A 45,480-nucleotide genomic window follows, 5' to 3' on the forward strand; every position below is an offset into this window, starting at 1 on the left:
GACGGGGTCATCGGTTCGTTGACGCCGGAGCGGCTGGAGCGGGTGATGCGTCCGAAGGTGGACGCCGCCTGGAACCTGCACGAACTGACCGCCGACCAGGACCTCTCCGCGTTCGTCCTCTTCTCCTCCGCCGCCGGAGTGTTCGGCAACCCGGGACAGGGCAACTACTCGGCGGCCAACGCCTTCCTCGACGCTCTCGCGGCACACCGCCGGGCCAACGGCCTGCCCGCCCAGTCCCTCGCCTGGGGCCTGTGGGACGACGAGGCCGGCGGTATGGCGGAGGAGCTGAACCAGGCGGACCTGGAGCGGATGCAGCGCACCGGTGTGCAGCCGATCTCCGCCAAGGAGGGCCTGGACCTGTTCGACACGGTGGCGGCACTGCCCACCCCCGCCCTCGTCCCGATCGCCCTGGACCTGAAGACACTGCGCTCGGCGGCCGACGAACTGCCCGCCCTTTTCCGCGGCCTCATCCGCACCACCACCCGGCGCACCGCCGCGGTCAGCGCCGGGTCCGCTGCCCCAGCCGTGCTCGGGCAACAGCTCGCCGGACTCTCCTCCGACGAGCAGGAGGCCCTGATCCTGGACACGGTCCGCTCGCACGCCGCGGTCATCCTCGGTCACGAGGGCGTGGACGCCATCGATGCGGACCGGGCGTTCAGCGAGCTGGGCTTCGACTCGCTCAGCGCGGTGGAGTTCCGCAACCTGCTCAACGGCGTCAGCGGGCTGCGGCTGCCCCCGACGCTCGTCTTCGACTACCCCAACGCCCGGGCGCTGGCCGACCACATGCGAGCGGAGCTCGTCCCGGATTCGGGCGGCGACGGCGACGATGCGGCCGGGGGCGAGACTCGGATCCGCGCCGTCCTCCAGGCCATACCCCTGGGCAGGCTGCGGGACGCGGGCCTGCTGGACGCCCTGCTCGAACTCGGCGGGATCAGTGACGCACGGATCGATCCGGAAGAGGCCGAAGAGGCCTCGGAAGGCTCGATCGACGACATGGATGCCGAACGTCTCATCAGCCTGGCGCTCGGCGGCGGGGAATCGGGAGAACTGTGATGACCGGCTCTGACCAGAACAAGCTCGTCGACGCGCTCCGGTCGGCGCTGAAGGAGACCGAGCGGCTGCGCGCGCAGAACAAGAAGCTCACCGCCTCGCTCCGCGAGCCCATAGCGATCGTGGGGATGAGCTGCCGGTACCCGGGTGGTGTGGAGACCCCGGAGGGGCTGTGGCGGCTGGTCGCCGACGGGGTCGACGCGGTCTCGCAGTTCCCGGCCGATCGCGGCTGGGACACCGACCGGCTCTTCGACCCGGACGCGGAGCGGCCCAACACGACGTACGTGCGCGAGGGCGGCTTCCTGCACGAAGCCGCCGACTTCGACCCCTCCCTCTTCGGGATCGCACCGAACGAAGCGCTCACCATGGACCCGCAGCAGCGGCTCCTGCTGGAGACCGCCTGGGAGGCGATCGAGCGGGCGGGCATCGATCCGACCACGCTGAAGGGGTCGGCCACCGGCGTGTTCGCCGGGATGATGTACCACGACTACGCCGCCAACGCGAACACAGGTTCCATCGCCTCCGGCCGAGTCTCCTACGCCCTCGGCCTCGAGGGCCCTTCCGTGACGATGGACACGGCATGCTCGTCGTCGCTCGTCGCGCTCAACTCCGCCGTGCAGGCGCTGCGTTCCGGTGACTGCTCACTCGCGCTGGTCGGCGGCGTCTGTGTGATGGCGACTCCCGAGACCTTTGTCGAGTTCAGCCGGCAGCGGGGCCTTTCGCCCAGCGGCCGGTGCAAGTCGTTCGCCGCGGCGGCCGACGGCACCGCCTGGGGGGAGGGCGCCGGCATGCTGCTGGTGGAGCGGCTGTCGGACGCCCGGGCCAACGGGCACCCCGTCCTTGCGGTCATCCGCGGCATCGCCGTGAACCAGGACGGTGCGAGCAACGGTCTGACCGCGCCCAACGGTCCCTCGCAGCGCCGTGTCATCCGCCAGGCCCTGTCCAACGCCCAACTCGCCCCTGACCAGGTCGACGCGGTGGAGGCGCACGGTACGGGGACGACGCTGGGTGACCCGATCGAGGCGCAGGCGCTGCTGGCGACGTACGGCCAGGACCGCCCCGAGGACCAGCCGCTGTGGCTGGGGTCGCTGAAGTCGAACATGGGCCACACCCAGGCGGCGGCCGGTGTCGGCGGCATCATCAAGATGGTCGAGGCGATCCGCAACGGAGTACTGCCCAAGACCCTGCACGTGGACGAGCCCACCCACCAGGTCGACTGGGGCGCCGGAAACGTCCGTCTGCTGACGGAGTCGCGGTCGTGGCCGGAGACGGGCCGTCCGCGTCGGGCGGGTGTCTCCTCCTTCGGCATCAGCGGAACCAACGCCCACGTCATCATCGAGCAGGCGCCCGACCCGGAGTCCGAGGAGCCCGCGGCCGAGGACAACCGGCCCGCCGTTCCCCTCGTAGTCTCCGGCAGGACGGAACAGGCCCTACTCGGTCAGGCCGGACGACTGAAGGCCCACCTCGAGGCCCACCCCGAACTCCGCCCCCTGGACGCGGCGTATTCCCTCACCTCCAGCCGTACCGCGTTGGATTTCCGGGCCGCGGTGGTGGGTGCGGACCGGGAGGAGTTGCTGGCGGGTCTGTCGGCGTTCGTGGCCGGTCGGCCTGCTGCGGGTGTGGTGCGCGGCAGTACGCGGGGTGCGGGACGTACGGCGTTCCTGTTCACGGGTCAGGGGGCGCAGCGGCTGGGGATGGGCCGGGAGCTGTACGAGGCGTTCCCGGTGTTCGCGGAGGCCTTCGACGCGGTCCTGGAGGTGCTGGCCGCGCTGGACGTGCCGCTGCGGGAGGTGGTGTGGGGTGAGGACGCGGAGCGGCTGAACCGCACCGAGTTCACCCAGACCGCGCTGTTCGCCGTCGAGGTCGCCCTGTTCCGGCTGGTGGAGTCGTGGGGCATCCGTCCCGACTACCTGGCGGGGCACTCCATCGGGGAGTTCGCCGCCGCGCATGTGGCGGGTGTGCTGTCGCTGGAGGATGCGGCCAGGCTGGTCGCGGCGCGGGGCCGGCTGATGCAGGCCCTGCCCGAGGGTGGGGCGATGGCCGCCGTGGAGGCGACCGAGGACGAGGTCGTACCGCTGCTGTCGGATGCGGTCGGTGTCGCGGCCGTCAACGGGCCCACCGCCGTGGTGGTTTCCGGCGCCGAGGACGAGGTGGAGCGGGTCAAGGCGCACTTCGCGGACCTGGGCCGGCGCACGAGTCGGCTGAAGGTCTCCCACGCCTTCCACTCCCCGCTGATGGAGCCGATGCTCGCCGACTTCCGCACGGTCGCGGAGGGCCTGACCTACGGCGAACCCCAGATTCCCATCGTCTCCACCCTCACCGGTTCCGTGGTCGGCGCGGCAGAGCTGGCCGACGCCGGCTACTGGGTCCGCCACGTCCGTGAGGCCGTCCGCTTCGCCGACGCCGTGCAGTCGCTGACGGCGGAGGGGGTGAGCCGGTTCCTGGAGCTGGGCCCGGACGCGGTCCTGACCGCGATGGGCCGCCAGACCAACGAGGGCGCCGTCTTCGTCCCCACCCTGCGCCGCGACCGTCCGGAAGCCACCGAGGTCGTCACCGCCCTCGCCCACCTGCACACCACCGGCACCCCCGTCGACTGGAACGCCTACTACGCCGGCACCGGCGCCCGCCGCGTCGACCTCCCCACCTACGCCTTCCAACGGCAGCGCTACTGGTTCCACACGCTGGACTACCTGGCCGACTCATGGGTCGCCACGGAACTCGGCGGTGTGACCGATGCCGGTCTGGAACCGGCGGAGCATCCGCTGCTGGGTGCGGTGGTGGCGTCGCCCGATTCGGACGGTGTGGTGCTGACGGGGCGGTTGTCGACGGCGTCGCAGCCGTGGCTGGCCGATCACGCGGTGGGCGGCACGGTCCTGTTCCCGGGCACCGGACTGGTGGACCTGGCCATCGCCGCCGGCGACCAGGTCGGCTACGGCACGCTGGAGGAACTCACCCTTCAGGCGCCGCTGGTGCTGCCGGAGAACGGCGGTGCCGTCGTCTCCGTCGTCGTGGCCGCGTCCGACGACTCCGAGACCCACCGAACGGTGCGGCTGTACACGCGCTCGGAGGACGCCGACGACGTCCAGTGGACCCTGCACGCCACCGGCGTCCTGACCGCGCAGCCCGCCGAGCCCGACTTCGATCTCGGTGTGTGGCCGCCGCGGGGTGCGTCGGTGGTGGATGTGGAGGGGTTGTACGAGGGGCTGGCGGGGGCTGGTCTGGAGTACGGGCCGGTGTTCCAGGGGCTGACGGCCGCGTGGCGTTCCGGTGAGGACGTGTATGCCGAGGTGTCTTTGCCCGAGGGGACGGAGGTGGAGGGCTTCGGTGTGCATCCGGCGCTGCTGGACGCCTGCCTGCACGCGATCGGTCTGCGTGGTGAGGACGAGGGTGGGTCCGCGCGGCTGCCGTTCGCCTGGACGGGCGTCACCTTCCACGCCTCGGGTGCCACCCGGGTCCGCCTGCGGCTGACGTCTGCAGGGGAGGGGGCGGTCTCGCTGACCGTCTCTGATGCGGAGGGCCGTCCGGTGGTGTCGGTGGGTTCGCTGGCGTTGCGGGAGATCTCGGCGGAGCAGCTGGCGGCTGCGGGGTCCGGTTTCCACGAGTCGTTGTTCCAGCTGGAGTGGGTGAAACTGCCCGCTGCGAGCGCCGGCGGTCTGCTGCCGGAGGCGAGGGTCGTCGTTCCCGAGCCGGGCGCCGACGCGGCTGCGGTGCGGTCGGCGACGGAGGGTGTGCTGGCGGAGTTGCAGTCGGCGGACGGCCGGTTGGTGTTCGTGACGCGGGGTGCGGTGGCGTTGCCGGGTGAGGACGTCACGGATCTCGCGGGTGCGGCGGTGTGGGGCCTGGTCCGGTCGGCACAGTCCGAAACCCCGGACCGGTTCGTTCTGGTCGACACGGACTCGGCGGACACGGCCGCGGCGGTGTCGTCGGCGTTGGCGTCGGGTGAGCCGCAGGTCGTGATCCGTGACGGTGCTGTGCACGGCGGCCGTCTGGTGCGTACTCCGGTGCTGGCGGACGCCCTGCCCGGGTCGGGTTTCGGTGCGGATGGCACGGTGTTGGTGACGGGTGCGTCGGGCACGTTGGGTGGTCTGTTCGCGCGGCATCTGGTGGCCGTGCACGGGGTGCGCAGTCTGCTGCTGGTCAGTCGTCGGGGCGAGCAGGCTCCGGGGATGTCCGAGCTGGTGGCGGAGTTGTCGGGGCTGGGTGCGCGGGTGCAGGTGGCCGCGTGTGATGCGGCTGACCGTGAGGCGCTGGCGGCGCTGTTGTCGGGTGTGGATCTGTCGGCGGTGGTGCATGTCGCGGGTGTTCTGGACGACGGGGTCATCGGTTCGCTGACGCCGCAGCGGCTGGAGCGGGTGATGCGCCCGAAGGTGGACGCCGCCTGGAACCTGCACGAACTGACCGCCGACCAGAACCTCTCCGCGTTCATCCTCTTCTCCTCCGCCGCCGGAGTGTTCGGCAACCCGGGACAGGGCAACTACGCCGCGGCCAACGCCTTCCTCGACGCTCTCGCGGCACACCGCCGGGCCAACGGCCTGCCCGCCCAGTCCCTCGCCTGGGGCCTGTGGGACGGCGGCATGGCCGGCACCCTCGATGAGACGGACCGGGACCGTATGTCCCAGGGGGGCGTCCACGCCCTCACCCCCGAGCAGGGCCTGGACCTGTTCGACACGGCGGCGGCACTGCCCACCCCCGCCCTCGTCCCGATCGCACTGGACCTGAAGACACTGCGCTCGGCGGCCGACGAACTGCCCGCCCTCTTCCGCGGCCTGATCCGCACCACCACCCGGCGCACGGCGAGCAGTACGGCCGATCCGTCGGCGCTGCTCAGAAGGCTCGAGGGGCTCGACGCGGACGACCGGGAGCGGGTACTGCTGGAGACGGTGCTGGAGACCGCCGCCGCGGTGCTCGGCCATGCCACTGGGGAGGCCATCGCCCCGGAGAAGGACTTCCTGGAGGCCGGGGTCGACTCGCTGAGCGCGATGGAGCTGCGCGGCAGGCTGAGCGCGGCCACCGGCGTGGCCCTGCCGCCCATGGCGGTCTTCGACAGCAAGACACCGTCCGGGCTGGCGCGCCGGCTGGCCGAGGCCGTCGTGAGCGCCGACGCCGACCGGTCGACCGACCGGGCCGCGGAGCAGGCGGAGGGAGAATCGGACACCGTCATCGGTCTGTTCCGCAGCACCGTCCTCGCCGGACAGACCACGAAGGCGTTCAACCTGCTGCGTGCGGTGGCCGACCTGCGGCCCACCTTCGAGTCGTACGAGGAGCTGCCCGCCCCGCCGGCGGCGGTGCGGCTGGCCGACGGACCGGCCCGGCCGCGACTGATCTGCATGAGTACGCCGATGGCGACCGGGGGAGTGCACCAGCACGCCCGGCTGGCGGCGCACTTCCGGGACGTCCGGAGTGTGGCGACGCTGCCGTCCCCCGGGTTCGAGCGCGGCGAACCGCTGCCCGGTTCGGTGGCAGCGCTGACCTCGGCGCTGGCCCGGTCGGTGCTGGAGGCCGCCGAGGGCGAGCCGTTCGTGCTCATGGGTTACTCCTCCGGCGGGGTCCTCGCCCACGGCACGGCGGCGCGGCTGGAGGAGGAGTTCGGCGTCTCGGCGGCCGGTCTCGTGCTGGTGGACACCTACCGGGTCACGCAGGAGGCCGGCGGCGGCATGCAGGCACAGGTCTTCGAGCAACTGGCGGGGGCGCTGGTGGACCGCGACTCGCAGTTCGGTCTGTTCGACACGACCGGGCTGTCGGCGATGCGGGCCTACTTCGACCTGCTGCCGCTGGTCCCGCTCGACCCGGTCGCCACGCCCGTGCTGTTCGTCGGCGCGGAGCACTCCTTCCTCTCCGGCGACCGGGACCCCGCCGACGACGGCTGGCGGGCCCGGCCGTGGCACCCGGGCCACACCTACCGGACGGTTCCCGCGACCCACTTCACCATCGTCGAGGAGGACGCGCGGCACACCGCCCGGGTCATGGAGGAGTGGATCTCAGGGGTGCGGTAGGGGAGGCCGGGCACCGTCCCGCCCGCCTACCGTCGCGAGGAGGGTCCAGAACTGGCTGAGAGGTGAGGACATGGCGTTGGCGCCGAGTGCCAAGGGAACCGTTCCGTTCGGTGAGCACAGGACGTGGTACCGGGTCACCGGGGATCTCGGCTCGGGGCTCACGCCCGTGGTCGTCGTGCACGGCGGGCCGGGGTCCACCCACGACTACCTGCTGCCGCTGGCCCGGCTCGCCGAGGACGGCCGTCCGGTCGTCCACTACGACCAGATCGGCAACGGCGGCTCCACCCACCTGCCGGACCGGGGCGCGGACTTCTGGACCGTGGACCTCTTCCTGGCCGAGCTGGACAACCTCCTGACGTCCCTGGGCATCGCCGACGACTACGTGCTCTACGGGCAGTCCTGGGGCGGGCTGCTGGTCGCCCGGCACGCCGCGGCCCGGCCCGCCGGGCTGCGCGGCCTGGTGATCGCCAACTCTCCGGCCTCCTACCCGTTGTGGCTCGAGGAGATGGCGGTGCTACGGGCCCAGCTGCCGCCCGGCGTCAACGACACGCTGCTGCGGCACGAGAGCGCCGGCACCACGGACAGCCAGGAGTACTACGAGGCGATGACGGTCTTCTACGAGAAGCACGTCTGCCGGCTCAAGCCCTGGCCCCGCGAATACCAGGCGTCCTTCTACGAGGTCTACAACGACCCGACGGTGTACTACGCCATGAACGGGCCGAACGAGTTCCACGTGATCGGCAGCCTGCGCGACTGGGGGGTGGAGGACTGCCTGCCCGACATCGCGGTGCCCACGCTCATCCTCTCCGGCCGGCACGACGAGGCCACCCCGAAGACCGTCCAGCCCTACCAGGACCTGATCCCCGACGCCCGGTGGGAGATTTTCGAGGAGTCCAGCCACCTGCCGCACCTGGAGGAGCCGGAAGCCTTTCACGAGGTACTGACCGGCTATCTCAAAAGCCTTTGACGCGTATTCCCGAAGGACGCCTCTAAGGGGCCGATAGGGGTTCTTGGCGCGGCGCCCCGGGAACAGACTGGGAGCCATGGAGACTGACAACCGGACCGGCACTGCCCTGGTGTTTCCGGGAATGGGGCCTTCCCCGTTCTCCGAGGTGGCCAAGTTCATGCTGGTCAATCCCTTTGCCCGAGAACTCTTCGCCGAAGCGGACGAGGTCCTCGGCTACTCGCTCTTCGACCGCTTCAGCGAGGCCGAGGGCGACTACTCGGAGTACGCGCAGATCGCCTTCATGGTGAACTGCCTGGCGCTGGCGCGGTGGGCCGAGGAAGAGTTCGGCGTCGAAGCCCTCTACTGCACCGGCCCCAGCTTCGGCGGCAAGGCCACCGCGGTGCGTTCCGGGGCGCTGTCGTTCGCCGACGGAGTGCGGCTCACCTCCCGCTTCGCCCGCTGTCTGGACGCCTTCTTCGCCGAGGACCACCCGGAGCGGGTGGCGACCCTGTCCTTCGCCCGCACCGGGCGGGCCGTGCTGGACGAGGTGCTGGCCGAACTGACCGAGCGGGGCGAGTGGCACGACGTCACCTGTGTCGTGGACGGCGACTTCGCCATGGTCACGCTGCGCAAGTCCGAGATCGAGTGGCTGCGGCAGCGGCTGCGCGCTGCGGGTGGGATGCCGCTGTACGTCATGGAGCCGCCCATGCACTCCCCGGCCTTCGACGGACTGCGGCGCAGAGCGGAGGCGGAGGTCATGGCGGGACTGGAGTTCCGTGACCCGGTGGTCCCCGTCGTCGCGGACCAGGACGGAGCGCTGCTGACCACCGGCGACGACGTGCGCACCATGCTGCTGGACGGGTGCGTCCGTCCGGTCGACTGGCCCGCCACGCTCGCCTCGCTGCGCGACAAGGGGGTCGGCCGGCTCTGTGTGGCGGGCCAGGACGCCCTGTTCTCCCGGGTACCGGTCGCCGCGAGGAACTTCGAGATCGTGAAGGCCGATCCGCGGCGGGCGATGCGGCCGCGCCGCCGGGCCGCGGCCGCCTGAGACGGATGTCCCCGGCGGCCGCGCCGCGGTGCGCGGGCGGCGCCGGTTCAGCCGGCGGCCGCCGCCTCGGTCATCCTCGTCAGCGTCCCCCACAGCGTGGCGGGCGTGGCGAAGGTCTCCAGGTTGAGCGCCTCGTCCACGAAGCGGACGTCGTACGCCCCCTCCAGCGAACCCAGCAGTTCCACCGTGGCCAGCGAATCCAGCCCCGCGTCACGCAGATCCGTGTCGGGGGTGAGCGGTTCGCCGTCCGAGAGGAACGGCAGGTATTCCCGGAGCAGATCCTCGAATTGCTGGTCCCATCCCATGGTGCATCCACCCTTTCCGTCGGGCCGGTCGTCGGTTCCCGGAAAGCGACGCTAAGAGCGGAAAGCGACCCCGGGGCACCCGTTCCGCACCCCTATCTTTCGGGGCCGGGCCACGGTCGAGCGGATCCGGGCCGTTCACCGTCGGCCGGTCCGACCGGGACCGCCCGCACGCCCGGCGCCCCGCGCACCGCCGCCCGCGCCGACCGCACAGCCCGGATTTCCTGGACCCCCCGGAGGAAGAAATGACCGAGTACCAGCAGCCCGCCCCATCCGCCCAGCCCGCCCTCCACCAGCGCTTTCTGCGCGGACTCGCCCTGTCCCCGGACGGGCCGGCCCTGCGGATCGGGTCGCAGGAGGTGACCTACCGCGAGCTGCACGAGCGGGCCCTGGCCCTGGCGGGGTCCCTCGGCTCCGCGAAGGTCGTCGGCGTGCTGTCCGGCAAGAGCGTCACCGCGTATGCCGGCATCCTCGCCGGGCTCTACGCCGGCGCCACCGTCGTACCCCTGCACCCGGACTTCCCGCCGTCCCGCACCCGGCGGATGCTCGAACTGTCCGGCACCGCGGCCGTGATAGCCGACGACCGGGGGCGCGCGGCGCTGCGCGCGGCCCACGGCGACGGCCCGGCCGTCCCGGTCGTCGAACCCGACCCCGCGCAGGCGCTGGCCGAGCCGCGCCCGGTGGAGGCGTCGGACGTGGCGTACATGCTCTTCACCTCCGGATCCACCGGCCGGCCCAAGGGCGTGCCGATCACCCACGGCAGCACCCACCACTACTTCCGGCTCCTCGACGCCCGCTACGACTTCACGCCCGACGACGTCTTCACGCAGACCTTCGACCTGAACTTCGACTGCGCGATGTTCGACCTGTTCTGCGCCTGGGGTTCGGGTGCGACCGTCGATCCCGTGCCGCCGGGCGCCTACCGCGACATCCCGGCCCACCTCGCCGAGCGCGGCATCACCGTGTGGTTCTCCACGCCCAGCGCGATCTCCCTGATCCGCCGCATGGGCGGGCTCGAGCCGGGCTCCCTGCCGGGCCTGCGCTGGAGCTTCTTCGCCGGCGAGGCCCTGCGCTGCTCGGACGCGTCGGACTGGCAGGCGGCGGCGCCCGGTTCGACGCTGGAGAACATCTACGGACCGACCGAACTGACCGTCACCATCACCGGGCACCGCTGGGACCCGGACACCTCGCCGGGGCTCGCCGTCAACGGGATGGTGCCGATCGGCGCGGTGCACGAGGGCCACGACCACGTGCTGGTCGCCGAGGACGGCAGCGTGTCCGGGACCGAGGGCGAACTGCTGATCACCGGGCCGCAGATGGCCTCCGGATACCTCGACCCGCAGGACAACCGGGGCCGGTTCACCGAGCGCGACGGCCGTGTGTGGTACCGCACGGGCGACCGGGTGCGCCGGCTGCCCGGAGGGGAACTGGTCTACCTCGGCCGGCTGGACTCCCAGGTCCAGGTGCAGGGCTGGCGGGTCGAACTCGCCGAGGTGGACCACGCGCTGCGCTCCTGCGACGGGGTGGAGGACGTGGTCACCGTGGCCAGGCCGACGGAGAGCAGCACCGAACTGGTCGTGTTCTACACCGGCCGGGTGCGCCGCCCCGCCGAACTGGCCCGCGCGCTGCGTGAGGTCCTGCCCAAGGGCATGCTGCCCCGGCACTTCGAGCACGTGGCGGAGTTCCCGCTCAACTCCAACCGCAAGGTCGACCGTCCCGTGCTGGCCGCCCGGGCGGAGGAACTGCTGCGGGCCTAGGACGCCCCTGGGCCGTCGTCCCGGGACCCTTCGGGAGGCGGGAGAGCAGGGAGGCTCCCCGCCGGCTTCGGTCGGCGGGGAGCCTCTCTCGGGGGGAGGAGAAGGGTCTCGTCACCAGCTCACGGTCTGCTCGCTGCCCAGCGCCAGGTCCACCGGAAGCTCTCCGCGGCAGCTGATCCGGAGCTTGCGGTACACCCGCGTCAGATGCTGCTCGACCGTGCTGACCGTGAGATAGAGCTTCGCGGAGATCTCCCGGTTGGTCAGTCCCTGGGCCGCGAGCGTGGCCACCCGCTGTTCGGAGCTGCTCAGCCTGGTGGGAGACTTCGCGGCGCCGACGTCACGTGCCGTCCGGCCGTCCGCTCCGTCCGCGAGCGGCGCGTCGGGCAGGATCTCCCGGCACAGGGCGCCGGCCTCGCACTCCTTGGCGAGGTGCCAGGCCGTACGGATCATCGAGCTGCCCTTCGCGGGCGCGGTGCCCTCGCTCTGCGTCGCCTGTCCCAGCTCGGCCATCGCGCGAGCCGCCTCCAGCCGGTCGCCCGAACGGTGCAGCTCGTCGACGGCCTGGGTGAGCAGCGAGACCCGTTGCCGGACGGACGCCGTGACGAGCGCACGCGACCGCAGGGACAGGCCGCGCACCCACGGCCGGCGCGCGTCGGGCAGCTCCAGTTGCCGCAGCACCAGCTCCTCGGCCTGCTGCGGCCTGCCCAGGCGCACCAGCGCCTCCGCCGCGTCGGTGCGCCACGGGAAGAAGGCGGGCCGGTCGACACCCCATTCCTCCATCAGCCTGCCGATCTCCAGGAAGTCGGCGAGCGCCGCCTGCGGCTGGTGGCAGTTCAGCAGATACAGGCCGCGGGCCCGCAGGAAACCGAGCCCGTACAGTCCGCGGAACAGGTCGTGCGGGAGTGGCTGGTCGATGAGCCGGGCCGCCTTGGTGCTTTCCCCCATGAGGGTGCGGGCCCGCACGAGCACCGCCGTCGGTGCGAACCGGAAGGTGCAGCCGGTCTTCTCCGGCAGGTGCTCCAGCGCCGCCTGGGCATGCGCGCACGCGCCCCGCAGATCCCCCACCCGCAGGAGTGCCTCGGCGTGCAGGTACGCGAAGACCGCGCTCCAGCCCGGCGCGTCCCGGCGCCCGGCCTGCTGCAGCAGGGTCCGGCTCCACGGCACGGCCCGCTCAGGATGGTCGGAGTGGACCAGGGAGCGCAGGGCCTGCGTGATCGGCTCCACCGTGGCCTCGGTCAGCTGTGTGTCCTGGAGAAGGCGTTCGGCCGCCGCGGCACCGAGGTCGAAGGCGGGTCCGACCGGTGAGGTGCCGGCCTCGGCCGGTTCCCGGCCGGTCATCAGCCGGCCGGCGTCCGGGACGCGGCCCTGGGCGAGCAGCAGCTGCACCAGCGGCTGGACGTGCTCGCCGCCCGGCTGTGGTCCGTCGAGCAGAGCCGTCAGATGACGTTCGGCGGCCGCCGGGCTGAACCGCCAGGTGAGCCGGGCCAGCCGGACCCGTATCGCATCGCGCTGCCGCTCGTCCCCGCACACCTCCAGGGCGTGTTCGAGCAGCCGTACGGCCTGTCGGGCCTCGTCCCGGGCGAGAAGCTCCTCCGCGGCCTCGCGCAGCACCTCGACGTCGGCCCGGGAGGCCTGCCAGGCAGTGGTGTCCGCCTCGGCGGCGGCCAGCAGCTGGTCCGCCACGGCGGTGACGGTCACGCCGTCGAGGCGCAGCAGCCACGCCGCGCGCCGATGCAGCGCGCCCCGGCTCGCGCCGGAAACCGCGTCCTCTACGGCGGTCCGGGCCGCGGGGTGCCGGAACCGCGCGTCGGCCAGCAGACCCGCCGCTTCCAGCGCGGCCAGGCCCGAGTGGACGGCCGCCGGGGCGAGGTCGAGCAGGCGGTGGATCCGCTCGGGGGTGGAGTACTCGTCGAGCACGGCGGCGGCCAGCGCGACCTCGGGGGCCACCGGGCCACTGCGCTGCACACAGCCGGTGACGGCCTGCGCGAACGGGCCCGTGCTCACGGTCGAGGTCACCTCGCCGGCCGGGTCACCGTCCCGGACGCCCGCCGGTTCCGCCGACAGGCACCGCACCAGCAGCGGGTTGCCGCCGGTGACCGCGTGCAGATACGCACCGGACTCCGGCTGCCCGGCCGCCGCGGCGGTCTCGGCGGGGGACAGGCAGTCCAGTCGCAGCCGCCGGGAGCCGGGCTGCCGCATCAGTTCGGTCGCCAGCCGGGGATGCCGCGTCGTGTGCGGCGTCAGGGCGACGACCAGCAGGACGCGGGCCGACCGGGAGTGGCGGGCCAGGTACTGGAGATACTGGACGGAGACGTCGTCGGCGTACTGCGCGTCGTCGACGCACAGCACCACCGCGGCGGTCTCGGCGAGTTCCCGCAGCCGGGTGCAGAACGCCTGCATCGCCTCGACCCGCGCGGCGTCCGCAGCCCGTGCCGGCACGGGCTGCGCGACGGCCTGGTCGCTGCCGACGAGCTGGCGCAGCACACCGAGCGGCACCTCCTGCTCGGCGACGGACCCGACGGCGCCGAGCACGACGGCTCCCGCCGCGCGGGCCCGGTCGACGAGGGCGTCCACCACGGCGCTCTTGCCGCATCCCGCGGGCCCTTCGACGAGGACGCTGCCGAAGCCGCCCGCCAGGCAGTCGGCGAGAGCTTCCTCCATCGCGGTCATGACCGCCGTCCTGCCGAACAGATTCATTCCGACCCCCGTCATCGAATCGTCCACCCCTAATCCGGCACCCACCCTTGGCGGGCCACCTACAGGGGTGGTCGAGCGGGACCGGAATAGGGGGTCAGGGGGCGTGCGGAGGGGGCCCGGGCTCGGTGCGCACCACCCCCGCATCCCTCATCTCGTCGATCCAGATGTCCAGATCCGCGCGGGTGTTGGCCGGGTCAGTGCCCCACATCGCGGCCAGGGTGCGGGCGGCGGCGTCCATGTCACCGTCCTGCTGGCGCAGCGCGATCCACATCGCCGTGCCCACCGGACCGCACCGGAAGCGGCCCCTGGGGGAAGTCGCTTCCGCGAGCACCTCCAGGTGCCCGTCGGCGTCGACGCTGACACTCACCCCGGGCACCGGTCGAACTCGCACGCGAACCTCCTGTGCGACAAGTTCCCACGGCCCGCGCAGTCACCATAGAAGTCGCCCCGGAACAAGGATGGACCTTCACGCTATGACGGGCCGCTCCTCGATTCCATCGGCAGGCCCGAAATAAGGGGTGGTCAAACACCGACCCCTAGAGGCGTCACGGTTCGGCCGGCGGTAGGGGGTGAGGCCCGTTTCCGCTGCTGAGCGCGGGTGGTATTCGGGAAACGCTGAATTCCGGCCGATTTCTTTCGGTGAATGCCCGGAAGGGTGGCGAGAATGTGGTCCCGGAGATCGCGGAAAAAATCTGGTGGCCCGGTTTCACCGATTCTCCAATGCTGCTCCACTCCGGCGGGCGAACCTGACTCGGCAACGCCTCCGACGACACGAAAGGCGCGGCCGTGCCCCTGACTCTGACGGATCCCCTGAGCGAGACCCTGCATTCCCTCATGACCCGCCACGCCGTGCAGGAACGGAACAAGGAGCTCGCCCTCGCGCTGGTCGAGGCGGCGGGCCGGGGCGAGCCCGGCCCGCTGACCGGCACGCTCCCCGCCGGGGCGGTCCGCCCGGTCTGCGACAGCGTCCTCGCCGACGGCGACCGGGTGGTCCTGCGCCTGAGCGCGGCCGGCGACAGCACGCCCCGGTGGTGCCTGCTGGCGGAGCTCCGCTTCGACGGCGCCGGCCGGGTCGTGGAGTACCACGGCGCCCACACCCCCCTGGCCGCCCGGTGACGCACCCCGGCACGGGCCCGGCCCGGCTCACCGAGATCGCCGACGGCGTCCACGTCTACGTCCAGCCGGACGGCGGCTGGTGCCTGAACAACGCGGGCCTCGTCGTCGGCGCCGACGGCCACGGCGTCCTGGTCGACACCGTGGCGACCGAGCGGCGCGCCCGGCACCTGCGCGCCGAGGTGCTGCGGGTCGCCGCCGCGCCGCCGCGCACGCTGGTGACCACCCACTTCCACGGCGACCACACCTTCGGCCACCGGTACTTCCCCGAAGCCCTCGTCGTCGCGCACGACAACGCCCGCGCCGACATGGCGGCGGCCGGGCTCGGCCTGACCGCGCTGTGGCCCGACGTCACCTGGGGCGACGTCGGGCCGACGCTGCCGCACCTGACGTACCGGGAGGCGCTCACCCTGCACCTGGGGGAGGACCGGGCCGAGCTGATCCACCTGGGGCCCGCCGCACACACCACCGGCGACACCGCGGTGTGGCTGCCGCGGCAGCGGGTGCTGTTCGCCGGTGACGTGCTGATGAACGGTGTCACGCCGTTCTGCCTGATGGGCTCGGTGTCCGGTTCGCTGGCCGCCCTGCGGCGTCTGCGCGCCCTCGATCCGGTGACCGTCGTGCCCGGACACGGGCCGGTCGGCGGCCCCGAACTCATCGACGCCAACGAGGAGTACTTCCGCCGGCTCGCCCGGCAGGCCCGGCAGGGCGCCGCCGCGGGGCTCACCCCGCTCCAGGTCGCCCGCGAACAGGGCCCGGGGCCGTACGCGGACCTGCTCGACGCCGAGCGTCTGGTGCCCAACCTGCACCGCGCCTACGCGGAACTGGCCGGCGCGGCCCCCGGCGCCCCGCTCGACGTCGGGGCCCTCTTCGGGGAGATGACGCACTACCACGGCTCCCTGCCGGCCTGCCACGCCTGACCGGGCGCCGCCCGCCCGCACCCGTCCCCCACCCCGCGAAAACGCACCCCGGAAAGGGGGGTTGGGTACACCTCCCTTCCGGTACACAGACCCATCGTCCGCGGCCGGCCGGGACACCAGACTGATCTGCATGACGACGCACACCACCCCGCCCCCCGCACCCCGGCCCCGCACCCGCCGCCGCGGTCCCCTCGGCCTCGCCGTCACCGTCGCGGTCGCGGCAGCCGTCCTGTGCACCGGCGCGGTCCCGGTCGGTGCCGCCCCGGCACCCGAGCCGGCCGGCCCCCTGGCCGGCGGGGCCACGCCGCTCACCGAGCTGGACGCCGTCGGGCGGATGATCGGAGGGGCCCGCGTCGTCGGAATGGGCGAAGCCAGCCACAGCGCCCACGAGTTCTTCACCCTCAAGCGCCGCGTCTTCGAGCACCTGGTCACGCACAAGGGCTTCACCACCTTCGCGCTGGAGACCAGCTGGAGCACCGGCCTGCGCCTGAACGCCTACGTCCAGCACGGCATCGGCGACCCCGCGCAGATCATGGAGGAGGAGTTCCAGGGCCAGTACGTCTTCTGGAACACCGAGGAGTACCTCGACCTCGTGCGCTGGATGCGGCACTACAACCTCAGCCACCCCTCGGCCCCGAAGCTGCGCTTCGCCGGCAACGACCTCGGATACCCCGGACCCGAGGCGTTCACCCAGGTCAGCGACTACGTGGCGGCCTACCGTCCCGCACTGGCCGAACGCTTCGAGAAGCTGTACGCGTCACTCGTACCGGAAGCGGGCACCCAGGCCGGCCCCTGGATGCGGGAGCAGCTGGCCAAGGACCCCGCCGAACGCCGCGCCCAGGCCGACCGGGCCCGCGAGGCCCTCGACCTGCTGCGCGAGGAGGGCCGGCCGGCCGACCCCGCCCCCGAGCGGGCCCGCGCCCACGACTGGGCCGTCCAGAACGCCACCGTCCTCGCCCAGACCTTCACCGCCTACGCCTACCCGGACGACGAGTTCGCCGACCGGATGCGCTACCGGGACCGGGCGATGGCCGCCAACACCGCCTGGCTGCTCCAGCACCAGGGCGGCAAGATCCTCCTCGCCTCGAACAACGGCCACGTCGCCTACACCAGCGACAACCCCGAGGAGTTCCCCGAGCCCGCCGGCTCCCTGCTGCGCGAACGGCTCGGCAGCGGCTACGTCAACATCGGACTGACCTTCAACCGGGGCACCGTCAACGCCCTGCCCGACTTCACCGCCCAGCAGCCCAGGACGTACACCGTCACGCCCGCACCCCAGGGGCACAACGACCACCTCCTGGACGAACTGGGAGGCCGACGGGACTTCGCCCTCGACCTGCGCGCCATGGACACCGAACAGCGAGCGGAGCTCACCCGGCCCCGCCCCACCCGCTCCTACGGCCTGTACTGGTCCCCGGAAGCCCCCGAGACCTCCCTCGGCCGCTCCTACGACATCCTCGTCCACCTGCACGAGGTCGAGGCCGCCCACCTGCGCTGACCACGGCCACCCCCGACCGCGGCCCCCTCGGCCCGCCCAGCCAGCCCGCCCAGCCCGCCCAGAAGGGAAGCGTTCCATGCGCATTCTGCCCGGTGACGGAGTCACGAGCACCGCCCTGACGAACGGCCAGATCACCCTGCGGGGACAGGACAGGGCCGACCGGTTCCGCTGCACCCCCCTCGCCGCCACGATGTGGTTCGCGCTGCGCCACAACGACGGCTTCGTCGACCTTGCCGTCGACGCCCTGGCCGACGTGTGGCAGACCGACCGGGACAAGGTGCGCACGGTGATGGACGCCTGGTCGCGCAAGCTCATCGCCGACGGCTGGCTCAAGACCGCGCAGTAGCGATACGTGCCGCGAGGCCGTCGAGCAGGGTTGTCAGGCCGAACCGGTACAGCGATGTGGGTGACAGGTCGGCTTCAGGGGCGACGGCGGCGAAATGGGGGAGGCGGCCCTGGGACAGCAGGGTGGTCATGCGGTCGTGCTGGGCGTCCATCCACTGCTCTGCGGTGATGCCGCTGGCCTGGGTGGCTCGTGCTTCGGGTTCTGTGTCGACCGCCTGGCCCCGGACATGTCCGAAGAGGGTGACGGCCGCGTGCATACGGGTGTCGGCATCCAGGCCGAGCCCGTCCAGTGCGGCCAGGATCCAGTCGATGTGCCGCATGCCGTGCGGCACGAGCAGGGGCCGGCTGAGGTTGAGGGACGCGGCCAGCCAGGGATGCGCCCGGTAGAGGCGCCACTGGATCGCTGCGGACAGTTCGAGCCCCGTGCGCCAGTCTTCCGGAGGCTGCGTGGGCAGCGGCTCGCTGGCGAAGGCCGCGTCCACCATCAGCGCGATCAGCTGTTCCTTGTTCGCGACGTGCCGGTAGAGCGACATGGTCGGCATGCCCAGTTCCGCGGCGACCCGGCGCATGGTCAGACCGGCCGTTCCCTCGCTGTCGGCGAGTGCGACGGCGGCCCGGACGACGCGGGCCCGGACGGCCGGGTCGTCGGCGGGAGGCCTGGCCGAGCGCGCCTGCGGCGCGGTGTCGGCGACCACGGTCCCGACCCCCGGAACGGCTCTCACCAGACCCTCTTGCCGTAGCGCGGCCAGCGCCTTGGTGGCCGTGGCCATGGCCACTCCCCACCGCTGGGTGATCGCCCGGGTGGACGGCACACGGTCACCGGGAGCGAGCTGCCCCGTCTCGATACGGTGGCGCAGCTCTCCCGCGATCCGTGCGTACGGGGCCTGGGGCACGACCGACCTTCCTGTCGAATGGGTCCCGAACCATGGTGCACTAGTACACGCGAGTCTTGCCGCACTAGGACGCTTTCATCAAAGCACCACTTCAGTGCCGATACTGACACTCGTACGTTGTACTCATGACGACGATGACGAACAAGAAGGTCCTGATCTCCGGTGCCGGTGTCGCCGGCCTGGCCCTCGCGTACTGGCTGGACCACCACGGTTTCCGCGCCACCGTGGTCGAACGGGCCCCGCAGGTGCGACACGGCGGCTACGCCGTCGACTTCCGCGGGGAAGCACTCGACGTGCTGGACCGGATGGACCTGCTGGAGCCGGTCCGGGCGCTGGACACCGCGATGGGCGACGCGGCGATGGTGGACGCCGAAGGCCGGCAGTACGCCACCCTCCCGGCCGCGGTCTTCGCCGGTGACCTGGAAGTTCCCAAGGGAGAACTGACCCGTCTGCTGTACACGGCTGCCGAGGACAGGGCGGAGTACCTCTTCGACGACTCGGTCTCGGCGGTGGAGCAGGACGCCGACGGTGTGGACGTCACCTTCGAGAACGGGCCGCCACGCCGGTTCGACCTGCTGGTCGGCGCCGACGGGCTGCACTCGCGGACCCGAGCACTCGTCTTCGGCCCCGAGGAGCGCTTCGTGCACTCCTTGGGCATCCACACCGCGATCTTCAGCCTGCCGAACCATCTGGGACTGGACCACACCGGGCAGCTCTACGTCTCCCCCGGGAAGGCGGCCAACCTGTTCGCCGGCGATGCGGGCGGCCGAGCCCGGGCAGCCCTGCACTTCGCCGCCGAGGAGCTCGCCCACGACCGGCACGACATCGGTGAGCAGCAGCGGATCGTCGCCGAACGGTTCGCCGGGGAGGGCTGGGAGATCCCACGTCTGCTGACAGAGATGCGGGACGCCGAGGACTTCTGGTTCGACGCCAACGCCCAAGTGGTGATGGACACCTGGGCCAGGGGCCGGGTCGCCCTGCTCGGTGACGCCGGCTACTGCGCGGCCCCCACCTCGGGACGCGGCACGTCCCAAGCGCTGATCGGAGCGTACGTACTGGCCGGCGAGCTGGCACAGGCCCGCGGCGACCACGGGGCGGCCTTCACGGCCTACGAGAACGCGATGCGCCCCTTCGTCACCGAGCACCAGGCTCTGGGACGCGAGGGCGCGGAGCGGTTCTCCATGCCCGCCCCCACCCAGGAGATGCTGGACATGCTCGCTGCCAACGCCCCGGAGAACACCCACCCGGAGATGGTCCGCCTCCCCGACTACGGGTCCAGCCAAGGCGAACCCGAACCCGCCGCAGGATGATCTCGAAGGGGTGAGCCTCGGATTCGGCTTCCTCGAACGTGCGGTTCGTGGTGTCGACACCTCGAAGGCGGTGAACCATCCCGGCGAGTGGGTGAGGACCCCGTTCACCGTGTACTCGCTGCTGCCGAGGACGACTTGGCCCCGGCGTCCTATCTCTGACCCACGGTGCAAAGTAGCCGTCGGCGCTGTGCCCGCCCCGTTGCTTTGCGTCCGGCCGGTTTGTTAGGCCGAACGAGTAGTCGACGAAGGGGTGGGAGCGTCCATGCGCCGGGAGTGGTTCCCCGAAGACGTGGGCCGCCCTCGACCCGACCGCCGAGGGATTCGCCGAGCAGCTGCGCAAGGCGATCACAGACGAGGTCGCCACCGTTGCGGAAAGCCGTCTAGCGGCTGATTGTCCTCTGGCAGGATGGTCATTTGCAGGGGACAGGCAGCATCACGGGGGAGATGTGTGATGTCGGATGATGATGCTCTCTTCAGAGCACTGGCCATGGGGGCGATGGCCAGCGTGGCCACCTTCTTAGTCCTCATGTGGGTACGGCATGAACAGGGGAACGTTCCAAGGCGCTCAACCACGACCATTGTTGCCGAAATCGTGGCAATCGTTGGCGGTGTAGTCGCCCTACTTGCGTTATTGAAGCAGTGACTAACTCCTTCGTTGTCGCTACCCGTCCGCCGGGCGCGGCAAGCGGGGTGAGGCACGCCGCGCCCCCTCGGCGTCATGGCCGGCCACGAGGCGCGCCCATCGCTCCCGGGTGGCGTGCCGCAGGCGATGAGCAATCAGGGCATCGTCGCCGAGCCGCGCAAGGAACAGCGGTTGTGGGTCTACGCACACGATGACAGCACACGCGCGCAAATCATCACCGCCGTCCTCCACCCCGAAGATCACGATGCCTTCTCGGCCTCGACGGTCTGGCGGCCGGCCGTCACCAGGCCCTGCTGCCCCAGCAGAAGCTCGACCTCATCCGGGAGATCGCCAACTCCTGACCATGCGCAGCACCAGCGAGGGCGGTCTGCGGCAACTGCCGTAAACCGCCCTTACGCCGTCAGCGTCCGTACCTGGAGCGCCTGTCGCCGTCTCGGCGGACGAACACTTCTCATAGACCGCGTGCCGGGCGGAGCAGCCCTGTGCGGAACAGGTCGGAGGCGGCGGCTTCAATTTCGGTGCGGGCCGCGGACGGGAAGACCGACCGCCGATGGGTGTTCGCGACCACCGCCTGGTCCAGGCTGCCGTGGGCCGAGACCGAGTGGAAGATCTCCAAGTCCTCCCTGCCGAACAGCAGGAACCCTTCCTCGGTCCGCGTGTCCTCGATGGCCAGCCAGTGGGCCTGCCACCCCCACTGCACGTACGAGGGGATGGCCAGGCGGTCCGGCAGCTCTGCGAGGTGGTCGACCGCGTCGGCCGGATGGTCTCTGTGCCAGTAGATCAGGGCCCAGGGCCCCTGGTGCAGGCGCTTGTCCAAGGCCTGGGCCCAGTGGCAGTCCGGGCACTGGACGACGGGCTGCCCGTCGAACCTCCGGTCGTAATCCGCGGCTGGACGGTGCGGCGCGGCGGTTCGGTACGCGTTCATCGGGCCTCTGCGACGGTCGGGGCGGGGTGCACCGGGGTGCGGGGACGGGGCAACTCGGCAGTCAGCGCGAGGTCGAGCCGCTTGTCCATGTCGAGCCGGAAGGTACCGTACGGGTTGATGTTCGACCAGAACAGCGCGGTGAGGCCGCGCCGGTCATCGGCGGTGAGCTTCTTCGCGCACTTCGGTTCGGCCAGGATCTGCTGAAGCAGCAGGGTGTGACGTGCACGAGGCTGGACTGGAGCAGGTGCAGGGCGAGCATGGAGGTCTCGGCGTGCTCTCTGTCCGGGCCGGTGAGGGCGCCGTCCTTGCCGTAGTGGAGGACGGTGTTCGCGCTGTTCCAGTTCTCCACGACCTGGAGCCCGCCGTGGATCTCGCGGCGCAGGCCGGGGCTGGCCAGGTAGTCGCAGGCGAAGACCGTACGAACTGCGCGGCCGAGTTCTTCGAGGGCGGCGTAGGTGGGGTGCTTGGGGCCGCCGCGGGTGAAGCGCCGCAGCACTTGCTCCGCCTCCGTCCTCCCCAGGCGGAGCGCGGTGGCGTACTTGACCATCTGGTCGTACTGCTGCTCGATCAGCTCCCAGCGGATCGGCCGGGTCAGCGAGGCGCCGAGCGCCGGCCAGCCGGGCAGGGTGTCGTCCGGGCGGTACAGGCGGATGCTGCCGATGTTCTTCAGTCTCGGCAGCAGTCGGAAGTTCAGCAGCTCGGTGCCCAGGGCCGTGAACCTGAACTCGACAGCATCGCCCTGGTGCGCTCGCCGGACGAACTGGTCGTTCTGGTCGGTCCGCACGCGGACTACCTGGAGCCGGTCGTCCGCCGCTTTTCCGGATGCGGCTGAGTTCGGACGCCGGCGAGGAAGTCGCGTCCCCGTTCGTCGAGTTCGGCCACGCACCGCAGGCCTCGGGCCCGGAACCGTGCGAGGTCGCTGCGCATGCGGGAGACCGCCTTGCGGGTGCGGACGGCGCGGACGCCGTCCATGTGGTCGGTGGCCCGGTGCCAGGTGGTGCACGCCTGCTCGATGCTGCCGCGCTTGAGCCCTGGCTGCCCGACCACTTCTAGCAGGTGTCAGCGGCGTATATGGACCTCAGCCACAGAAAGCCCGCCACGATGCGCCCGAGGTCGACAACGGCGGCGCGCGTGTGCCTCCAGCAGCCACGGGCGACATCAGCCACGCCTCTTACTGCTCAACGGCCCCGACTGCTGGCCGTACTGCCGTGGGCAACCCGGCACCTGCTTCTTTAAAGATAGCGGCAGGGCTCTGACCTGCGTAAACGTAAGCGATCCATTCCCCCTGGGCGAATAGATCGTTACGTGGGCGGGGGCGATGTATTCCGCCTAGCGGCATACATCGTGCCAGTCAAGAGCATCGCCGCGACACACGAATAGAACTCTGCAAAAGTTGCGTCCTGTGCTAATTTTCGTGGGCCCAGGACGGAGGAGGGAGCAGGTCAAGTGCCTACACCTGCAAGGCGCTCAGTAGCGGCAGTGCCGCCGCTGGAAGCCCGGCAGCGTCTTGCCCCCGTACCGCCACCAGCATCGTCGAACGACGTGCTGCGCGACATGGTCAAGGCGCTCGACAAGGTCGCCGCCAACGGCGGGGTCATCAGCTCGGACCCTCCAAAGAAGGCCTACCAGTTCGCGAGCGGGCAGCACATCAGCCTCGACGCGGACATCCAGGCGAGCCTCTGGCGGTTCGGCCTGACCCCCATGGCCCGTGACTTGCTGAACCACATGGCCACCCAGCACGACGAGAAGGGCGAGCTGCACGCCACGCAGAAGGAGCTCGCGACGTACTTCGGATGCTCGCAGCCGAAGGTGAGCAAAGCCCTGACCCAACTCGATAAATTGCATTTTGCCTGGAAAGTCCGCCGGGGAGTGCTGCAGGTGAACCCGACATACGCTTACCGGTGGGGTAGCAGGAAGCAACGTGCCCTCATCGCACAACTCGGAGGGAAGTTCCTCCGGGAGCGCACCATCGTGATTCCAGAGGCCGGGAGGTAGTTGTGAGCACCGCGCTTGTCCGCAACCCCGACATGTTCGAGAGGCTGCCCGACGCCGGCCTGGGCAAGACGGCCCGGGAGGTCTTCGACATCCTGCAGGCCCGCCAGGAGCCGGCCGGCCTCGTCCGCATCACTCAGAAGCAGATCGCGGGGCGTCTGGGCATCACCGTGCCGTCGGTCTCCCGCGCCATAGGGCAACTCAAGGACCGCGGGCTTGTCCACCCGCGGACCGTGCACGGCAAGGTGCAGCTTCACCCGCTGTTCGCGGCGTACGAGTCGATGGCGCACATGGTGAACCACCTCAAGGACGAGAGCACCCACCTGTGGCCACTGACCTTCCCCGGCAAGATGGTGCCGCTCCCGTCCGGGCACGACCCGCGCGAGGGCACGTCCTTCGACCCGGACCCGGACGACGGCGAGCCGGCACCGCTGCCCGAGGTGAAGACACCGCTGCGCATCGCAAGCTGACCCGCGGCGAGGCCCCGGCTCCCACCACGTCGCCCGCACCGGACCCGACGGTGGGAGACGGCGAGATCGGCTTGCCGACGTCCAAGCCGAGCGCAACCCTGGAGGCCAGGCCCTGCGAGCCGGGCTACCGGTACACGCCCACGAGCAAGAGCAAGGACTTCCACAAGGGCGTCGGCGCCGAACAGGCCAACTACAACGGCACCTCGCGCACCGCGAAGTCCACTTTCACCTCCGAGGTGCAGGGTGACGTCCGCCATCAGCGCCTGGCGCACCGCCCGACTCCGGAACTCGCCCAAGCCCTGCCGGGCGGCGGCGGGCGTCAGGCCAGGTCGTCCCGGGTCACCCGGCGCCGCGCCACCCGCAGTTCGCCGTCCACCCGGACCAGCAGGTCCTCGCAGACGCACACCCGGTGCACCCGGGAGGTACCGCCGACCGTCGAGGCGTACACCGTCGTGTACGAGCGGACGTCCAGCGAGCCGTCGGAACGCTCCACCACGTCGATCATGCCCATGACGTGGCGGTGCTGCTCGCCCGCCTCGGCCAGCCGCGCGTGCGCCCCTTCCACCGCCGCCGCCAGAGCGGACCGTCCGCGCACCGGGGCGGGCAGTGTCGGTACGTCGAACACGGCGTCCTCGGTGAACGTGGCCGCCCACGAGTCGGCCTTGCCCAGGTCGAGCTGCTGCATCTGACGGGCGTAGAACCACTGCACCTCGGCGTACCGCAGCAGGCCGGACGGGGACGACAGGGAGTACTCGGTCGACTCGGACATGGACGGCTCCGCTTCTGTGGGCTCGGCAAGAAACCGGCGGGTCCAGGGCGCGGCGGCACCCGCCGCCCACGGTGTCCTCGACCCGTCACCGGCAGTTTCTGCGGCCCGGATCGAGCACTCTTCGAAGCCTCCTCAAGCCGTCGCCCGCACGCTGAGACCTCCACTCCCGCCCGACCGGAGCCAGGAGGCCGACCCGTGACGATCCTCACCTATCCGGAGATTGCGCTGGACGGACTGCTGCGCCGGGCGGCGCACCGCGACCCGCACGGCACCGCGGTCACCACCGAACGCGGCTCGCTGACGTTCGCCGAGCTGGACCGGGAGGCCGACCGGATCGCGCACCGGCTCACCGCCACCCTCGGCGCCCGGGGCGCGGTCGTGGGCGTGGCCAACGTGCTGGACCCCGTCTTCCCCGCCGCCTACTACGGCACCGCGCGCGCCGGGCATACCGTCGCCCTGATCAACCCGCTGCTCGGCGAGGCCGCCCTGCGGCACGTGTGCGCCACCGCCGGCATCGAGGTGGTCTTCGTCCCGTCCGCCACCGCGGAACTGCTCACCAAGCTCGCCGAGACGCTGCCCCGGCTGCACACGGTCGTGGTGACCGACGCCGCCGACGGGGTCGTCCCCGGCGCATCGGTACCACTGACCGCGGCCCTGGCGGCGGTGCCCGAGGCGCCGTACGAGGCACCCCCGGCGGACCCCGACGCCGTGGTCTGCGTGCAGTTCACCACCGGCACCACCGGCCGGTCCAAGGGCGTGCGGCTCACCCACCGCAACCTCGTCGCCAACGCCGCCCAGATCGCCCTGGCCCACCGGCTCGACGGCGACTCGGTCACCCTCAACCACCTGCCGCTCTACCACACCATGCACCTGAACTCGGCCGTCCTCGCCGGGGCCGCGCAGGTGCTGTGCCGGGACCCCGACCCCGTCGCCTCGCTGGCCGTCGCGGCCCGAGCCGGCGCCACCCACTACTACGGTCTGCCCGCCCGGCTGCACCGGCTCGCCGCCGACGACCGGCTCGTCCGGCCCACCGAGGGCGTTCCGGCCGGCCCGCGGCTGACCGCGGTGCTGTCCGGCGGCACCGCCCTGGCGCCCGCCGCCGCCCGCCGGCTGCGCGAGGCGCTGCGCGTTCCCGTCATCCAGGGCTACGGGCTGGCCGAACTGTCCCCGCTCGCCCACAACCAGCTCCCGGACGCCGAACCGGCGGCGGGCGCGGTCGGGCCGCCGGTGCCCGGTACCGAGTGCCGCGTCGTCTCCCTGGGCGGCCGCGAACCCGTCGACGTCTGGTCCACCGGGGAGGTCCAGATCCGCGGCCCCCAGGTGATGGCCGGCTACCTGGACGACTCCGAGCCCTCTCCCGTCGACGCCGACGGCTGGCTGTCGACGGGCGACGTCGGCTACCTCGGTGCCGACGGCGGCCTCCACCTCGTCGACCGGCTCGGCGACGTCTTCAAGTACGACAACGAACTCGTCTCGCCCTCCCACGTCGAGCGGATCCTCGCCGAGGACCCGCGCGTGGCCGAGTGCGTCGTCGCCGACTGGCCCGACCCCGTCCACGGCGCCGTCGTCTGGGCGGGCGTCGTCCTGCGCGAGGTGCCCGACGGCCCCGCCGACACCCTGCTCGACCTGCTGGACTCCGTCGGCGAACGGGCCAACGCCCGCCTGGGGCACGCCGACCGGATCCGGCGCCTGGAGGCCCTCGACGCCGTCCCCCGCAACGCCGGCGGCAAGCCCGCGCGCCGGGAGGTGCGGGCGCGGCTGCGCGCCGACGCCGCCGCGGAACAGGCCGCCTGACCCTCCCCGTCCGCATCCGCATCCGCATCCCTGCACCCGTACACCCGAGGAGACGACCACCGTGGTGACCTTCGTCAACAAGCTGACCGTGCACGGCGACATCGACCGCTTCCTGGAGATCAAGGAGCGCCTCACCGCCTACATGAGCGACCAGCCCGGCCACCTGAGCAACCAGACCCTGCGGCATCTCGCCGACCCCCGGGTCTTCCTGGAGTACGCCGTCTGGGAGAACGCCGACTCCCACGGCCGGGCCGTGCGCAGCGCCGAGTTCCAGGCCCTCGTCAAGGAACTCGGCCCGCTCGCCTCGGCCGAGCCCGGCCTGTACGAGACCGTCGGGCTGAACGAGACCGTCCGGGAGACCGCCGGTGCCCGCTGAGACGCGGGCCGAGGTCCTGGTCGCCGGCGCCGGACCGGTCGGGCTGACCGCCGCGCACGAACTGGCCCGCCGGGGACTGCGGGTCCGGCTCGTCGACGCGGCGAGCGGCCCGGCCCGCACCAGCCGGGCGGTGGCCGTCCACCCGCGGACGCTGGAGACCTTCGACCAGATGGGCATGGTGGAGGCCGTACTGCGGCAGGGGCGCGCCAACCGCGCGTTCACCATGTTCGCGTCCGGCCGGCGCCTGGTGCGCCTGGAGGCCGACTACGCGAGCATGCCCACCCGGTACCCGTACACCGTCGTCGTCGAGCAGACCGCCACCGAGCACGCGCTGCGCGAGGCCGTCGCCGCGCTCGGCGTGACGCCCGAGTGGGGGACACGGGTCACCGGCTTCGACCAGGACGCGGACACGGTCCGGGTGCGGCTGACCAGGGCCGACGGCAGCGAGGAGATCTGCACGGCCGACTGGCTCGTCGGCTGCGACGGCGGACACAGCACCGTGCGCAAGCAGCTCGGCCTGCCGCTGCTCGGCGAGAGCCGGGACACCTGGATGCTGGCCGACGCCCCCGTCCGCACCGCCCTGCCGCCGGACAGCATCTACTGGGTCCACACCGGCACGCAGGCGCTGATGATGGTCCCCTACGCCCGCGAGGGCCACTGGCGGCTGCTCGACACCGCGCCGGGCGACCGCACCGCACAACAGGCGCCGGAACGTTTCTCCAGGAAGCTGAGCGCCGGCCTCGGCACCGCCGTCACGGTCGGCGAACCCGAGTGGACCTCCGTCTTCACCTTCCAGCAGCGCATGGTGCCCCGCATGCACGAAGGCCGCGTCTTCGTCGCGGGCGACGCCGCCCACGTCCACAGCCCCGCCTCCGGGCAGGGCATGAACACCGGCATCCAGGAGGCGTACAACCTCGCCTGGAAACTCGCGGACGTGGCCCGCGGCCACGCCGGACGGCCCCTGCTGCGGTCGTACGACGCGGAGCGGGTGCCGATCGGCCGGGCGCTGCTCGGCTCGACCCGTACCGCCACCTTCCTGGTCCAGTTCAAGAACCTGATGGCCGCCGCGGCACTGCCCGTCGTCTTCACCGTCGTACGCAACGTGCCGCCGCTGCGGCGGGCCATCCAGCGCAAGGTGCTCGGCGGCATGTCCGGGCTGCGCATCGGCTACCGCGACTCCCCGCTCACCCGCCCCGCGGACGCCGGCCCCGGCGCCCGGCGGCCCGCCCGGCGGCCCGCCCGGGGACCCGTGCCCGGTGACCGCGTCAGTGCGGCCGCCGCCCGCCGGCCCGGCGCACCCGGGCCCGACGCGCTGGCCGGGGAACTGCGCGACGTCCGCTGGACCCTGCTGCACGCGACCTGCGCCCGGCACCGCGACGGCGCCCCCGACGCCGTGTCCGCCCGGGCCGCTGCCGACGCGGCCGGCCGTCACGGCGCCTGGCTGTCCGTACGCACCCTCGACGGCCGGCCCGGCACGGACCCCGGGCCGCTGCCGGACCCGGACGGGGCACTGCGCGACGCGCTGGGCCTGCCGGAGGGCGGCTGGCTGCTGATCCGCCCCGACGGCTACCTCGCCGCCCGCGGGCACCGGCTGACGGACGCCGCGCTGGCGCGGACCCTGACCGCGCTCGACCTGGGCACCCGCACCGGCGACGGTCCAGCGCTCCTCGAGGAACCCTCGTGCACCCCTCCAGCCGTCTCGGACACGGTGTTGAGCACCAGCGCCGCAGGGGAGGCAGACCGATGACCACAGCGAACCCGCCCAGGCCCGTGGCCCTCGTCACCGGGGGCACGAGCGGCATCGGACTGGCCGTGGCCCGCGAACTCGGGCAGCGCGGCCACCGCGTCTTCCTGTGCGCACGCACCGAGCAGAACGTGAAGCAGACGGTCGAGGACCTGCGCGCGGAGGGCCTGGAGGTGGCCGGAACGGCCGCCGACGTCCGCTCCGCCGAGTCCGTGGCCGCCCTGGTGCGCGCCGCCGTCGCGGAGTTCGGCCCGATCAGCGTCCTGGTCAACAACGCCGGCCGCAGCGGCGGCGGCCCGACCGCGTCGATCAGCGACGAGCTGTGGCACGACGTGATCGACACCAACCTCAACAGCGTCTTCCTGCTCACCCGCGAGGTTCTGGGCCACGGCGGCATCACCGGCGTCGCACACGGCCGGATCATCAACATCGCCTCCACCGCGGGCAAGCAGGGCGTCGTGCTCGGCGCCCCGTACTCCGCCTCCAAGCACGCCGTGGTCGGCTTCACGAAGGCCGTCGGCAAGGAGCTGGCCCCGGCCGGCATCACCGTCAACGCCGTCTGTCCCGGCTATGTCGAGACCCCGATGGCCGAGCGGGTCCGGCAGGGCTACGCGAATGCCCTGGGCACCACCACCGAGCAGGTCCAGGAGCAGTTCGAGGCGAAGATCCCCCTCGGCCGCTACTCGACGCCCGAGGAGGTGGCGGGCCTGGTCGGCCACCTGACCAGCCCGCAGGCCGCGTCCATCACCGCGCAGGCGATCAACGTCTGCGGCGGACTGGGCAACTACTGAGCCGCACCACGAGCGGACCGCGCAGAGAGAGGGTGTCGCAAGACATGACCACCGAGCGAGTGCACACGACAGCGCACCACGTGGACGTCGCCGCCCCCGCGGGCGTGGTCTACGGCCTGATCGCCGACGCCGCGAGCTGGCCCTGGTACTTCCCGCCCAACATCCACGTCGAGCAGCTCGAGTTCGACGGCAGGACCGAACGGCTGCGGATGTGGGCCACCGCCAACGGGCAGGTCAGGTCCTGGACGTCGAGCCGTCGGCTGTCCCCGTCGGAGCGCCGCATCACCTTCCGCCAGGACCTGCCGGCCGCCCCGGTGAAGAGCATGCTGGGCACCTGGGCCGTCGACGCCGTCGACACCGGCAACTCCCGGCTGACGCTGCTGCACGACTTCACCGTCGAGGGCGACGACCCGGACGGCGTGGCCTGGGTCGAACGGGCCGTCGACACCAACAGCCGCAGCGAACTGGAGCACCTGCGCCGGATCGCCGAGAGCTGGAGCCGCCTGGACGAACTGGTCCTCACCTTCGAGGACTCGGTGCGCGTCAAGGGCGGCGCCGAACTGGTCTACGACTTCCTGTACCGGGTGGCCGACTGGCCCGAACGCGTCCCGCACGTGGCCCGGCTCGACATCACCGAGGACGAGCCCGGCGTCCAGGTGATGTCCATGGACACGACGACCGCGGACGGCTCCACCCACACCACCGAGTCCGTACGGGTGTGCTTCCCGCACGCCGGCCGCATCGTCTACAAGCAGACGGTCACGCCCGCCCTGATGACGGCCCACACCGGCGAGTGGTCCGTCGTCCCGGACGAGACGGGGGTGACGGTCACCTCCCAGCACAGCGTCGTGCTGCGCGAGGACGCCGTCGAGACCGTCCTCGGCCCGGGCGCGACCGTCTCCGACGCCCGCCGCTACGTCCGCGAGGCACTCGGCCGCAACAGCCTGGCCACGCTGGAACTGGCCAAGCGGCACGCCGAGACCTCGGTCCGCATGCTCTGAGGGGTGACGCCCGTGTCCCTTCGACCAGGACGATCCGAACGGACGGCCGCGCTGTTCCCCGCGTGGCACGGGCGGCCGCTCACGCTGAGCCGGGCGCTGTACGGGACGTTCCCGGCCTTCCGGACGGCGTTCGACGACGTGTGCGCCGTACTGGAGGGGACGCTCGCCCTGCCGCTCGCCGTCGTGGTGTTCGCCCCGGAGGACGGCGTGGACGCCCGGCTGCTGGCACGGGCGGAGTACGGCCAGAGCGCCCTGTTCGCCTACGAGGTGTCCCTGTACCGGCTGTGGCAGGACAGGGGCGTACGCGTGGCGGCCGTGGCCGGTGACGGGGTCGGCGCGATCGCGGCGGCGCACGTGGCCGGCGGACTGCCGCTGCGGGTCGCGGCGGCGCGCAGCACCGCGCCACTGGAGCACGCACCGCCGCAGGCCGCCGCCCATCTGCTCGCCGCAGGCCACACCACCCTCCTGGAATGCGGCCCGGCCACCCACCACCCCGCCACGGTCGGCGACACCCAAACCCTCCTGTCCACCCTCCCCCACTCCGCCCCCGCCCCCCTACCCACCCGGGCCTGACCCGGCTGCCGCGTCGGCTTGACTTGGCCGCTGCACCGGCCCGACCGGGCGGCGGCCGTCCCCGGCCCGGCAGCCCCCCGCCGCGGACTCCAGCGGGCCGCGAGTGGTCGTCAGCCGCTTCCCGAGTCGTCGTTGATGGCCTGGGTGCACGGCCCCGGGCCACGGGCGGGCCGCCGCCGCGTCGGTGCCGCACACCGCGGGAGCGGTGGCCGGCGTCCACGACGAAGGAGTTGATCCACGCCACCATGGCCACCACAGCCGAGATCTTCGCGGACCGCACCGGCCGGGTGCGCACCCCCGGCTCCGAGGAGACCGCGGCACTCGACCGCGCCACACGGCTGGACACGTCGCTGGGCGACCCCCACGACCCGGCCAACCCGCACGGACTGACCGCCCTGTTCGCCGCCGACGAGCGGCGCGAGGTACCCGCCGAAACCGAGCGCCTGCTCGCCGAGTCCGGCCTCGCCGCCGAGCTCGTACCCGCCGAGTACGGTGGCCGCCTCACCCGCGCCGACCTGCTGGCCAAGGCACTGCGCCCGGTCTTCCGCCGGGACGTCGCCCTCGGCTTCGGCTTCGGCATCACCTCCCTGTTCGCCACCTCCGCCGTCTGGGCGGCCGGCACCGAACGCCAGCGGCACGACACCGCCGCCCTCCTCCTCGGCCAGGGCCGCGCCGCGATCGTCCACCACGAACTCGCGCACGCCAACGCCATCCTGCGCGACGAGTTCACCGCCCGCCGGACCGCCGGCGGCCGGCTGCTCGGCGGACGCAAGGACGTCATCATCAACGCGGCCCGCGCCGGCGCCTACGTCGTCTACGCCCGCACCGACCCCGCCCGCACCCCGCGCAGCCACTCCGTCCTGCTCCTGGACCGGGAGCAGGTGGCCCGCGGAGCGCGCCACCTGCCCCGCGTGGAGACCTCCGGCATGCGCGGCTGCCAGTTCTCCGGGCTGGAGTTCACCGACTGCCCCGTCCCGGACGACGCCCTGGTCGGCCGGCCCGGCGAGGGCGTCGCGCTGGCCCTGCGCACCTACCAGGTCAACCGCTGCCTGATCGCCGGCACCGTCGTCGCCGCCGCCGACACCGTGCTGCACTCGGCCGTACGCGCCGCCACGGCGGGCCGCTCCCGCCCCGTCGCCGCACGCCGTCGGGGACCGCTCACCGGAGTCTTCGCCGACCTGCTGGCCTGCGACAGCATGGCCACCGTCGCGCTGCGCGCGCTCAGCCTGCTGCCGGACCGCACCCACGTCCTGGCCGCTGCCGTCAAGTACGTGGTGCCCGACCTGCTCCGCGAGAACCTGGAGGAACTCACCACCGTGCTCGGCGCGCGCGGCTACGACCGCGCCGGCTCGCACTACGGCGCCCTGGACAAGCTCGTGCGCGACCTGCCCGTCGCCGGACTCGGCCACGCCGGGACCGCCGCCTGCCACGCCGTGATCGTCCCGCAGCTGCGCGCTCTGGCCGAACGGGCCTGGTTCCAGGAGGAGGAACCGCCGCCCGAGCTGTTCCGCGCCGGCGCCGACCTGCCCGCACTCGACTACCGGCTGCTGTCCATCGCCGGCGGTGGCGACTTCCTCGCCGCCTCCCTCGTCGGCTCCGCCGCCCGGCTCGCCGAGGTGCGCGGCGTAGGCGGCCAGATGGCGGCGCTCGCCGACCTCGCCGAGGGCTTCGTCACCGAACTGCGCGCCCTGCGCGAGGCCTGCCGGACCCTGCCCCCGCTCACCCCCGGCACCCGGCCCGACCCGGCGGTGTGCGTGCTGAGCGACCGCTACGCCCTCGTCCTGGCCGCCGCGGCGGTGCTCGGCGTGTGGGAGGGCCAGGACGGCTCCGACCCGTTCCTCGCCGCCCCCGCCTGGGCGGTGCTCGCCCTGACCCGGATCGGCGACCGGATCGGCCTGCCGGTCCCCGACCTCCCCGAGGGCTGCGCCGACATGGTCCTCCAGGAGCTGGTACGCCGCTTCCGCGCCGGCCGCAGCTGCCTCCTGGACGGCACGGTGCAGGCCCATTGACGTTCCGATCCCACCGCCCACGACACGAACGCCCACGACACGAACGGAGGGCAGGGCGATGACCGAGAACGACGCGCGCATCACACCGCCCATGCACGTCACCGGCCCCCGCGGCCCCTGGGAGCCGGTCCGGGAGGGCATGGCCCTGCGCGGCAACGCCACCGTCTGCACCACCTGGGGCGAATGGCTCCCCGTCCTCGTCGGCGACCGGCGCCTGCGCGCCCTGCTCGGCCGGGACTGGCAGCGCTACCGGCGTACCCCCGACCCGGTCGTCCGCTTCCGCTTCGCCGCCTCCCGGATCGCCCTCAAGTACACCGCGGCGGCGGCCCTCGGACTGCGCCCGGCCGACATCGAGCTGGCGTACCGCATCGGCGGCCGGCCCTACCTGCGCGGCTTCGACCAGATCGACGTCAGCCTCACCCACACCGACGAACTGATCGCGGTGGGCATCGGCCGCCTCGGCCGGATCGGCGTCGACACCGAACCCGCCGGCCGCAGGATGTCGTTCGACCTCCTCCAGGACCATGTGTGCACCTCGGCGGAGAAGGAGGAGCTGGCCACCCTGCCCGAGGAGGAGCAGAGCGCGGCGATGCTGCGGCTGTGGACCCTCAAGGAGGCCTACACCAAGGCCATCGGCCAGGGACTGCGGCTCGGCTTCACCGAGTTCGGCTTCAAGACCGGCAGCCCCGCGCTCCTCGCCCCCGACGGCAGCCCCGCCGAGCGCGGCGAATGGGCCTTCGGGACCTACCCGGTGCTCGGCCGCTACCTCGTCAGCGTCGCCTGCCACGACTGCGGACTCGACCCCTCGCGCGACACCCGCGCGGCCACCATGCTCGACGACGGATTCCTCGGCGCGGTCGCCGAACTCGTCGCGTGGGACACAGAACCGCTCGCGGACCGGTAGAAGTCCGCCGGAGAAAGCCGGGAGGCCGCCCGCCCGCCGCTACGGTGGCCGCTGTCGAGGGTGAGGAGGCAGCCATGGACGAGGGGCACGCCACCGTACACATGCTGCCGACGGCCCCGTGGCCGCCCAGGGGCCGGCCGGACGAACCGGCCCCGGGCGGCCCGGCCGCCGGTACCTCTCCCGTACGGGTCCACGTCCTGGGCGCCGACCCGCTCGCCCGGCTCGGCATCCGTGCCCTGCTCGACGGCCGCCCCGGCATCCGCGTCACCGGCGACAGCGCCCCGGACGCGGACACGGCGGCGGTGGCCCTGCGCACCCACCGGCCGCACGTGCTCGTCGTCCACGGCCCGCCGCCCGCCCGCCAGACCGCGGCCCTCGCCCGCCTCGCCGGCACGAAAGCCCGCGTCCTCACCATGGGCGGAACCACCCCCGACACCATGGACGGAACCGCCCCGCACACCCTGGGCCGGACCACCCCCGACGCGCCGGCCCCCGCCCACGGACACCTGCCCGCCACCGCCACCGCCGGCCAGGTGGTGTCCGCCGTCGTCCTCGCCGCGGCCGGCTACACCCTGGTGCACGACACGGCCCGCGGACCGCACCGCACGGCCCCCGCGTCCCAGGTCTCCGCGGTGGGGCCCGACCAGCTCACCGACCGGGAGTGCGAGGTGCTCGAACTGCTCGCCCGGGGCCTGTCCAACGGTGAGATCGCCGCCTCGCTCTCCCTGTCCGAGCACACGGTCAAGACCCATGTGAGGAACCTGCTGCACAAACTGCGCCTGCCCAACCGGGTCCACGCCGCCATCTACGCGTTCGAAGCGGGGCTGCGCCGGCCCTGCTGACCGGGCTCCGGCAGCACCGCGTCAGCGCGGTGTCAGCGGCGCGTGGCGTCCCGATCGATGATCGGACGATCCGTGCCGACGCGGAGACGACTCGTGTCAGCGCCCAGGCGTGTCAGCGCACAGGAGAGGAGGGGAACCGATGCCGACCGACCGCAGCCCGGAACCGGCCATGACCGTGGTCCTCGACCCCGGACACCACGCCCAGGAGTCCGGACCCGTCCTCGACATGCGGGGGCGGCTCGATCCGGCCCTCTTCCAGGCCGCCCTCGACCGGGTCGCCACCGACCACCCCGTACCGCACACCGGAGAACTCCGGCTGCGCCGCCACGGCCCCGACCACCACACCCTCGAACTGCCCGCCCCCCACGGCGCCCCCGCACCGTACCCGGCCGGCCTCCTCGCCGACCTGATCACCGGTTTCCCGGCGGTGACGCAGCGGACCGGCGGCACCCCCGGACGGCCGCCACGTCCGCACGGCGCGCTGCCGCAGACGTTCGCCGTGACCCACCGGCAGCGCGAACTCCTCGCCGAGGCCGCCGCCGGTGGCCCCGACCACCAGGTCGAACAGCTCGTCTGGCGCTGGCACGGTCCCCTGGACACCGCCCGCTTCACCGAGGCATGGCAGTCCGTCTTCGACCGCGAGACCGTGCTGCGGTCCGCCTTCGCCTGGGACCCGCACCCCAGGGCCGTCCTCTTCGAGAGCTGCGACCCGCAGGTCGCGCACCACGTCCAGGGCACCTACGCGAGCCGCGAGGAACTCATGGCGGCCGAACGCGAGCGCGGCTTCGACCTGCGCCGCCCGGGCCTGCTGCGTGTCGCCCTCCTGGACGGGCCGCCCGGCCGCGACACCCACGAGGAGCCGCTCACCGACGTGCTGCTCACCTACCACCGGGTCCTGCTCGACGGCTGGAGCGTGCGCGTACTGCTGCGCGAGTTCTACCGCGCCTACCTCGCGGGCGGCGTCCTGCCCGGCGGGGAACGCCGCCCCGACCTGCGCGACTACGTCCGCTGGCTGGACCGTCAGGACCCCGCCCCGGCCCGCGAGTTCTGGCGGCGGACCGCCGGGGGAGCACCGGCCGCGCTGCCGCGCACGGCGGGCGCGGGCACCAGCCGGGACGGCACGGGACGCAACCGCATCCGCCTGTCGAGGGCCGAGACGACCAGGCTGGCCCACTGGGCGGCCCGCTGGGGCGTCACCGAGAGCGGCGTCCTGCACGCGGTGTGGGCGATGCTCCTGTACCGGGCGTCCGTCGCCTCCGGCGCCCCCGCCGACATCGGCTTCGGCGTGTCCTACTCGGGGCGCGGACTGCTGCTGGACGACATCGAACGCACCCCGGGGCCGTTCGCCGGCCCCCTGCCGATGAGCGTCGAGGTCGACCCCGCCGGCACGGTGCCGGACCTGCTGCGCACCCTGCGGGACCGGACCCTGGAGACGGCCGCGTACGAATGGGTGCCGCCCGGCCTCGTCCGGGAATGGCTCGGACAGGACGCCGATCCCACTGCCCCCGAAACCCTGCTGTCGTTCGAGCACACCCCACGCCGCGACGACCGCCTCGCCGGAGCGCTCGCGGCCCACGGCGTGCACGTCGACCAGCCCGTACCGGCCCCGGCCCGGACCGCGGCCGCCCTCACCGTCGTCGCCCACCACGACGGCCAGGGAGGGCTGGCGCTGACCTCCGTCCACGACCGCGCGCGCCTGCCGGACGACACGGTACGGGCCGTACTGTCCCAGGCCGCCCGGCTGCTGCGCAGGCTGCCGTACACGGTGCGCGAGTCGACCACCGTCGCCGAGGTGCTCGGCTCACTGCCCGACGAGGAGGTGCTGCGCCTGTACGACCGCCCTGCCCGCACGGCCCCCGCCGCGTGGCTGCCGCTGCGCCCGGCGGCCCGGCCCGGAGCGGCCACCGTCTGTCTGATCGCCGCTCCCGGCGCTCCCGACGGGTGGTACCGCGGGCTCCTGCGGTGCTACGACGGCCCCGAGGCCCTGGCCGTACTGCGTGCCGGCGCGGACCCGACCCCGGGGGAGACCGCCGCACTCGCCTCCCTCGCCCCTGCCCCGGGCCGCCTGGTACTCGGCGGCTTCTCCGGCGCGGGCGCCATCGCCTACGCCCTCGCCCGCCGCCTGGCGGAATCGGGCCGCACCCCACCCCCCGTGGTCCTGTCCGCCGCCGAAGACCACAACGGCCCCCAAACCCTGGCCACCGCCCTCCACCGAGCCGCAACCATGTGACTCTGCGATACCGAGGTCTCCGTGGCCGTGGTCATCGGCGGGCCGGCGACGCTCCGGACCCGCCCTGTCGGTCCCGCAGGTACGCTCCCGCCCGCGCTGCGGCCACTGCGGCCTCGGCGGCCTGGTCCGCGGCGGCTTCGTCGAGGTGGTCGCCCGTGGTCAGCAGGCGGTAGTAGAGGGGGGCGGAGACAGCACGGATCACCTCGTGGACATCGGTGCCCTCGGGCACCTCGCCCCGGTCGATGGCCTGTTGGACGCAGGGTGCCCACTCCTTGACGCGGATGTCGTAGAAGCGGTGCAGGGCCTCGGCCGTCTTCGCCTCGCAGGTGGCGGCGGCGATCACTGCCTTGAAGAGCGCTCCTTGCCGCTGGTCGGCCAGGGTGCGCTGCACGAGCCGGGCGTTGGCCTTGAGATCACCGAGCAGCGAGCCGGTCTCGGTACGCGGCAGTGACTGCTCGGCCATGTCCAGCAGCACATCGGCCACCAGGCCGGTCACCGTTCCCCAGCGGCGGTACACGGTGGTCTTGCCCACCTCCGCACGGCGTGCGATGTCGGCGAGGTCCAGGTGGGCAAAGCCCTGCTCTGCCAAGGCGTCCCCAGCCGCCTGCAGCACCGACGCCCGCACCCGCGCCGTGCGCCCACCGGGACGGACGGTCCCCGGATCCGCACCCTCAAAACTCATAACGGGACTCCAGTTCCATTAATCGCTCACGCCTGCTACGTTGAGGCACACGCTAACGGAACTGCAGAACCGTTAGCCAGATCGGGTGACGAGAGAGGAACAGTCATGGAGTACAGGCGGCTGGGCGCATCCGGCCTCAAGGTCCCCGCACTGAGCTTCGGCGCCGGCACCTTCGGCGGCCGAGGGCCGCTGTTCGGTGCCTGGGGCAGCACCGATGCGCAAGAAGCCCGCCGGCTCGTGGACATCTGCCTCGACGCCGGGATCACGATGTTCGACACCGCCGACGTCTATTCCGGCGGGGCCTCCGAGGAGGTGCTGGGCCAAGCGATCAAAGGCCGCAGGGACCAGGTGATCGTGTCCACCAAGGCCGGCCTGCCGATGGGTGACGGCCCGGGCGATGCGGGAACCTCCCGTTCCCGCCTGATCACCGCATGTGAGGACGCCCTGCGCCGGCTCGGCACCGACTACATCGACCTGTTCCAGCTGCACGCCTTCGACGCCGGCGTACCCGTCGAGGAAGTCCTGTCCACACTCGACGATCTCGTACGAGCAGGGAAGGTCCGCTACCTCGGCATCTCCAACTTCTCCGGCTGGCAGGCGATGAAGTCCCTCGCGAGCGCGGAGAGACACGGCCACCCGCGCTATGTCGCACACCAGGTCTACTACTCACTCATCGGCCGCGACTACGAATGGGAGCTGATGCCCCTCGGGCTCGACCAGGGCCTCGGAGCCCTCGTCTGGAGCCCGCTCGGCTGGGGACGGCTCACCGGCAAGATCCGCCGCGGCCGGCCGCTACCGGCCAACAGCCGACTGCACCAGACCGCGGACTACGGCCCGCCGGTCGAGGACGAACACCTCTACCGCGTGGTCGACGCCCTCGACGAGATCGCGCAGGAGACCGGCAAGAGCATTCCGCAGATCGCCCTCAACTGGCTGCTGCAGCGACCGACCGTCTCCTCCGTCATCATCGGTGCCCGCGACGAGAACCAGCTTCGCCAGAACCTCGGCGCCGTCGGCTGGACGCTCACGCCCGACCAGATGGCGAAACTCGATGCGGCGAGCGGCAGGACGGCGCCCTACCCGTACTTCCCATACCAGCGCCAGGAAGGCTTCGCCCGCCTCAACCCGTCGGTCGTCGCACCCCCGCCTGCTCCATGACACCGGCGTCGACCGACTGAGGCGTACGGCCGCGTGCCGGGCGCGGCCCCGGCCCGAGCCGCGCCCGGCACGCCACCGTGCCGCTGAGCGGTCACAGGCCCACAGGCACCGCCCCGACGCTCCGCCGTCCTCCGCGCGCTCCGTGCCCACGCCCCCGGCGCATCGCCGACCACGCCGCCCATACGGCCGACGCCGCGCCCACCGGCGACACGCCGCAGGCGACGCCCGTCAGCAGAACCGTTTCGCTCATGAGCGGCCCGAGCCGCTCCTCGCCTGCCTCGCCCGCCGAGCTCACCGTACTCACCGCGCTCACCGCTTCGGCCAGCCGATGTCGTCGTCGGAGAACGGGCAACGAACCGAATGCACCATGGGTGCCTCCCTGTCGATGAGGGACAACGGCCGAGGCAGCCGCCCCGCCACTCGACAGCGTCCACGGCCGCGGCGGACATCCGCTCGAGAACCGCATGAGAACCGCTCCGGGACGACGCGAGGGACGCCTCCGCTCCGCCTGGAACCCGCCGCACCCGCCGGGGCAAGGGTTTGCCCGCCCCTTGCCACGTGCCTAGCCTCGGTGGCGCTCGCCCACGGTCCGCCCGCCCCCGCTCACCCAGGGACAGGTCACCATGCTCCAGCAGCCCTCCTTCGGCCGTCACCTGCGCCAACTGCGAACAGCCCGCGGCCTGTCCCAGTCCGAACTGGCCGGGGACGGCATGTCCACCGGATACCTCTCCCGGCTGGAGACGGGCGCCCGCCGACCCACCGAACGCGCCGTGACCCACCTCGCCCGGCGGCTCGGCGTGACACCCGCCGACTTCACCGGATCCGCGGCCGGTTCACTGGCCGACGCCCTGACCCTCGCCGCCTCCACGGGCGCCGACGACGCCGTCGAGGCCGTACGCCGGGCCCTGGCCGACGACGCCGGCGCCGACCCGGCCCTGCGCTGGCAGGCACGATGGCTGCTGGCCCGCGCCTGCCGGCTCGCGGGCGACCACGCCGGCGAACGCGACCACCTCGTCGAGCTCGTCGTGCTCGGCGACGAGACCGGGCTCGTCGCCCTGCGCGTACGCGGACTCACCCGCCTCGCCCGCTGTCTGCGCTCCCTGGGCGAGATCGTCCCGGCCGTCCGGACCGCCGCCACCGCCCACGACCTCGCCCACGACCTCGACGTGGCGGACCGCGCCACCGCCCTGCTCGCCCTGGTGTCGGCCGAGACCGAGGCGGGCCGGCTGCCCGAGGCCGACGCGCACGCCACCGAACTGACCGGCCTCGTCGAGGGCCGCACCGACACCCTGTGGGCCGAGGCGCTGTGGACCGCCGCCGCCGTCCGCGTCCGCCAGGGCGACCACGAAGGGGCGTGGAGCATCCTCGAGGACACGCTGGAGCGGTTCTCCGGCGGCGAGGACCTGGTGCTGTGGGCGCGCCTGCGGCTGGCCGCGGGCCGGCTGCACCTGCAGCGCACCCCGCCGCGCACCACCGAGGCCGCACGCTGCGCGACCGCCGCCGCGTCGGCCCTCGCCTTCGTCGGCACCCCGGCGCTGCGCCGGCAACTCACGGCGCTGGAGGCGGAGACAGCCTTCCACGACGGCCGCCACGACCACGCCCGCGCCCTGCTCGGGGAACTCGCGGGCACCGAGGACCGGATGACCTACCGCGACCGGGCCAGGCTGCACGTCCTGCGCAACCGCCTGCTGGTCCTCGCCGGAGACGAGACGGGCCTGCAGGGTCTGCGCACCCTGGCGCGGCAGGCTCGCGCCGACGGCAGCCTCGACCTCGCGGCGGAGGTCCGGGGCATCGTCGCAGCCCTCGGCGACGCCGACCGCCGGGCCCCGGCCCCGCCGCCCCCGGTCACTCCGCCCGCGACCCGGCGTTGAGGCGGTCGACGCACAGGTCGTACGCATCCGCCGCATGCGTCGCGCGCCACCCGGACGGCACGGCGACCGCCGCCGGCCACAGGGCGTCGTGCCCCCGGCCGTCGGAGACGACGACGAAGGTCCCGGTGGCGTCCGTGTACGGGTCGCCCTCCCACGGCTCGTCCAGGACCCGCAGCTGCCCGCCCGCCTCCAGCCGTGCCGAACGCCCGGTCCGCCACATGCGGACGGCCCCCGAGGCACCGCCGAACGGGTCGGGCACGAAACGCTCCCCGGTCGCCCCGGGCAGCCCCGCGTACCCGCGGGCCACGCCCACACCGCCGACGTACAGGGCGCCGGTGGCCCCGGGGGCGACGGGCCGCATCGCCGCGTCAAGGACGTACACGCGACAACCGCGCGCGGGCCGGGTCCGGGCACCGGGCCCGTGTTCGACGACCAGCCGGCCCTCCACGGTGCCGCCGCTCTTGGCCAGCGCGAGCCCCTCGGCGCGGGCGAGCGCGACGAGCTCCCGGTCCGCGCCACCGCCCAGTACCGACCGGGCGTCCTGCTCCCGCATCCAGCGCAGTACGGCGTCCGCGCCCCGCGAGCGCAGTGCCGGTTCCGGCACGACCACCGGTGTGCCGGACACCAGGGCGCCGAGCAGGCCGAGCGTGGCGTCCGCGTCCGGGTAGCCGACGACCAGCCAGGCCGCCGCGCCCCGTCCGCCGGACGCGGGCGCGGTGACGGCCTCGGCGACCACGGGCTCCGCACCCACGACGACGACACCGTCCCCGCTGGTCCCCAGCACCACGGGATCCTCGGCGGACAGGGGCCGCACCCGGTCGCGGTCCCGCACCGGCCACCTGCCGCCCGCCGTCAGCCGGTCGGCCGCCGGAGTCCGGACCAGCCGCACCGCCCCGGCCACCGCGGGCAGTACCCGGTCGGCGGCCTCGTCCAGCAGCAGCACCAGCGGACGCACCCCTTCGGGCACACCCCCCGCCGGATCGAGCGGCAGGCAGGCGGCACCGGCCTTGGCGACGGCCAGCGCGGCCACCGCGAACCCGGCCGGCGACGCGACGGCCGTGGCGACCACGGACCCCGGGCCCGCCCCGTGCTCGACCAGGACGTGCGCCAGCAGATCGGAACGGGCGTCGAGTTCGGCCCGGTCGGCACCGGCCAGCGCGGGCCGGCCCGGATCCCGCCCCACTCGCTCGGCGAACAGCCCCGCGACGGTCGCCCGCGGCAGCCGCAGCGCCTCCCCGGCCCAACCACCATCCCCCGCCCCGGCCGCGACGCCCGCAAGGCCCGGCAGCAGGCCGCCGATCCGACCGGCGGCATCGTCGAGAGCCGACTCCAGGACGGACACCAACTGCCCCGTCAGCGACGCCGCCACCGCTTCCCCCACCTCATCGGTCGCGAACACGGCCGTCACGTCGATGCCCGCGGGCGCCCCCGCCGCGTCCTGCCGCTCGACCAGCGTCCACGCCAACCCGGCGCGCGGGCACGGCAGCCGGGCCGGCTCCGGCCGTACGGACAGCCCTGCCCCTTCGTACACACCCTCCGCCTGCTGGACCACCGTCAGGGCGACCCCTCCCGGCTGTGCCAGCGGCGCCTGCCCGTCCCGGTACGCCGACAGGCAGGCGGCACGCACCCGCTCCAGCAACTCCGCGAACTCCGGGTCGCCCGAGGTGTCCACCGTCAGCGCCAGAACCCGGCCGTACGGGCCGACCGCCCGCCGCAGCGCCCCGCTGTCCCGCGCCGGCACCGGCGCCGCCACCGTGATGCGCGCACCCGCGCCGAGCCCCGCCAGGAGAGCCGCCAGCGCCGCGTGCACCACCATGAACAGGGTGACCCCGTGCCCCGCCGCGAGCCGGGTCAGCCGCGCATGCAGCGAAGCGCCGATACGCGCCTCGACCTCACCGCGGGGTCCCTCGCCCGCCCCCTCGCCGGCCCCCGGCAGCGGCGTCGGCGCCGTCTCGCCCCACCGGGCCCGCGGCACCTCGCCGTGCGCCGCGGCCGGCGGGCGGATCGAACCGCCCTTGACCCGAACGCCGTAGGCCAGCGCGAGATCGGCCGCCAACGGAAGCTGCGACCACTGGTCGACGTCGGCGGCCGGCACGGACAGCTCCAGCAGGTGCTCCTGCGGTGACAGCTCCACCAGACGTGTGCCCGCCGTGCCCAGCAGGGAGTTGCGCAGCGCCTCGTGCCGCCGGCCCAGGTCCGCCAGCGCCTCCTGAAGCGCCCCGCGGTCCAGCCGGCCGCGCAACCGCAGCGGCAGCACCGCGCTGTCCGTCCCGGACCCCACCGGCCCGGTCGCCGCCGCCGGCCGGTCCCCGAGCAGGCGGGCGAACCGCACCGGCGTCGGAGCCTCGTACAGGGCGCGGCAGTCCGGCGCCGTACCGAAGATCTGCCGTACGCGGGACAGCAGCCGGGCCGCGGCCAGCGAATGACCGCCCAGCCGGAAGAAGTCCGCGTCGGCGTCGACCACCCGCCGCGGCACACCCAGCACCTCCGCGAACAGATCACGCACGATCTCCTGCACGGGCGTGCCCGGTTGCGTACGGATCGCCCCGGGCCGGGCGAGAACCTGCTGCTCGATGAGGTCGGAGAGGGACACGGGCAGGCTCCTTCGACGACGGCTCCACGCCTGGCACAGCGTTGCCAAGACCTTGGCAACCGGAGCCCGCGACTCACTCGCACCCCGCTGGAGCCCGAGGCCACGCCCCCGGCACCCCACAACCACCCACCCCACACCCTCCGCACCGCACACCCCACAACCACCCACCCCAAACACCACACGCCCCCGCGAAGCCGCCACTCCCGGCCCGCCGGCACCCCCACACCCCCCGATCACGGCGCCCACGACCCCAGACCCGGCGCCGGACACCTCCGGCCGCACCCCGCCCCGGTCAAGGCTGAGGACGCCCTCAGAACCGACCCGACCACCCCCTCAGGAGGAACACGTGCGCCGTCGACTCACCGCCGCTGCCGTGACGTCCGCCGCCCTCGCCCTGTGCGCCGCGGCCACCCCGTCCGCGTCGGCCGCCCCGGCCGACAAGGCCCAGGTGCTCGCGAGCTGGACGCAGACCAGCGCGAGCAGCTACAACGCCTGGACCGCGGCGCGCGCCAACCAGGGCGCGTGGAGCGCCTACGGCTTCAACTGGAGCACCGACTACTGTTCGACGTCCCCCGACAACCCCTTCGGCTTCCCGTTCCAGACGTCCTGCGCACGCCACGACTTCGGCTACCGCAACTACAAGGCGGCCGGCACCTTCGCCGCCAACAAGGCCCGCCTGGACAACGCCTTCTACGCCGACCTGAAGAGAGTCTGCGCCGCCTACAGCGGCGTGAAGCGCACCTCCTGTGACGCGACCGCCTGGACCTACTACCAGGCCGTCGACAAGCTGGGCAGCTCCCCGGCGGCAGGCTGACGCACTCCTGGAGGGGGCGCCGGCCCGCGACACCACCGCCGAGCCCCCTCCGGTTGCCGTCCAGGCGCCTGACAACCACTCAAGACACGCCTGAGAGACCCGGTCCGCCGTCCGTCTCTCCGGTTCACTGAACCGATGGAGCCCACCTCGACGACTCCGGCCCTCACGGTGCAACAGTCCGACGGCCCCACGAACGGCCCCCGCCGTCCGCGCTCCCCCCGCACCCAGCGCCGCGACACCCAGCGCAGCGACCGGACCCCACCGCCCGGCACGCCACCCCACTGGCACACCGGGCACCCCACCCTCGGGCCCGGCGACGCCCGCGCGGCCGAGCGCTTCCTACGAGCCACCGCACCCACCCCCACCACCTGCCCGGCCCTGCTGCACGCGGCCCGCGTCCTCCTGCACACCGGCCACCCCCGCCGGACCGCCACCTGGTGCGCGAAACTCCACCAGCGCGCCCGGACACCCGACTGGGCCACCGCGTTCCGTGCCCTGCGCTCCGAGGCCCTGCTCCACCTCGGCGACCTCACCGCCGCCGAACACGAGGCGGCCGAGGCCCAGCACGCCACCGCCCCCCGGCCCACCACGCTGCTCCTGTGGCCCACCGCCGTACGAGCACAAGCCCTCATCGCCCAAGGGCGGTACGAGGAAGCCGCCGCACACCTCGGCCCACCCGCCCCCGCGCCCGCATGGCCCGCCGCGCCCTGGCTGCGCGCCCACGGCCGTCTCGACCTGGCCGCACACCGCCACCAGGAAGCGCTCGACACCTTCCGGGCCACCGGCAGCCTGGCCCTCCGGCACGGCGCCGGCCGACTGCCGCACCTGCCCTGGCGCGCCGACATGGCCGAGACACTGCTCCGCTGCGGCCGCACCGACCAGGCCCGGGCCCTGCTCACCGAGGAACTCGCCCTGCCCGCCATCGGCCCCCGGCACCGGGGCACCGCGCTGCGCCTGCTCGCGGCCACCGACGATTCCGACCGCCGTCCGGGCACCCTCGCCCGCGCCATCGGCGAACTGCGCGACTGCGAGGACCGCGTCGAACTCGCCCGGGCCATGGCCGACCTCGCCCACGCCCTCGACACCCTCGGCGAGGCCTCCGCCACCGGGTTCCTCCGTCGCGCCACCGACCTGGCGGCCGACTGCGGCCTGTCGTCCGCCGCGCTAGCCGCGCCATAGCCGACGGTCCCAGGGTGGAGGCCCACACCGCACGCGCGGACGGGCCACGCCTTCCGGGAGCCAGTATCCGATGGAAAACCGCAGAACATCCCAGTCCGGACTGCCCATCGAACCGGTCTACGGTCCCGAGGCCCAGGAGGGCTGGGATCCGGTGGAGAAGCTGGGTGAGCCGGGGAAGTACCCGTTCACGCGGGGTGTGTATCCGTCGATGTACACGGGGCGGCCGTGGACGATGCGTCAGTACGCGG

The 45,480-nt window shown here is 73.0% G+C and carries 37 protein-coding genes; 27 read left to right on the forward strand and 10 right to left on the reverse strand.

Annotated features, from left to right (window positions below; genetic code table 11):
* From ACIGO6_RS38850 to ACIGO6_RS38865, 4 genes are all read left to right on the forward strand, one after another.
* Positions 1 to 1,053: beta-ketoacyl reductase (locus ACIGO6_RS38850; RefSeq protein ID WP_399885046.1), on the forward strand; the 1,053-nt coding region annotated here is incomplete at its 5' end.
* The gene (locus ACIGO6_RS38855; protein ID WP_399885048.1) at positions 1,050 to 7,043 is read left to right on the forward strand and encodes an SDR family NAD(P)-dependent oxidoreductase; all 5,994 of its coding nucleotides are present in this window, start codon (positions 1,050 to 1,052) and stop codon (positions 7,041 to 7,043) included. The genes ACIGO6_RS38850 and ACIGO6_RS38855, both read left to right, overlap by 4 nt.
* A gap of 70 nt (positions 7,044 to 7,113) precedes the next feature.
* Positions 7,114 to 8,010, forward strand: coding sequence for a proline iminopeptidase-family hydrolase (locus tag ACIGO6_RS38860; RefSeq protein ID WP_399885050.1), 897 nt, complete (start codon positions 7,114 to 7,116; stop codon positions 8,008 to 8,010).
* Between the two features lie 76 nt (positions 8,011 to 8,086).
* Positions 8,087 to 9,037, forward strand: a complete 951-nt coding sequence (locus tag ACIGO6_RS38865) for an ACP S-malonyltransferase (protein WP_399885052.1) — start codon at positions 8,087 to 8,089, stop codon at positions 9,035 to 9,037.
* A 47-nt stretch (positions 9,038 to 9,084) separates the two neighbouring features.
* On the opposite strand, the gene ACIGO6_RS38870 is transcribed toward ACIGO6_RS38865, so the two are convergent.
* Positions 9,085 to 9,342: a phosphopantetheine-binding protein gene (locus ACIGO6_RS38870; RefSeq protein ID WP_399885054.1), complete on the reverse strand. Its 258-nt coding sequence runs from the start codon at positions 9,340 to 9,342 to the stop codon at positions 9,085 to 9,087.
* 242 nt (positions 9,343 to 9,584) lie between these two features.
* Between ACIGO6_RS38870 and ACIGO6_RS38875 the strand changes: the two genes are divergently transcribed.
* Positions 9,585 to 11,096 (forward strand): AMP-binding protein, encoded by a 1,512-nt coding sequence (locus tag ACIGO6_RS38875; RefSeq protein ID WP_399885056.1) that lies wholly within the window; start codon positions 9,585 to 9,587, stop codon positions 11,094 to 11,096.
* 111 nt (positions 11,097 to 11,207) lie between these two features.
* Here ACIGO6_RS38875 and ACIGO6_RS38880 read toward each other — a convergent pair whose 3' ends face one another.
* Together ACIGO6_RS38880 and ACIGO6_RS38885 are read right to left on the reverse strand one after the other, a co-directional pair.
* Positions 11,208 to 13,937, reverse strand: a complete 2,730-nt coding sequence (locus ACIGO6_RS38880) for an AAA family ATPase (protein WP_399885058.1) — start codon at positions 13,935 to 13,937, stop codon at positions 11,208 to 11,210.
* Positions 13,888 to 14,184 carry a PqqD family protein gene (locus tag ACIGO6_RS38885; RefSeq protein WP_399885060.1) on the reverse strand — a complete coding sequence of 99 codons (297 nt, stop codon included), beginning with the start codon at positions 14,182 to 14,184 and terminating at the stop codon, positions 13,888 to 13,890. Before ACIGO6_RS38885 ends, ACIGO6_RS38880 begins: the two co-directional genes overlap by 50 nt.
* 395 nt (positions 14,185 to 14,579) lie before the next feature.
* Between ACIGO6_RS38885 and ACIGO6_RS38890 the strand changes: the two genes are divergently transcribed.
* The 4 genes from ACIGO6_RS38890 to ACIGO6_RS38905 all read left to right on the forward strand — a co-directional run bounded on the left by ACIGO6_RS38890 (position 14,580) and on the right by ACIGO6_RS38905 (position 17,670).
* Positions 14,580 to 14,909, forward strand: a complete 330-nt coding sequence (locus ACIGO6_RS38890; RefSeq protein WP_399885062.1) for a hypothetical protein — start codon at positions 14,580 to 14,582, stop codon at positions 14,907 to 14,909.
* Positions 14,906 to 15,826, forward strand: a complete 921-nt coding sequence (locus ACIGO6_RS38895) for an MBL fold metallo-hydrolase (RefSeq protein ID WP_399885064.1) — start codon at positions 14,906 to 14,908, stop codon at positions 15,824 to 15,826. Before ACIGO6_RS38890 ends, ACIGO6_RS38895 begins: the two co-directional genes overlap by 4 nt.
* Positions 15,827 to 15,956: 130 nt before the next feature.
* The gene (locus ACIGO6_RS38900; protein ID WP_399885066.1) at positions 15,957 to 17,324 is read left to right on the forward strand and encodes an erythromycin esterase family protein; all 1,368 of its coding nucleotides are present in this window, start codon (positions 15,957 to 15,959) and stop codon (positions 17,322 to 17,324) included.
* 76 nt (positions 17,325 to 17,400) lie between these two features.
* Positions 17,401 to 17,670, forward strand: a complete 270-nt coding sequence (locus ACIGO6_RS38905) for a hypothetical protein (RefSeq protein WP_399885068.1) — start codon at positions 17,401 to 17,403, stop codon at positions 17,668 to 17,670.
* On the opposite strand, the gene ACIGO6_RS38910 is transcribed toward ACIGO6_RS38905, so the two are convergent.
* Positions 17,654 to 18,562, reverse strand: coding sequence for a GntR family transcriptional regulator (locus ACIGO6_RS38910; RefSeq protein WP_399885070.1), 909 nt, complete (start codon positions 18,560 to 18,562; stop codon positions 17,654 to 17,656). The two genes, ACIGO6_RS38905 and ACIGO6_RS38910, sit on opposite strands and share 17 nt — an antisense overlap.
* Before the next feature lie 125 nt (positions 18,563 to 18,687).
* Between ACIGO6_RS38910 and ACIGO6_RS38915 the strand changes: the two genes are divergently transcribed.
* The gene (locus ACIGO6_RS38915) at positions 18,688 to 19,872 is read left to right on the forward strand and encodes an FAD-dependent monooxygenase (RefSeq protein WP_399885072.1); all 1,185 of its coding nucleotides are present in this window, start codon (positions 18,688 to 18,690) and stop codon (positions 19,870 to 19,872) included.
* 1,094 nt (positions 19,873 to 20,966) lie between these two features.
* Here ACIGO6_RS38915 and ACIGO6_RS38920 read toward each other — a convergent pair.
* The 3 genes from ACIGO6_RS38920 to ACIGO6_RS38930 all read right to left on the reverse strand — a co-directional run bounded on the left by ACIGO6_RS38920 (position 20,967) and on the right by ACIGO6_RS38930 (position 22,487).
* On the reverse strand, positions 20,967 to 21,440 hold the full coding sequence (locus tag ACIGO6_RS38920) for a hypothetical protein (protein WP_399885074.1): 474 nt from the start codon (positions 21,438 to 21,440) through the stop codon (positions 20,967 to 20,969).
* A 61-nt stretch (positions 21,441 to 21,501) separates the two neighbouring features.
* Complete coding sequence (locus ACIGO6_RS38925; RefSeq protein ID WP_399885076.1) at positions 21,502 to 22,224, reverse strand: Tn3 family transposase; 723 nt, start codon at positions 22,222 to 22,224, stop codon at positions 21,502 to 21,504.
* 5 nt (positions 22,225 to 22,229) lie between these two features.
* Complete coding sequence (locus ACIGO6_RS38930) at positions 22,230 to 22,487, reverse strand: hypothetical protein (protein ID WP_399885078.1); 258 nt, start codon at positions 22,485 to 22,487, stop codon at positions 22,230 to 22,232.
* Positions 22,488 to 22,919: 432 nt separating this feature from the next.
* Between ACIGO6_RS38930 and ACIGO6_RS38935 the strand changes: the two genes are divergently transcribed.
* Both ACIGO6_RS38935 and ACIGO6_RS38940 read left to right on the forward strand, forming a co-directional pair.
* Positions 22,920 to 23,435, forward strand: coding sequence for a replication/maintenance protein RepL (locus ACIGO6_RS38935; RefSeq protein WP_399885080.1), 516 nt, complete (start codon positions 22,920 to 22,922; stop codon positions 23,433 to 23,435).
* 2 nt (positions 23,436 to 23,437) lie between these two features.
* On the forward strand, positions 23,438 to 23,902 hold the full coding sequence (locus ACIGO6_RS38940; RefSeq protein ID WP_399885082.1) for a helix-turn-helix domain-containing protein: 465 nt from the start codon (positions 23,438 to 23,440) through the stop codon (positions 23,900 to 23,902).
* A 319-nt stretch (positions 23,903 to 24,221) separates the two neighbouring features.
* Here ACIGO6_RS38940 and ACIGO6_RS38945 read toward each other — a convergent pair whose 3' ends face one another.
* A complete protein-coding gene (locus ACIGO6_RS38945) occupies positions 24,222 to 24,671 on the reverse strand; it encodes a nuclear transport factor 2 family protein (protein ID WP_399885084.1) in 450 nt (149 codons plus the stop codon).
* Positions 24,672 to 24,866: 195 nt separating this feature from the next.
* On the opposite strand from ACIGO6_RS38945, the gene ACIGO6_RS38950 reads away from it, so the two are divergent.
* From ACIGO6_RS38950 to ACIGO6_RS38995, 10 genes are all read left to right on the forward strand, one after another.
* Positions 24,867 to 26,465, forward strand: a complete 1,599-nt coding sequence (locus ACIGO6_RS38950) for a class I adenylate-forming enzyme family protein (protein ID WP_399885086.1) — start codon at positions 24,867 to 24,869, stop codon at positions 26,463 to 26,465.
* Between the two features lie 61 nt (positions 26,466 to 26,526).
* On the forward strand, positions 26,527 to 26,841 hold the full coding sequence (locus ACIGO6_RS38955; RefSeq protein WP_399885088.1) for an antibiotic biosynthesis monooxygenase family protein: 315 nt from the start codon (positions 26,527 to 26,529) through the stop codon (positions 26,839 to 26,841).
* Positions 26,831 to 28,588: an FAD-dependent oxidoreductase gene (locus tag ACIGO6_RS38960; RefSeq protein WP_399885090.1), complete on the forward strand. Its 1,758-nt coding sequence runs from the start codon at positions 26,831 to 26,833 to the stop codon at positions 28,586 to 28,588. The genes ACIGO6_RS38955 and ACIGO6_RS38960 overlap by 11 nt, the downstream gene beginning before the upstream one ends.
* Positions 28,585 to 29,376, forward strand: a complete 792-nt coding sequence (gene fabG, locus ACIGO6_RS38965; RefSeq protein ID WP_399885092.1) for a 3-oxoacyl-ACP reductase FabG — start codon at positions 28,585 to 28,587, stop codon at positions 29,374 to 29,376. The genes ACIGO6_RS38960 and fabG overlap by 4 nt, the downstream gene beginning before the upstream one ends.
* A 44-nt stretch (positions 29,377 to 29,420) precedes the next feature.
* Entirely contained in the window at positions 29,421 to 30,377 is a 957-nt protein-coding gene (locus tag ACIGO6_RS38970; protein WP_399885094.1) for an aromatase/cyclase, read from the forward strand.
* A gap of 12 nt (positions 30,378 to 30,389) precedes the next feature.
* Positions 30,390 to 30,950: an acyltransferase domain-containing protein gene (locus tag ACIGO6_RS38975; RefSeq protein ID WP_399885096.1), complete on the forward strand. Its 561-nt coding sequence runs from the start codon at positions 30,390 to 30,392 to the stop codon at positions 30,948 to 30,950.
* A 245-nt stretch (positions 30,951 to 31,195) separates the two neighbouring features.
* Positions 31,196 to 32,959 (forward strand): acyl-CoA dehydrogenase, encoded by a 1,764-nt coding sequence (locus tag ACIGO6_RS38980; protein ID WP_399885098.1) that lies wholly within the window; start codon positions 31,196 to 31,198, stop codon positions 32,957 to 32,959.
* A gap of 58 nt (positions 32,960 to 33,017) precedes the next feature.
* Positions 33,018 to 33,863, forward strand: a complete 846-nt coding sequence (locus tag ACIGO6_RS38985) for a 4'-phosphopantetheinyl transferase family protein (RefSeq protein ID WP_399885100.1) — start codon at positions 33,018 to 33,020, stop codon at positions 33,861 to 33,863.
* Positions 33,864 to 33,937: 74 nt separating this feature from the next.
* Positions 33,938 to 34,705 (forward strand): response regulator transcription factor, encoded by a 768-nt coding sequence (locus ACIGO6_RS38990; protein WP_399885102.1) that lies wholly within the window; start codon positions 33,938 to 33,940, stop codon positions 34,703 to 34,705.
* A gap of 139 nt (positions 34,706 to 34,844) precedes the next feature.
* A complete protein-coding gene (locus tag ACIGO6_RS38995) occupies positions 34,845 to 36,935 on the forward strand; it encodes a condensation domain-containing protein (RefSeq protein WP_399885104.1) in 2,091 nt (696 codons plus the stop codon).
* A 31-nt stretch (positions 36,936 to 36,966) separates the two neighbouring features.
* On the opposite strand, the gene ACIGO6_RS39000 is transcribed toward ACIGO6_RS38995, so the two are convergent.
* A complete protein-coding gene (locus ACIGO6_RS39000; protein WP_399885106.1) occupies positions 36,967 to 37,617 on the reverse strand; it encodes a TetR/AcrR family transcriptional regulator in 651 nt (216 codons plus the stop codon).
* 105 nt (positions 37,618 to 37,722) lie between these two features.
* On the opposite strand from ACIGO6_RS39000, the gene ACIGO6_RS39005 reads away from it, so the two are divergent.
* Both ACIGO6_RS39005 and ACIGO6_RS39010 read left to right on the forward strand, forming a co-directional pair.
* Positions 37,723 to 38,775: an aldo/keto reductase gene (locus ACIGO6_RS39005; RefSeq protein WP_399885108.1), complete on the forward strand. Its 1,053-nt coding sequence runs from the start codon at positions 37,723 to 37,725 to the stop codon at positions 38,773 to 38,775.
* Between the two features lie 623 nt (positions 38,776 to 39,398).
* The gene (locus ACIGO6_RS39010) at positions 39,399 to 40,646 is read left to right on the forward strand and encodes a helix-turn-helix domain-containing protein (protein WP_399885110.1); all 1,248 of its coding nucleotides are present in this window, start codon (positions 39,399 to 39,401) and stop codon (positions 40,644 to 40,646) included.
* Here the strand turns inward: ACIGO6_RS39010 and ACIGO6_RS39015 are convergent.
* Positions 40,621 to 43,239 (reverse strand): AMP-binding protein, encoded by a 2,619-nt coding sequence (locus tag ACIGO6_RS39015; protein ID WP_399885112.1) that lies wholly within the window; start codon positions 43,237 to 43,239, stop codon positions 40,621 to 40,623. The genes ACIGO6_RS39010 and ACIGO6_RS39015 overlap by 26 nt on opposite strands.
* Positions 43,240 to 43,585: 346 nt before the next feature.
* On the opposite strand from ACIGO6_RS39015, the gene ACIGO6_RS39020 reads away from it, so the two are divergent.
* The 3 genes from ACIGO6_RS39020 to ACIGO6_RS39030 form a co-directional block, all read left to right on the forward strand.
* Positions 43,586 to 44,053, forward strand: coding sequence for a phospholipase (locus ACIGO6_RS39020; RefSeq protein ID WP_399885114.1), 468 nt, complete (start codon positions 43,586 to 43,588; stop codon positions 44,051 to 44,053).
* Positions 44,054 to 44,188: 135 nt separating this feature from the next.
* Positions 44,189 to 45,232 carry a hypothetical protein gene (locus ACIGO6_RS39025; RefSeq protein WP_399885116.1) on the forward strand — a complete coding sequence of 348 codons (1,044 nt, stop codon included), beginning with the start codon at positions 44,189 to 44,191 and terminating at the stop codon, positions 45,230 to 45,232.
* A 70-nt stretch (positions 45,233 to 45,302) separates the two neighbouring features.
* Positions 45,303 to 45,480: methylmalonyl-CoA mutase family protein (locus ACIGO6_RS39030; RefSeq protein WP_399885118.1), on the forward strand; the 178-nt coding region annotated here is incomplete at its 3' end.

The sequence above is a fragment of the Streptomyces sp. NPDC053750 genome (assembly GCF_044544295.1).
GTDB lineage: Bacteria > Actinomycetota > Actinomycetes > Streptomycetales > Streptomycetaceae > Streptomyces.

What these genes read in the sequence shown, in the direction of transcription:
- ACIGO6_RS38995 (WP_399885104.1), top strand. Translation starts at nt 34,845, where the DNA reads ATGCCGACCGACCGCAGCCCGGAACCGGCCATGACCGTGGTCCTCGAC.
- ACIGO6_RS38875 (WP_399885056.1), top strand. Translation starts at nt 9,585, where the DNA reads ATGACCGAGTACCAGCAGCCCGCCCCATCCGCCCAGCCCGCCCTCCAC.
- ACIGO6_RS38915 (WP_399885072.1), top strand. Translation starts at nt 18,688, where the DNA reads ATGACGACGATGACGAACAAGAAGGTCCTGATCTCCGGTGCCGGTGTC.
- ACIGO6_RS38880 (WP_399885058.1), bottom strand. Translation starts at nt 13,937, where the DNA reads ATGCGGGGGTGGTGCGCACCGAGCCCGGGCCCCCTCCGCACGCCCCCT.
- fabG (WP_399885092.1), top strand. Translation starts at nt 28,585, where the DNA reads ATGACCACAGCGAACCCGCCCAGGCCCGTGGCCCTCGTCACCGGGGGC.
- ACIGO6_RS38865 (WP_399885052.1), top strand. Translation starts at nt 8,087, where the DNA reads ATGGAGACTGACAACCGGACCGGCACTGCCCTGGTGTTTCCGGGAATG.
- ACIGO6_RS38970 (WP_399885094.1), top strand. Translation starts at nt 29,421, where the DNA reads ATGACCACCGAGCGAGTGCACACGACAGCGCACCACGTGGACGTCGCC.
- ACIGO6_RS38870 (WP_399885054.1), bottom strand. Translation starts at nt 9,342, where the DNA reads ATGGGATGGGACCAGCAATTCGAGGATCTGCTCCGGGAATACCTGCCG.
- ACIGO6_RS39025 (WP_399885116.1), top strand. Translation starts at nt 44,189, where the DNA reads ATGGAGCCCACCTCGACGACTCCGGCCCTCACGGTGCAACAGTCCGAC.
- ACIGO6_RS39010 (WP_399885110.1), top strand. Translation starts at nt 39,399, where the DNA reads ATGCTCCAGCAGCCCTCCTTCGGCCGTCACCTGCGCCAACTGCGAACA.
- ACIGO6_RS39000 (WP_399885106.1), bottom strand. Translation starts at nt 37,617, where the DNA reads ATGAGTTTTGAGGGTGCGGATCCGGGGACCGTCCGTCCCGGTGGGCGC.
- ACIGO6_RS38900 (WP_399885066.1), top strand. Translation starts at nt 15,957, where the DNA reads ATGACGACGCACACCACCCCGCCCCCCGCACCCCGGCCCCGCACCCGC.
- ACIGO6_RS38985 (WP_399885100.1), top strand. Translation starts at nt 33,018, where the DNA reads ATGACCGAGAACGACGCGCGCATCACACCGCCCATGCACGTCACCGGC.
- ACIGO6_RS38860 (WP_399885050.1), top strand. Translation starts at nt 7,114, where the DNA reads ATGGCGTTGGCGCCGAGTGCCAAGGGAACCGTTCCGTTCGGTGAGCAC.
- ACIGO6_RS38920 (WP_399885074.1), bottom strand. Translation starts at nt 21,440, where the DNA reads ATGAACGCGTACCGAACCGCCGCGCCGCACCGTCCAGCCGCGGATTAC.
- ACIGO6_RS38980 (WP_399885098.1), top strand. Translation starts at nt 31,196, where the DNA reads ATGGCCACCACAGCCGAGATCTTCGCGGACCGCACCGGCCGGGTGCGC.
- ACIGO6_RS38905 (WP_399885068.1), top strand. Translation starts at nt 17,401, where the DNA reads ATGCGCATTCTGCCCGGTGACGGAGTCACGAGCACCGCCCTGACGAAC.
- ACIGO6_RS39005 (WP_399885108.1), top strand. Translation starts at nt 37,723, where the DNA reads ATGGAGTACAGGCGGCTGGGCGCATCCGGCCTCAAGGTCCCCGCACTG.
- ACIGO6_RS38945 (WP_399885084.1), bottom strand. Translation starts at nt 24,671, where the DNA reads ATGTCCGAGTCGACCGAGTACTCCCTGTCGTCCCCGTCCGGCCTGCTG.
- ACIGO6_RS38990 (WP_399885102.1), top strand. Translation starts at nt 33,938, where the DNA reads ATGGACGAGGGGCACGCCACCGTACACATGCTGCCGACGGCCCCGTGG.